Annotated in this window: 50 protein-coding genes and 2 pseudogenes (2 of these 52 cut by a window edge); 33 read left to right on the top strand and 19 right to left on the bottom strand. The window is 71.2% G+C overall.

Going from position 1 to position 57671, the window contains the following annotated elements; all coding sequences use genetic code 11:
- A protein-coding gene (locus tag HW130_RS00765; RefSeq protein WP_177147354.1) for a cation:proton antiporter crosses the window boundary here: on the bottom strand, positions 1-956 show its 5' portion. The gene continues 268 nt to the left of window position 1, outside the view; 956 of the gene's 1224 nt are visible here — the first part of the coding sequence; it begins with the start codon at positions 954-956; its stop codon lies off the left edge, out of view.
- A gap of 384 nt (positions 957-1340) precedes the next feature.
- Here HW130_RS00765 and HW130_RS36910 point away from each other — a divergent pair, with 384 nt between their 5' ends.
- Complete coding sequence (locus tag HW130_RS36910; RefSeq protein WP_375256495.1) at positions 1341-1589, top strand: FAD-dependent monooxygenase; 249 nt, start codon at positions 1341-1343, stop codon at positions 1587-1589.
- Positions 1481-2026: pseudogene (locus tag HW130_RS36905) on the top strand (FAD-dependent monooxygenase); the annotation flags it as partial. The gene HW130_RS36910 and the pseudogene HW130_RS36905, both read left to right, overlap by 109 nt.
- Positions 2027-2065: 39 nt before the next feature.
- Here the strand turns inward: HW130_RS36905 and HW130_RS00750 are convergent.
- The 10 genes from HW130_RS00750 to HW130_RS00710 form a co-directional block, all read right to left on the bottom strand.
- Entirely contained in the window at positions 2066-2710 is a 645-nt protein-coding gene (locus tag HW130_RS00750) for a TetR family transcriptional regulator (RefSeq protein ID WP_309140271.1), read from the bottom strand.
- Between the two features lie 322 nt (positions 2711-3032).
- Complete coding sequence (locus HW130_RS00745; RefSeq protein WP_375256491.1) at positions 3033-5120, bottom strand: HelD family protein; 2088 nt, start codon at positions 5118-5120, stop codon at positions 3033-3035.
- 87 nt (positions 5121-5207) lie between these two features.
- Positions 5208-5765 carry a prenyltransferase/squalene oxidase repeat-containing protein gene (locus HW130_RS00740; protein ID WP_177147352.1) on the bottom strand — a complete coding sequence of 186 codons (558 nt, stop codon included), beginning with the start codon at positions 5763-5765 and terminating at the stop codon, positions 5208-5210.
- Positions 5766-6021: 256 nt separating this feature from the next.
- Positions 6022-6414, bottom strand: a complete 393-nt coding sequence (locus HW130_RS36620) for an acyl carrier protein (RefSeq protein WP_177147351.1) — start codon at positions 6412-6414, stop codon at positions 6022-6024.
- 146 nt (positions 6415-6560) lie between these two features.
- A complete protein-coding gene (locus HW130_RS00730; RefSeq protein ID WP_177147350.1) occupies positions 6561-8111 on the bottom strand; it encodes a long-chain fatty acid--CoA ligase in 1551 nt (516 codons plus the stop codon).
- Positions 8112-8384: 273 nt separating this feature from the next.
- Positions 8385-9752 (bottom strand): NAD(P)/FAD-dependent oxidoreductase, encoded by a 1368-nt coding sequence (locus tag HW130_RS00725; protein ID WP_177147349.1) that lies wholly within the window; start codon positions 9750-9752, stop codon positions 8385-8387.
- 7 nt (positions 9753-9759) lie between these two features.
- On the bottom strand, positions 9760-10140 hold the full coding sequence (locus tag HW130_RS00720; RefSeq protein ID WP_177147348.1) for a hotdog domain-containing protein: 381 nt from the start codon (positions 10138-10140) through the stop codon (positions 9760-9762).
- On the bottom strand, positions 10137-10367 hold the full coding sequence (locus HW130_RS35345) for a hypothetical protein (RefSeq protein WP_218182968.1): 231 nt from the start codon (positions 10365-10367) through the stop codon (positions 10137-10139). Before HW130_RS35345 ends, HW130_RS00720 begins: the two co-directional genes overlap by 4 nt.
- Positions 10285-11799: an NAD(P)/FAD-dependent oxidoreductase gene (locus tag HW130_RS00715; RefSeq protein WP_218182967.1), complete on the bottom strand. Its 1515-nt coding sequence runs from the start codon at positions 11797-11799 to the stop codon at positions 10285-10287. The genes HW130_RS35345 and HW130_RS00715 overlap by 83 nt, the downstream gene beginning before the upstream one ends.
- 118 nt (positions 11800-11917) lie before the next feature.
- Entirely contained in the window at positions 11918-12889 is a 972-nt protein-coding gene (locus tag HW130_RS00710; RefSeq protein ID WP_177147347.1) for an alpha/beta hydrolase, read from the bottom strand.
- A 167-nt stretch (positions 12890-13056) separates the two neighbouring features.
- Here HW130_RS00710 and HW130_RS00705 point away from each other — a divergent pair, with 167 nt between their 5' ends.
- From HW130_RS00705 to HW130_RS00680, 6 genes are all read left to right on the top strand, one after another.
- Positions 13057-13719: a hypothetical protein gene (locus tag HW130_RS00705; protein WP_177147346.1), complete on the top strand. Its 663-nt coding sequence runs from the start codon at positions 13057-13059 to the stop codon at positions 13717-13719.
- On the top strand, positions 13712-15085 hold the full coding sequence (locus tag HW130_RS00700; RefSeq protein ID WP_177147345.1) for a glutamine synthetase family protein: 1374 nt from the start codon (positions 13712-13714) through the stop codon (positions 15083-15085). The genes HW130_RS00705 and HW130_RS00700 overlap by 8 nt, the downstream gene beginning before the upstream one ends.
- Complete coding sequence (locus tag HW130_RS00695) at positions 15082-15888, top strand: gamma-glutamyl-gamma-aminobutyrate hydrolase family protein (RefSeq protein ID WP_309140270.1); 807 nt, start codon at positions 15082-15084, stop codon at positions 15886-15888. The genes HW130_RS00700 and HW130_RS00695 overlap by 4 nt, the downstream gene beginning before the upstream one ends.
- A complete protein-coding gene (locus HW130_RS00690) occupies positions 15885-18332 on the top strand; it encodes an AMP-binding protein (protein ID WP_177147344.1) in 2448 nt (815 codons plus the stop codon). Before HW130_RS00695 ends, HW130_RS00690 begins: the two co-directional genes overlap by 4 nt.
- 70 nt (positions 18333-18402) lie before the next feature.
- Positions 18403-19500 (top strand): Zn-dependent alcohol dehydrogenase, encoded by a 1098-nt coding sequence (locus HW130_RS00685; protein WP_177147343.1) that lies wholly within the window; start codon positions 18403-18405, stop codon positions 19498-19500.
- Positions 19501-19528: 28 nt separating this feature from the next.
- The gene (locus HW130_RS00680; RefSeq protein ID WP_177147342.1) at positions 19529-20992 is read left to right on the top strand and encodes an aldehyde dehydrogenase; all 1464 of its coding nucleotides are present in this window, start codon (positions 19529-19531) and stop codon (positions 20990-20992) included.
- Between the two features lie 90 nt (positions 20993-21082).
- Here HW130_RS00680 and HW130_RS00675 read toward each other — a convergent pair whose 3' ends face one another.
- Complete coding sequence (locus HW130_RS00675; RefSeq protein ID WP_309140269.1) at positions 21083-21721, bottom strand: TetR/AcrR family transcriptional regulator; 639 nt, start codon at positions 21719-21721, stop codon at positions 21083-21085.
- Between the two features lie 464 nt (positions 21722-22185).
- Between HW130_RS00675 and HW130_RS00670 the strand changes: the two genes are divergently transcribed.
- From HW130_RS00670 to HW130_RS00655, 4 genes are all read left to right on the top strand, one after another.
- Positions 22186-22881, top strand: a complete 696-nt coding sequence (locus HW130_RS00670) for a transporter (protein WP_177147341.1) — start codon at positions 22186-22188, stop codon at positions 22879-22881.
- A gap of 42 nt (positions 22882-22923) precedes the next feature.
- Positions 22924-24270, top strand: coding sequence for an FAD-binding oxidoreductase (locus HW130_RS00665; RefSeq protein WP_177147340.1), 1347 nt, complete (start codon positions 22924-22926; stop codon positions 24268-24270).
- Between the two features lie 223 nt (positions 24271-24493).
- Positions 24494-24754 carry a hypothetical protein gene (locus tag HW130_RS00660; RefSeq protein WP_177147339.1) on the top strand — a complete coding sequence of 87 codons (261 nt, stop codon included), beginning with the start codon at positions 24494-24496 and terminating at the stop codon, positions 24752-24754.
- Complete coding sequence (locus HW130_RS00655; RefSeq protein ID WP_177147338.1) at positions 24751-26349, top strand: transporter; 1599 nt, start codon at positions 24751-24753, stop codon at positions 26347-26349. Before HW130_RS00660 ends, HW130_RS00655 begins: the two co-directional genes overlap by 4 nt.
- On the opposite strand, the gene HW130_RS00650 is transcribed toward HW130_RS00655, so the two are convergent.
- On the bottom strand, positions 26342-28483 hold the full coding sequence (locus HW130_RS00650; RefSeq protein ID WP_177147337.1) for a SpoIIE family protein phosphatase: 2142 nt from the start codon (positions 28481-28483) through the stop codon (positions 26342-26344). The genes HW130_RS00655 and HW130_RS00650 overlap by 8 nt on opposite strands.
- Positions 28484-28924: 441 nt before the next feature.
- Here HW130_RS00650 and HW130_RS00645 point away from each other — a divergent pair, with 441 nt between their 5' ends.
- The 6 genes from HW130_RS00645 (at position 28925) to HW130_RS00620 (ending at position 34234) form a co-directional block, all read left to right on the top strand.
- Positions 28925-30340 (top strand): DEAD/DEAH box helicase, encoded by a 1416-nt coding sequence (locus HW130_RS00645; protein ID WP_177147336.1) that lies wholly within the window; start codon positions 28925-28927, stop codon positions 30338-30340.
- Positions 30341-30534: 194 nt separating this feature from the next.
- A complete protein-coding gene (locus HW130_RS00640) occupies positions 30535-30777 on the top strand; it encodes a DUF5302 domain-containing protein (RefSeq protein ID WP_177147335.1) in 243 nt (80 codons plus the stop codon).
- Between the two features lie 827 nt (positions 30778-31604).
- A complete protein-coding gene (gene panD, locus HW130_RS00635) occupies positions 31605-32021 on the top strand; it encodes an aspartate 1-decarboxylase (protein WP_177147334.1) in 417 nt (138 codons plus the stop codon).
- Positions 32022-32093: 72 nt separating this feature from the next.
- Positions 32094-32435 (top strand): GNAT family N-acetyltransferase, encoded by a 342-nt coding sequence (locus HW130_RS00630; protein WP_177147333.1) that lies wholly within the window; start codon positions 32094-32096, stop codon positions 32433-32435.
- Between the two features lie 226 nt (positions 32436-32661).
- Positions 32662-33474 carry an MBL fold metallo-hydrolase gene (locus HW130_RS00625; protein WP_177147332.1) on the top strand — a complete coding sequence of 271 codons (813 nt, stop codon included), beginning with the start codon at positions 32662-32664 and terminating at the stop codon, positions 33472-33474.
- A 49-nt stretch (positions 33475-33523) separates the two neighbouring features.
- Positions 33524-34234 (top strand): aspartate/glutamate racemase family protein, encoded by a 711-nt coding sequence (locus HW130_RS00620; protein ID WP_256355720.1) that lies wholly within the window; start codon positions 33524-33526, stop codon positions 34232-34234.
- Positions 34235-34717: 483 nt separating this feature from the next.
- Here HW130_RS00620 and gndA read toward each other — a convergent pair whose 3' ends face one another.
- A complete protein-coding gene (gene gndA, locus HW130_RS00615; protein WP_177147331.1) occupies positions 34718-36160 on the bottom strand; it encodes an NADP-dependent phosphogluconate dehydrogenase in 1443 nt (480 codons plus the stop codon).
- 569 nt (positions 36161-36729) lie between these two features.
- Here gndA and HW130_RS00610 point away from each other — a divergent pair.
- On the top strand, positions 36730-38058 hold the full coding sequence (locus HW130_RS00610) for a transglycosylase family protein (protein WP_177147330.1): 1329 nt from the start codon (positions 36730-36732) through the stop codon (positions 38056-38058).
- Here HW130_RS00610 and HW130_RS00605 read toward each other — a convergent pair.
- Positions 37939-38976 carry a DMT family transporter gene (locus HW130_RS00605; RefSeq protein WP_177147329.1) on the bottom strand — a complete coding sequence of 346 codons (1038 nt, stop codon included), beginning with the start codon at positions 38974-38976 and terminating at the stop codon, positions 37939-37941. The two genes, HW130_RS00610 and HW130_RS00605, sit on opposite strands and share 120 nt — an antisense overlap.
- Before the next feature lie 329 nt (positions 38977-39305).
- Here HW130_RS00605 and HW130_RS00600 point away from each other — a divergent pair, with 329 nt between their 5' ends.
- The 3 genes from HW130_RS00600 (at position 39306) to HW130_RS00590 (ending at position 42041) form a co-directional block, all read left to right on the top strand.
- Positions 39306-40016: a (2Fe-2S)-binding protein gene (locus HW130_RS00600; protein ID WP_177147328.1), complete on the top strand. Its 711-nt coding sequence runs from the start codon at positions 39306-39308 to the stop codon at positions 40014-40016.
- A gap of 93 nt (positions 40017-40109) precedes the next feature.
- Positions 40110-41573, top strand: coding sequence for an SDR family NAD(P)-dependent oxidoreductase (locus HW130_RS00595; protein WP_177147327.1), 1464 nt, complete (start codon positions 40110-40112; stop codon positions 41571-41573).
- A gap of 297 nt (positions 41574-41870) precedes the next feature.
- Complete coding sequence (locus HW130_RS00590; protein ID WP_177147326.1) at positions 41871-42041, top strand: hypothetical protein; 171 nt, start codon at positions 41871-41873, stop codon at positions 42039-42041.
- A 119-nt stretch (positions 42042-42160) separates the two neighbouring features.
- Here the strand turns inward: HW130_RS00590 and HW130_RS00585 are convergent, their stop codons facing one another.
- Genes HW130_RS00585 through HW130_RS00575 form a run of 3 tightly spaced genes read right to left on the bottom strand, consistent with a single transcriptional unit; the run spans position 42161 to position 44959 of the window.
- The gene (locus tag HW130_RS00585; RefSeq protein WP_177147325.1) at positions 42161-43567 is read right to left on the bottom strand and encodes a lipase maturation factor family protein; all 1407 of its coding nucleotides are present in this window, start codon (positions 43565-43567) and stop codon (positions 42161-42163) included.
- 31 nt (positions 43568-43598) lie between these two features.
- Complete coding sequence (locus HW130_RS00580) at positions 43599-44141, bottom strand: DUF1990 family protein (protein ID WP_177147324.1); 543 nt, start codon at positions 44139-44141, stop codon at positions 43599-43601.
- The gene (locus HW130_RS00575) at positions 44138-44959 is read right to left on the bottom strand and encodes a YndJ family protein (RefSeq protein WP_177147323.1); all 822 of its coding nucleotides are present in this window, start codon (positions 44957-44959) and stop codon (positions 44138-44140) included. The genes HW130_RS00580 and HW130_RS00575 overlap by 4 nt, the downstream gene beginning before the upstream one ends.
- Positions 44960-45114: 155 nt before the next feature.
- On the opposite strand from HW130_RS00575, the gene HW130_RS00570 reads away from it, so the two are divergent.
- From HW130_RS00570 to HW130_RS00545, 6 genes and pseudogenes are all read left to right on the top strand, one after another.
- Positions 45115-46269, top strand: coding sequence for a DUF6777 domain-containing protein (locus HW130_RS00570; protein WP_177147322.1), 1155 nt, complete (start codon positions 45115-45117; stop codon positions 46267-46269).
- 55 nt (positions 46270-46324) lie between these two features.
- Positions 46325-48397 carry a SpoIIE family protein phosphatase gene (locus HW130_RS00565; protein ID WP_177147321.1) on the top strand — a complete coding sequence of 691 codons (2073 nt, stop codon included), beginning with the start codon at positions 46325-46327 and terminating at the stop codon, positions 48395-48397.
- Between the two features lie 102 nt (positions 48398-48499).
- Positions 48500-49870, top strand: a complete 1371-nt coding sequence (locus HW130_RS00560) for a wax ester/triacylglycerol synthase family O-acyltransferase (RefSeq protein WP_177147320.1) — start codon at positions 48500-48502, stop codon at positions 49868-49870.
- A 125-nt stretch (positions 49871-49995) separates the two neighbouring features.
- Positions 49996-50961, top strand: a pseudogene (locus HW130_RS00555) (aldo/keto reductase); the annotation flags it as partial.
- 82 nt (positions 50962-51043) lie between these two features.
- Positions 51044-51370: an L-rhamnose mutarotase gene (locus HW130_RS00550; protein WP_177147319.1), complete on the top strand. Its 327-nt coding sequence runs from the start codon at positions 51044-51046 to the stop codon at positions 51368-51370.
- Between the two features lie 148 nt (positions 51371-51518).
- A complete protein-coding gene (locus tag HW130_RS00545) occupies positions 51519-52379 on the top strand; it encodes an Fpg/Nei family DNA glycosylase (RefSeq protein WP_177147318.1) in 861 nt (286 codons plus the stop codon).
- 76 nt (positions 52380-52455) lie between these two features.
- Here HW130_RS00545 and HW130_RS00540 read toward each other — a convergent pair whose 3' ends face one another.
- Positions 52456-53127 carry an anti-sigma factor gene (locus HW130_RS00540; RefSeq protein WP_177147317.1) on the bottom strand — a complete coding sequence of 224 codons (672 nt, stop codon included), beginning with the start codon at positions 53125-53127 and terminating at the stop codon, positions 52456-52458.
- 447 nt (positions 53128-53574) lie between these two features.
- Between HW130_RS00540 and HW130_RS00535 the strand changes: the two genes are divergently transcribed.
- The 5 genes from HW130_RS00535 to HW130_RS00515 form a co-directional block, all read left to right on the top strand.
- Positions 53575-54402 carry a LytTR family DNA-binding domain-containing protein gene (locus tag HW130_RS00535; protein ID WP_177147316.1) on the top strand — a complete coding sequence of 276 codons (828 nt, stop codon included), beginning with the start codon at positions 53575-53577 and terminating at the stop codon, positions 54400-54402.
- A 149-nt stretch (positions 54403-54551) separates the two neighbouring features.
- On the top strand, positions 54552-54821 hold the full coding sequence (locus tag HW130_RS00530; protein WP_177147315.1) for a hypothetical protein: 270 nt from the start codon (positions 54552-54554) through the stop codon (positions 54819-54821).
- Between the two features lie 232 nt (positions 54822-55053).
- Positions 55054-55434 (top strand): hypothetical protein, encoded by a 381-nt coding sequence (locus tag HW130_RS00525; RefSeq protein WP_177147314.1) that lies wholly within the window; start codon positions 55054-55056, stop codon positions 55432-55434.
- Between the two features lie 2 nt (positions 55435-55436).
- Positions 55437-57170, top strand: a complete 1734-nt coding sequence (locus tag HW130_RS00520) for a cation acetate symporter (protein WP_177147313.1) — start codon at positions 55437-55439, stop codon at positions 57168-57170.
- On the top strand, positions 57167-57671 hold the beginning of the coding sequence (locus HW130_RS00515; protein ID WP_177147312.1) for a sensor histidine kinase. It continues 725 nt past the right edge of the window; only the first 505 of its 1230 coding nucleotides appear in the window; its start codon is at positions 57167-57169; its stop codon lies beyond the right edge, outside the window. The genes HW130_RS00520 and HW130_RS00515 overlap by 4 nt, the downstream gene beginning before the upstream one ends.

Here is a 57671-nt window from a genome sequence, read left to right as displayed (position 1 = left end):
ACCACCGGGACGAACCGGGCCACGCTGAGCACCAGCACCGCGTAGGCGAGGACCTGGAGGGCGATCCCGTCGGCGAACGCCTCCGCGGCCAGAGAGCCGAAGGCGTACCAGGCCGCCAGGGCCAGCAGATGGCTGACGTCATGCACCAGGTCGAGTGAGTCGCCGCCGATCACGAACACGGTGTTCGCGTACCAGAGGCCCGCGACGAACGCCGCGACGAAGCCGTTGCCCCCGACGAGGACGGAGGCCGCGTAGGTCAGGAACGGCAGTGCCAGCCCCGCCAGGCGCAGGCCGGCGGGCTTGGCCCACTCGGATTCCAGGGCCCAGCGCACCACTCGGGAGGCCAGATACCCGAGGACGGTGCCGACGATCGCGGCGTACACCACGCCCTTGAGGGCGTTGAGGAGAAGTTCCGCGAAGGAGGCGCCCTCGGCGGAGACGAGGTTGGCGACGCAGAAGACGAAGAGCGGTGAGATCAGTCCGTCGTTGAAGCCGCCCTCCATGTTGAGCGCGGCGCGGACCCGCAGGGGCACGCGCTCGTCGCGCAGGAACATCAGGAGCGGGGCGAGGTCCACCGGCATGACGACGAGAGCCGCGACGACGAGCAGCCACCAGCTCGTTCCGGGGAAGACCAGGGCACCGGCCAGTGTGGCGAGGACGAGGGAAGCCGGCAGGGCGAGTCCCAGCAGCCGTCCCTCGCCCACCGGGCCACGCAGCCGGGCGTAGTCCCGTGCCTCGGTGGCGTCCGTGAACAGGATCACGGCGAGGACGAGTTCGAGGGTCCGCTCGAAGATGTGGGTGTCCATGTCGAGTGGCACGACCGGATGGTCACCGCCGCTGAGCAGGATGCCCGCCACGGCGAACGTGATCGGCGCGGTGATGCTCCACCGCGCCAGCCGGTCCGACACGACAGCCCACAGGAACAGCAGGGACAGCAGGACGAGGAGAGCGATCACGGCGACTCGCAGGAGCGGGAGCGACAGACGAAGCCAGAGGTCACATCCTCGCAGGCGAGACGGAGATCCGAGGTCTGGACACCCCAGGGTCTCCGCCCTCCTGGCGGGGTGACCTCGCTGCGGATGCCACGGCCGTCGGATACGCCCGGCGTCAGGGTGGCTCCTCACTGCCGGCCGTCGGCGAGCCCCGGCGGGGCATGACATGCCCCAGGTGTGGGCGCGGCGCATGCCCACCCGACACCCCTACGAACTGGCGCGGCTGTTCGCCGCCGGGATCACCTGACCCTAGGGGATCCCTAGGGGTTAGCCGGAGGCCGGAGACCTTCATACCGTGCAGCCTGACCTGGGCAATTGCCCACACCCAACGACGAAGTGACGGGTTGTATGGAAAACGTCAGCGTGCTGATCAGCGGGGCCGGCCCGACCGGTCTGACTCTCGGGCTCGAACTGGCCCGCCGGGGCGTACCGGTGCGGATCATCGACAAGGAGCGGAGCTTCACGACTGCTCGCGCGGCAAGGCGGGCATCCAGCCCCGCACCCTGGAGGTGTTCTACGACCTCGGGGTCCTCGACAAAGTCCTTGCGTCCGGTACGCAGCGGCTTCCGTTCCGGCGCTACCGCCGTGACCGGCTGATCAACGAGACCGTCCCGTATCTCGACAACGCGCCCACGCAGGGCGAGCCGTTCCGCCGGCTGCACTTCATGCCGCAGTCGCGGGTGGAGGAGATCCTCCGGGAGCGGCTCGCCGGGTACGGGGTCACGGTGGAACTGGGCACCGAACTGGTCGAGTTCGACCAGGCGCACCCGGACGGGGTGACCGCCACCCTGGCCACCGCGCAGGGCACCGAGCAGGTGTCGGCCGCCTACCTCGTCGGCTGCGACGGCGGCCGCAGCCTGGTCCGCAAGCGGCTCGGGATCTCCTTCGAGGGCTTCACCGAGCCGGAGAAAGAGCTGATCGTCGGGGACGTCCAGGTCGACGGGCTGGCACCCGACGCCTGGTACCAGTGGTTGGACCTCGACCTCGGCGTGGTCATGCTGTGCCCGCTCAGCGGCACGCGCTCCTGGCAGATCCAGGCCACCCCGCCCCTCGGCGCGGACGGCCGGCGGTGCTCACTTCTGCGGGGCGACCTCGGCCAGGCCGTGCCGCAGCAGGGCGTAGGCGTGGTCGGCGTCGGCAACCGCCTCGGGGTGGACCTCGTCCGCGGACCGGCCGGCGACGATGCGCTGCCAGTTCACCGACGCCAGGATGCGCTCGGTGGCGATCACCTGGCCGGCCAGCAGGGCTGCGGTGATCGCGCGGTCCGAGTCGAGCGCGTCGGCCAGGGCCCGGGCCAGCGCCTCCTCGGCCTGGGCGAGGTACTGGCTGACGCGCGCCACCAGACTCGGCGTGGAGTAGACGAGGTGGTGGAAGGCCAGGACGTCATCGTCGTCGTTGAGCCCCGTGATGGGGTCGCGGGCCGCGAGCCCGTCCAGGAAGTGCTGGTGCAGGGCGTCGATCGCGGACACCCCCGGCGGCCGCTCGGCCACGACGGTGCTGCTCACCGTCTGGTGGTCGGCGAACCGGTGGACGACCAGGTCTTCCTTGGTGGGGAAATATTTGAACAGCGTGGGTTTGGAGACCTCGGCCACCGCCGCGATGTCGACGACCGAGACCTGGTCGAACCCGTGCTCCAGGAAAAGCGTGATCGCCGTGTCGGAGATCGTCTCTCGCGTTCGCTGCTTCTTGCGCTCCCGCAAGCCCATCGGCGCATTCACCAGGCCATCCTAGCACCTCCCTTACCGGGGCAATCAACTGACCGAGTATGGGAATTGACAGGTCGAACAGCCGCATCGCCTTGGGGAACTCGTCCTGGGCGAGCGCTTCGGTCGCGGCTTCCCGGAGCAGTGGGGGAGCCCAGGATTCCGCGATGCCTCCCACCGCCACGATGTGTTCGGCCACCGTGGCCGGATGCGCGCCGTTGTCGTGCAGCACCACGGCCGCACGCCCGTGCAGACGGGTCCGTTCCTCGGCGGAGACCGTAAAGAAAATGCGGCCCGGCGGAGTCCCGGGCCGCACATCTCGGCCACGTCTCCGTCGTCAGACGACGAGCGGCTCCGGCAGCGGCCGGGCGTGCAGCACGTCCAGCCGGGACACCGCACGCGTCACCACCACGTACAGCCGGTGCAGTCCGCGTGGCTCGGACTCGACGATCGCGGCCGGCTCGACCACGACGACATGGTCGTACTCCAGGCCCTTGACGACCGTCGCGGGCAGCACGGTCACCCGGGCGGCCGTGCCGACCTCCTCGGCGGTCGCCGTCTCGATGCCGGCCTTGCGCAGGGCCGCCGAGGTGGCGGCCACCGCGTCGTCGGCGGCGATGACGGCGACCGACCCCTCGCGGTCGAGAGCCGCGCGCACGGCGGACACGGTGGCGTCCGCCAGGGCGTCGACCGCCCTGACCGTCAGTTCGCCGTCGTGGCGCAGCGAGCGGGCCGGGGGCACATCCACGCCGAGGGCGCCCACGAGCCGGTTGGCCAGCTCCATCACCGCGGCGGGGACGCGGAAGCCGGTGGTCAGCGGGACGACCGTGGCCTGCGTCTTGCCCAGGTGCTCCAGCTGCTCCTGCCAGCTGCGCGCCGACCAGGGCGCCGTGGCCTGGGCCAGGTCGCCCAGCACCGTGAGGGAGCCGAACGCGCTGCGCCGGGCGATCGCCCGGCACTGCATCGGTGACAGGTCCTGGGCCTCGTCCACGACCACATGGCCGTAGCCCTCGGGGCGTTCGATGAGCCCCGCGACCTCGTCCAGGAGCAGCATGTCCTCGACCGACCAGGTGGCGCTCTTCTCCGACCGCGGAGGCTTGGCCCACAGCAGGGCCCGCTGTTCGTCGGCGTCGAACACACCGTCAGCAGCGGCCTCCAGCACTGCCGGATCACGCAGCAGCCCGGCCACGACCTCCTCCGGTCGCGCCACCGGCCACGCGGCCTCCAGGAGCGCGGCGACCGGCTTCGAACGGCCGATCTTCCGGGCCCAGGTGACGCTCTTCGGGCCGGCCCGCCGCTCGGCCTGCTGCTGGATCAGAGTCACCACGCGCGTGCGCACATGCTCGCGGCCGACCGCGTACGGCACGCCCATGGCCCGCACCTCGTCGATGACCCGGGCCAGGTCCGACGAGTCGACCCGCCAGCGGTACGAGCCGTCGGTGACGGCGATGGACTCCTCGGGGTGCTTGACCCGGGCGTACAGGGCGCGCTCCAGGACGGTGGTCATGCGTTCGCTGTGCTTCAGGGCACCGGCCTCCTCCGTGTCCACCCGGCGGACGGGATGCCGGGCGACCACGTCCTCGACCGTGAGCTGGGCGATGTCGATCTCTCCGAGCGACGGCAGCACCTCCGCGATGTAGCGCAGGAAGGTCCGGTTGGGGCCGACGATCAGAAGACCGCTGCGCTGGAGCCGCTCGGGGAACGTGTAGAGGAGATAGGCGGCGCGGTGCAGGCCGACGGCGGTCTTGCCGCTGCCCGGCGCGCCCTGCACGCAGACCGACTCGTTCAGCTCGCTGCGGACCAGGTTGTCCTGTTCCGGCTGGATGGTGGCGACGATGTCGCGCATCGGGCCGAGGCGGGGCCGCTCGATCTCGGCGGCGACGATCGCGCTCGCCGCGTCGCCGTCGCCCCGGGCGTGGTCGAGGTGCTCGTCCTCCAGCCCGGTGAGGTCCTCCGGGGCGCCGTGGCTCCACGTCGCCCACCCGAAGCGTCGCCGCACCGCGACTCCGCGCGGGTCCAGGGCGCTCGCCTGGTAGTAGGTGCGGGAAACCGGTGCACGCCAGTCGATCACCAGGGGCGGTGCGGCCGGGTGCTCCGAGACCCGCCTGCGGCCGATGTAGTACCGCTGCCGCCGGTGGTCGTCCGCCTCCTCGGAGTCCTCGAAGTCGAGCCGGCCGAAGAACAGCGGGCTGTCGGGTTCCTCCGCCATCCGCCGTGCGCGGGTGCGCAGGTAGCGGCCGAGCGCCTCGGCGCCGGCGCCGTCGCCCGACACGTCCTCACCCGCGACGACCTGGTACTGGGCATCGTCCACCTGGCGGGTCATCGCCTCGCGGCACATCGCAACGTACGCACGCTCCAGGGCCAGCTCGTCGTCGAGTCCGACGGCCTCCAGGGTGCCGTACATGTCCTGGACGTGTGACGTCATCGATCGACCTTTCCGAAGGGGCGGTCTTGCGCGCCGCCCGGCCGGGGCCGGACGGCGATTTCCGGTTCACAGCATAACTGAACCAGGTTAAGAGACTGGCTGAGTTGTGTTATTGGTGGCCGGTTCCCGACGGGCGGCGATCAGCGCCCCCAGCACCGCCGCACGCACCAGATGGGCGGGCGCGTACAGCTCTTTGCCGATCCACAGCGGCGGGTGGCGGTCCACGTCCAGACCGTGCTCCACCAGGAAGTCACAGCCCCGGCCCACGGCCTCCCTCGCCTCCCGGGACCGGGGGCCGCCGTCGCCGGTCAGCTCCAGCAGGGTGCGCACCGCGTACGCGCTCTCCTCCGCCGTGCCCTCCCAGCGGCCCCACGAGCCGTTCTCGCGTTGCCGCTCCAGCAGCCAGTCGACGGACCCGCGCAGGGCCTCGGCCGCGTCCGGCCCCGCGTACCGGTGCAGGGTCAGGGCGCAGCGCATCGTCGCGAAGAACGGCGAGGCGTGCCATTTGTCGGACCAGCTGCCGTCCGGCCGCTGACGGCCGCGCAGCCACGCCGCGATGCGGGCGACGGCGTCCCGGTAGCGGCCGCCGTCCCCGTCGACGAGCCCCTCGGACAGGGCGGACAGGTGGCAGCCCAGCGCCTCCATGATGTGCGCGTTGGTGGTGGTCGAGGGCTCGTGCTCCGGGATCGTATGTTCGCGGGGTCGTCCGTGTGGAACTCGATGCCGGCTCCGAACGGCTGCCCGGTGACGACCTGCCAGACGGCGAGGTCGGGCGGGGAGCCGGCCGGGCCGTCGAACGTGTCCTGCCACAGGACCCGCCACGGCGGCGCGGTCGCTGCGGACGGGGCGGTGGCGTGCTTCTGGTTCACGGTCTCCATGTCTTTCTCAGGCTCCGTCTTCCTCAGGCTCCCGGGGCCGACGGAGCGGCGTCCGGATCGAGATGCTCGGCCATGGCGAGCGGGGTGGGATGGGCGAACAGGCCGGTCAGTCGCACCGGCACGCCCAGCGTCTTCTCGATGCGCTGCACGAGCTGCGCCCCGAGGAGCGAATGTCCGCCGCTGTCGAAGAAGTTGACGTGCGGGCCGAGGTCGGTCCGGCCGAGCGTGGTCCGCCACAGGGCGAGCAGGCGCCCGGCCGTGCCCGACTGCTCCTCCGGCACGGCCTCGGCCACCCCGGCGGCGGCACCGCGCTCCGATCGACGCTGCTCCGCGAGCCGGGTCAGCGCCAGGTGGTCCCGCTTCTCGTACCAGACGCCGGCCCGCGAGCTGCCCGTCCTCCGCGGCGGCGACGACACGCCAGGTCGTGGGGGTGGCCTGCACGAGGCGTGTGGCGGGTGGCTCGGTCGACGAACTCGTCTCAGCTCGAAGCGATTCCGTGGCACCCGCTGGTCCGGTGTCGACCACGATGTGTGTTCGTGTGTCTTGTGTGTCGCCGCCTTGTTCAGCGGGCCAGCTCGCGCTTGAGGATCTTTCCGGTGGCGGTCATCGGCAGGCTGGGCACGAACTCGACGATGCGCGGGTACTTGTAGGACGCCATCTCTCCCTTGGCCCAGGCGACGAGCTCGTCGGTGGTGAGGGAGGAACCGGGCTCAAGGATGACGTAGGCCTTGATCTCCTCGCCGTGGCTGTCGTGAGGTACGCCGATGACGGCGGCCAAGCTGACCTGCGCGTGCGTCATCAGGACTTCGTCGATCTCACGCGGATAGACGTTGAAGCCGCCTCTGATGATGAGGTCCTTCGATCGGTCGACGATGTAGTAGAAGCCGTCCTTGTCGCGCCGTGCGAGGTCGCCGGTGCGGAGCCATCCATCGCGGATGACCTCTGCGGTGGCTTCCGGCCGGCCGTAATAGCCCTTCATCACGTTGTGGCCCTTGACCGCGATCTCGCCGACCTGGCCGCTTTCGGTCACCTCGGTCCAGTCGTCGTCGATGAGTTTCAGTTCGACGCCCCAGATGGGCACCCCGATCGATCCCGGGCGTGGGTCGAGATCGGGGTCGCTGAACGTCGCGACGGGAGAAGTCTCCGACAACCCGTAGCCCTCAAGCACCGTGACCCCGAGGCGCTGTTCGATCTGGTGGGCGATCTCCAACGGGAGTGCGGCACCTCCGGAGATGCCGATCCGGAGGTTGCTCGCGATGCGCTCGACGTCGGTGTCGTCGCTGAGCGCGTTCAAGAGGCCCCACCACATGGTGGGTACGCCGGCGAAGAACGTGATGGGCTCGCGGCCCATCAGGTCGACGACTTCCCGCGCATCGAAGCGAGGAACGAGGTGGAGGGTGGCAGCCATCGAGAAGCCCGCGTGCATCTGCACCGTGGCACCGAAGGTGTGGAAGAGCGGGAGGCAGAGCAGGTGGCTGTCGGAAGCCGGGGCGCTGCCGAACAGGCGGTTGCATGCCAGCACGTTCATCACCGTGTTGGCGTGCGACAGCTCTGCGCCCTTGGCCTGTCCGGTGGTCCCGGAGGTGTAGAGGATGAGCGCGGTGTCGGTGGGCTCGGTCGCTGCTGATTCGAACGTGGTGCCATGGCCGACCATGGCACTGCCGAGCGTCTCGACGCCGTCGATGGGACTGGGAGCCGCCGGATCACCGGTGATGACGAAGAAGTGCTCGACGGCGTCGACCTGCTGGAAGCCGGCGAAGCCCTCGGCGCTCATGGGCAACTCGGGGGTGCCCTCGAAGCAGAAGTAGGCCTTCACATCGGCGTCGTCCAGGTGGTAGGCGATCTCGCGGCTTTTCAGGAGGACGTTGAGCGGGACGACAGCCGCGCCGGTCTTGAGGATGCCGTAGTAGACGACCGGGAAGTACGGTAGGTTCGGGCAGCTGAGGGCCACCCTGTCACCGGGGCCGATCCCGCGTTCCACGAGCAGGTTCGCGACCTGGTTGGCCGCAGCGTTCACCTGACGGTACGTCATGCGGGTCGGGCCCAGTACGACAGCTTCGCGGTCGGGGTACTTACGGGCGGAGTCTTCGAGCAGGATCGACAGGTTCAGCACTGGTGACTCCTCATGAGCCTCGCGGCGGGCTCGCTCGCCCGCGGATGGATTGTGTGGTCCGCGCTTCGCCCCCCAGCGCGGGCGTGCTACTTCGTCATCGCGGTGGATCGACGAAGATGTCGTACTGGAGTCCCCCTGTGCCGCCGTACGGCGAGAGGTCGGTGACTCCGGCGTCGCGGAGTACCTCGACGTCGAGGAATGTGTTGTCCCGACGACGGCGAGCGCACTGCCGCCGGCGCGGGCGGCCGAAGAAACGCGGTGAGCGTCGGATCGTCAGCGCACCGGGCGGGACAGGCTCGCCAGAGCCTGCGCCGCGGCCCGCTCGCCCGACGAGGCCGCGTCGGCGAGTGAGGGCATGTCGAGCTGATAGTCACCGGCCAGGTAGACGGGGCCGAAGTGCTGGCGCAGCGTGGGCAGCGAGGCACGTCCGCCGGGTGCCCAGAACGGCACGACCCGGTGGTGACGTCGGACGATCCCCTCGTCGAGCTTCCCTTCGAGCTCGGGGTAGAGCGAGAGGAGGTCTGTGGTGAACCGGGCGAGGATCTCCTCATCGGTGAGCTCGAACAGGCGGTCGGCCACCGCGCCGCCCGCGAAGCAGGCCAGCGCGCCGCCCGGCTTTCGTGGGCCAGGACCGCGCATGGCCGCGGCGTGGTTGAACATCGCCTGGAAGGACAGCTGCGGCGTCGACACAGCGATGTAGTCGTCCCATCGCTGCGGGCCCTCCTCGCGGGTGAAGTAGCCCACCACCACGTACCGGCCGTAGTGAATGTCGTCGAACGCCGCCCGATACCCGGGCGGGAGGCCGGGCATGATCTTCACAGCCACGTCGCTGGGAACGGCCACGATCGCACGGCGGGCGCGTATCCGCGCCGGTCCGTTCTCGTCCTCGTAGTCCACGACGACGCCGTCCTCGGTCCACTCCAACGACATCACCGGCGAGTTGAGCCGCAGACGATCGCCGAGGTCGGCGGCCAGGATGTCGGTGAGGGTCTGGTTTCCTCCCGCGGGCAAGGAGAAGTTCGGAACCTTCGCCGGGTCCGTCAGGAGTATCCCCATCGAGATCACGAACTGGGTCGCCGCGGTCTCCTCCGGCTCGCATCCCATCCACTGCCCGGACCAGGACCGGACCATGGCCCGCGCGACTTCGGAGTGAATGCCGCGCAGCACGTACGACGCGGGGCGGGCATCGAGTGCCGCCCGGACCCGCTTCGCCAGGGAATTGTCGGGGTTCATCGCCAGGAACGGTACGGCCGCGATGATGCGAGCGCCGACGGCCGCCAGTCCGACCCGGTCCATGAAGTTCATCCGGGAGCGAAGCATCAGGCCGAACGGATTGGAGGTGTCGACCTGCTTTCCGTTGAGCGCGAGGGCCACCTTCTTGCCCGCCAGTGTCCCCATGGGGATCCGGTGGCGTTCGAGGGCTTCGATCAGGGTGCCGGTTCCCTCGGTGAACTGGGTTCCGAGGTTGATCCAGTAGTCGCCCCGGCGAACCGACTCCACGCGCCCCCCGGCCCGACCGGTGGCTTCGAGTACGACGACGTCCCGATCGGACAGGGTGGTCGCCGCCATCAACCCCGCCATGCCGGCACCGATCACGACGATCTCGCACGCCTCTTCGCGTACGTCGCTCGATGTGTTCATATCTTCCTCAACTCCCGTTCCTGATTGCGCCGGCAGGGACGACACCCGTCCCTCGGGCGCGAGTGGCGACGATGGGCTCGGCGAGTACCTCCGCTCGGCCGGTCTCGTCCAAGGACCGGCAGATGACGCGCAGTTCGAACTCGACCGTTCGGCTCCGTCTGCCTTCGGCCGCGAGGCGCGCCTCGACTTCGATGACGTCTCCGCCGCGGACCGGAGCGAGGAACTCGACCGAGGAGTACCCGGCGAACAGACTCTCGTGGCCGTCGACGACGATCGCCAGGTGAGTTCCGGCATCACCGAACAACTTCAGGCTGAACGCACCGTCGACGAGGTTGCCGGCGTAGTGGGCGTCGGAGTGGGCGACGTACCGCTGGTGGACGACCTTCACGCGATCTCCTCGTCGATGCGGCCGATCCCGGGGGCAACCGCCTCTCCGCCGATCCTGACGCCGGGGTAGCCGCGCTTGGCGATCTCGCTGCACATGCGGCGGTACTTGCCGACGCCGCCGACGTAGCCGAGGAAGGTGGTCGGCTTACCGGTCACGTTGGAGCCGCGGTACCAGGAGTCGGTGGTGGCGTACAGCGTCTGGTTGACCGTGGCCTCGGTGATGCCCACCCAGTCGTCCTGGGCCTCGGGGGTGGCTTCGATGACGTCGCTGCCCTCTTCCTCGGCATGGGCGATCAGGTCGGCGATCCAGTCGACCGCCTGCTCGATCGTCACGACGACGTTGCTCGCCAGCGCGGGGCTCTGGGGGCCGGCGATCATGAAGAAGTTGGGGAATCCCGCGGTCATGACGCCCAGGTAGGTGCGCACGCCGTCGCTCCACGCGTCCTGGAGCCTGCCTGCCTCCGGCGTCGTGACGTTGAGTGCGTACAGGGGGTCCGGTGAAGGCGTCGAAACCGATCGCGAGAACGATGGCGTCGACGTCGTAGGAACCGCCCTCGGTGATGATGCTGTCGGAGGTCATGGTCGCGATCGGCTCATCACGCAGCGACACGAGCGAGACGTTCGGACGATTGAACGTCTCGTAGAAGTCGGTTCCGAAGCAGCTGCGCTTGGCACCCAGCGGGTGGAACAGGGGCTCCAGCAGGGACGCGGTCCGCGGATCGTGGACGATCTGACGGATCTTCTGACGCACGAACTCAGCCGCGGTCTCGTTGGCCTCCGGGTTGGTGAGGAGGTCGGCGAACTCCGCGCCGACACCGAGGAATCCGCTGCGCTCGTAGGCCCGCTCGTAGCGCTCCTGACGCTCCTCGTCGGAGACGTCGAAGGCGCAGTCGGTCACGGGACGGTCCGGGATTCCGCCGGGGGACTGTCGGCACTCCTCGCGGATGGCCGGGTACTTGCTCTTGATCTCAGAGACGGTCTCCGCGGGTATCGGGGCGTTGCGGGCGGGGAAGACGTAGTTGGGTGTCCGCTGGAACACGGTCAGGTGGGCGGCCACCTCGGCGATGAGCGGGATGCACTGCACGCCCGACGACCCCGTGCCGATGACGGCGACCCGCTTGCCGGCGAGCTCGTCGAGCGAGATCGTCCAGCGGCTCGTCGACACCGTCAGCCCGGTGAAGTTCTCCAGGCCGGGCACGTCGAAGGCCTTCGGCGTCGACAGTCCGCCCGAGCCGGCCAGCAGGTAGCGGCCACGGCGGGTGTCGCCGGAGTCGAGGGTCAGCTCCCAAAGGTGCTCGCCCGGAAGCCAGTTCGCCGCGATCACTTTGGTGTCGAACCGGAAGTGCCGACGAAGGTCGAAGCGGTCGGCGACGTAGTTGATGTAGCTCAGAATCTCCGCCTGCGGGGCGAAGCGCTCGCTCCAAGTCCACTCCTGCTGGAGCTCCTCGCTGAACGAGTACGAGTAGTAGATGCTCTCCACGTCGCACCGGGCGCCCGGATACGTGTTCCAGAACCAGGTGCCTCCGACGTCGGGGGCGGTCTCGAATCCGGCGACGGTCCAGCCCTGCTCGGCCGCCTTGTAGGCGGCGTAGAGGCCGGAGAACCCGGCGCCGATGCACAGGACATCGACGACTGGGGCGGTGGAGCAGGTGTCAGTCATGGTCTCTGCCTTCTCGTGGTCCAAGGGGCTGACAGACGGCACGGAGGTAGTCATTTGTCTAGGTCGAATGACCAAGAATGTAGCTACGGACGGTGACCTCGTCAATGCCCGGCGGCCTTCAAGAAGTGGCGGCGATGCCGCGCAGATGCCGGACCACGGCGTCGATCGCCGCGTCGGTCTTGGCGAAGACGCCGACCTCGGTGAAGAAGCCGTGGAAGACGCCCGAGTGGCGAATGGAGGTGGTGGGTACGCCGTCGTGTCGCAGTCGTTCGGCGTACGCCTCGGCGTCATCGCGCACAGGGTCGACCTCGGCGGTGAGGACCAGGGCCGGCGGCAACCCGTGCAGGGATCCCGCCTTCATGGGGGCCGCGTACTGATCGACGCTGCCCCGACGGCCGGGGCCGATGTACTGCTCCCAGAGCCAGCGCGCATCGGCTGCGGTCAGCAGGGGTGCGTCTGCGAACCGGGTCCAGGACGGCGCGGAGAACCGGTCGTCGACCGCGGGATAGACGAGGACCTGCGACACCGGGAGCGGGAGTCCGCCGTCTCGTAGGTGGAGGCAGAGCGCGGCGGCGAGGTTGCCGCCTGCCGAGTCGCCGCCGACGGCGATCATGTCCGGATCGATGCCCCAGTCCAGGGCCGACCCGCGCAGCCAGGCCAGCGTGTCGAGCGAGTCCTCAAGGGCCGCCGGGTAGGGGTGCTCCGGGGCGAGCCGGTACTCCAGGGACAGCACCGCCCATCGGGACCGAGCGGCGATGGCGCGGCAGACCTCGTCCACTCCGTCGAGGGTTCCGAGAACGAATCCGCCGCCGTGGAGATACAGCAGCGCCGGCCGCGGGTCCTCGGTCGTCGAGCCGGGTGGGTGGTAGAGGCGCGCGCGCCGTGGTCCGGAGCGGGTCGGGACGGCCGCCTCGTCGACTCGGTCGAGGGGCGTCAGCGGACGGTCGGACGGCGCGCTCGCCAAGAGCTCGCGCGCCGCCTGGGCTCCGAGCTCACGGACAGGTGTCGTCAATGTCTCGGCGATCACGTGGGCGACGCGCAGCGCGTCGGCGTCGAGGCGCTCCCAGCTCGGTGGGACCGGCTTGGTCATGTGCGGGGGCCTTTCGGCGAGGTGACAAGAAGGTGTTGACACGGTGTGAGCCGTGCCCCACCATCCTAGTCACGCGTTTGAGTCACATGACTAACAAGTTGCGGATTGCAGAGACTGTGCGGCGCCCCTACGTGTCGCGTGGCTCGTGAAGTCGAAAGGACCGAAGGATGGCCGAAACCATGACGGCCCCCACGTCGACCTCGGCGGGTGCCGCAGAGTTCGACGTCAGGATCGAGGACGATGCGAGTCCCCTAGTGCGATTGATCGGCCGCACGCTGCGTGACGCAGTCCGGACCGGGCATGCCATCGACACCCTGAACAGGTTGACCGGCACCGTGGCGATCCACTCCCACGACACCCCCCAGGCCGCGACGATCAGCTTCGGCGACGACGGAATCGACGTCTCCAGCGGCGTGCCGGCCGAGCCGGACGCCGCCCTCACGGTCGATCTCAACGCGCGTCTCGCGCCGACGACGGACCCCTCCGGTGATGCCGACCTCGCCGCGGGCGTCCTGCGGGCGCTCACGCCGCCGCTGCCCGAGTGGCGTGATGCCGCTCAGCGGTTCTGGGAGGCGACCCGTTCGCTGCCGGGCATTCCCGACGTGCTGATCGCGGTCACCGAAGGGCCCGAGGGCCTGGAGCAGGCCGTGCTCGGCGACGGCCCCACGCAGTACCTGATCGCCGGAGCTCCCCAGACGCTCGCCGGCGTGTTCTCCGGTGCCGACGACCTCGTCGCCGTCCTGTCCTCGGGTGCCCTGGGCATCCAGGGCACCCTGTCCCAGCTGTCGGCGATGACCGGCGCCTCCTGGAAGGTTCGTTACGATGTCTGACCTGCGCACCACCGCCACGAGCGCGCCGCTGCGCGACTCCGGCCCACGAGCCGTCCGGCTCGAGGCGACGAACCACGAGGGATGTTTCCTCGGCAAGAACGTCTCGCCCAAGAAGTTCGCCGCGGGCAAGGACACAGGTTTCGCCTTCGCGGATCTTCTGTTCGGTCTTGACCTCGGCAACGCTCCCGCCTTCGGTTCCGCCTACCCCGCCTGGCGTGGCCACCTCGACGACGTCTACCTCCGTCCCGACATGTCGACGCTGGTCGAGTGGAAGCCGGGCTTGGACTCGGTCATCGGCGACTACTGGCTCAAGGACGGCACGCCGGTTCCGATCTGTCCGCGCAACCTCGTGCGGAAGATGGTCGAGCGTCTGGCCGGGCACGGATTCACCGCGACCGTTGCGGTCGAGATCGAGGCCACCGTCTTCGAGGAGTCGATCCACGAGGCGCGCGCCCGCGGGTACCGCGACCTGAGCCCCCTGGGCGGCGGTGCGGGTACGGCGTACCACCTCGCCAAGTCGAAGGACTGGACCGACTACATGAACGCCGTGGCCGACCGCCTCGACGAAGTCGGCATCGAGTGGGAGGCCTGGAGCGACGAGGACGCCGCCGGTCAGATCGAGCTCAACATCGCACCGGGCGACCCGATCAAGGTCGGTGACGCCTGGGCGCGGACCCGCCAGATCATGCGCGAGGTCGCGTTCGAGCGCGGGCGCAGCGTGACCTTCATGGCCAAGCCCACCGCCGGTTACGGCCAGGCGTCCCACATCAACCTCTCCCTGCAGCGCGACGGCGACAACGCGTTCTACGCCGAGAACGGACCGTCGGCCACGATGCTGCACGCCATCGGCGGGCTGCTGGCGACGATGGAGGGCAACACCTCGATCGTGCTGCCGCAGATCACGTCGTACCGGCGGCTGGTCGACCTCACTGGGCCGCCGGTCACCATCAGCTGGGGGATCAGCAACAAGACCGCCGCGCTGCGCGCCGTCTGCGGACACCCCACGTACTCCCGCCTCGAATACCGCCTCCCGGGCGCGGACGCGAACCTCTACCTCGCGCTCGCGGGCGTGCTGGCCGGTGTCATCGCCGGTGTCGAGCGGAAGATCGACCCGCCCGAGCAGGTCACCGACATGGCGTGGTGCCTGCCGCCGGGCCTGGGCATCGACCGGATCCCGGACACCATCACGAAGGCCGCGGCGGCCCTGGACGCCGACCCGATCCTGCGCGAGCTCCTCGGCGACGACTTCGTCGACTACTGGATCGCGTCGCGCAAGTGGGAGTGGATGCAGTTCCACACCGCCGGCGGCGACCCGTTCGCCGAGCTCTCGGAGTGGGAGTCGACTCGCTACTTCGAACTGCCGTGAGCGGGCGCGAGAAGGCCGTGACGGTGCGCCCGCTGATCGGCATCACCGGGCGGCGGTACCGGCTGCAACTGCTCAAGGGAGCCGACGAGCGGTACGGCGACCGTTGCACCGACAGCTACATGTCGGACTTCGCGACCCGGATCGCGCAGGCCGGCGGACTTCCGGTGCATCTGTCGTACGACACCGACGCGACGGACATCTGCCAGTGGCTGTCCGGTGTGGTGATCACCGGCGGACAGGACGTCCATCCGGCGTGCTGGGGTGGCGACACGGCAGTGGTCCGCGACATCGATCCACGGACGGATCCGATGGCCCACGACGTGGCTCGGGACGAGTACGAGATCGACCTCGTCCGAGCCGCGCTGGAGCGGGGGATTCCCGTGCTGGGGGTGTGCCGCGGCCTGCAGGTGCTCAACGTCGCCCTCGGCGGCACGCTCGTCGCCGATCTTCCGCCCGGCTCCGTGAGCCACCTGTCGGCAGAGGCCGCGCCGACCGACGGCACCACTGATCACCTCGTGACCTTCGAGAAGGGCTCGATCGCCGCCGACCTGTTCGGTGAGCGCGCGATGACCAACTCCTGGCACCACCAGGCCGTCGACCGCTGCGGCACCGGGCTGGTCGTGACCGGACGGACGAGCGACGGCGTGATCGAGTCGGTGGAGCTCCCCGGTGCTCCGGTGCTCGGAGTGCAGTGGCACCCGGAGTGGATGAAGAGCGCAGACCCGACGATGACGTGGATCGTCCAGGCCGCGGCGAAGCTGCTTGCGGCCTGCGGTGAACAGACGCACAGGAGCTTGCGATGACGGAGAACCCGGCAGCCGAGCAAGCCGGTCGCACCCACTCGCGTCCTGTGCCGGTCGTGAAGCCCGGACAGATCGGCGAGGACCCCGCCGTCCCGACCCTGACCGAGCTTCTGTCGCGGCGCGCACAGGATGCACCGCAACGGGAGTTCCTGCGCTTCGGCGAACGGTCATGGAGCTTCGCCGACATCGACGCATGGACCTCCAGGCTGGCACACCGGCTGATCGAGCTCGACGGCATACAGCCGGGCGACCGGGTCGCGATCATGCTCCCGAACGTCGTGCACTGGCCCGTCGTGTGGCTGGCCGCCCTCAAGGCCGGAGCGGTCGCAGTGCCGATCAACTCCTCCTACCAGCGGGGCGACCTCGCCTTCGTCCTCCGGGACTCGGGTGCGCGCGTCGCGTTCACCGACTCCGAACGGTCCGGGCTGATCGCCGACGTCCTGGCGACCGAGGAGGGGCTCGCCGGCCTGCGTGTCGTCGACGTCGCCGACGACGGGTCCGAGCCCTTCCCGCAGACGGCGCCGTCCATACCGGTCGATGCCGGGACGCTGGCGAACCTGCAGTACACCTCCGGCACGACCGGTTTCCCCAAGGCGTGCATGCTCACGCACGACTACTGGGTCCGGTTGGGCTGGATCTGTGCGGCGGCGACCGGTCTCGGTACCGAGGACGTGCTCCTGACGGCGCAGCCGTTCTCCTACATGGATCCACAGTGGAACACGGCGCTCGCCCTCACGGTCGGGGCCCCGCTGGTCGTGCTGCCCCGGTTCTCCGCGTCGACCTTCATGGCGGACGTCCGCCGGCACCGCGCGACCTTCTTCTACGTCCTCGGGTCGATGCCCACGCTGTTGTTCAAGCAGCCGCCCGTGCCCGAGGACCGCGACAACGCCGTACGCAAAGTGCTCTGTTCGGGCATTCCCGTCGCCCTGCACGCGCAACTGGAGGAGCGATGGGGCGCGCCGTGGCGGGAGATCTACGGGATGACCGAGTCCGGCGTCGACCTGTTCAGCCCGTTCACCGACGCCGACGCCGTCGGGAGCGGGAGCCTGGGGCGGCCGGTGCCGACCAAGCAGGTCCGCGTCGTCGACCCCGACGGCATCGAGGTGCCGGCCGGCGATCCCGGTGAGCTGGTCATCTCGGGCAAGCCCATGATGAGCGGTTACTGGAACCGCCCCGAGGACACGGCCAGGGTCTTGCGCAATGGGGGTCCCCCCGGCAATGAGGGCGTAGCCGCCGGGGGAGGCTGGCTCCACACCGGTGACGTCGTCGTCCGACGGCCCGACCAGGGCATCCAGCTGGTCGGCAGGATCAAGGACATGGTGCGCCGCGGTGGCGAGAACGTCGCGAGCGTCGAGGTCGAGTCCGCCCTTGAACGCGACGACGTGGTCGTAGCGGCCGCGGTCGTCGCCGAACCCGACGAGACCCTCGGTGAGGAGGTCAAGGCCTTCGTCCAGCTGGCGGCAGGCGTGCCGGCCGACAGTGCGACGGCTGAGCAGATCGTCGAGCGGGCCGGCAAGGAGCTCGCTCGCTTCAAGGTGCCCCGCTACGTGGAGTTCGTCGCCGACTTCCCCCGGACGCCGTCCGAACGCATCTCCAAACCGGCCCTCAAGGCCCGCGCCGCAGACGAGCCCGGCGTGACGTACGACCTCGGTGCACGACGGAACAAGACGGGGGCACGTGCCGCATCCGGCGGAGGATTCCTCGACGTCGACGTCGTGCGGGGCGTCGCCGTGCTGACGCTGCGGCGTCCCGAGAAGCTCAACGCCATGGACGTTGCCACCCGGCTGCGGCTGGCGACGCTCATCCGCGAGTTCGGGACCGGCGAGAGCGTGCGCGGCATCGTGCTCACCGGCGAGGGGCGGGCCTTCTCCGCGGGTGAGGACCTGCAGAGCGCGCCGTCCACGGACGCTGAGGTCCGCGAGGCGTTCGAGAGCTTCCACGACATCACCCGGGCCGTCCTGCAGACGCAGGTACCCGTGGTCGCGGCGGTCAACGGAATCGCGGTCGGAGGAGCCTCGGAACTCACCCTGTGCTGCGACGCTCGCATCGGAACACAGGCGACGGAGTACTACCAGCCGGAGAACGGTCGTGGCCTCACGATCTCGAACGCGTCCAGCGTGCTGCTCAGGCGCCTCATCGGGAGCCATGCGATGCGCATGGTGCTCGGATCGCCGCGGATCCGGGCCGAGGAGGCGCTGCGGATCGGGCTCCTGGACGAGATCGCCGAGCCCGACGCCCTGATCGGCCGGGCCGTCGACACCGTCATCGAGTGGACGCCCGAGGGAAACACGACGGCCCTCCACCTGGCACTCCTGCGCCCTCGGGCACAGGAGATCGAAGCGGCCTTCGCCCGCGAGGACCTCGCCGCGAAAAAGGCGTGGGACAGCGGCGTCCTCAGTGCGGGGATCAAGGGCTTCTGGTCCGCCAGGGGCACCGGCGCGTAAGCCTCGCCCTGGACTCGCCATCACCTTCAACAGACCAATTGCCACAGGAACCGACAGAGGGGACGTCGACATGATCGACACCCAGGCCGCGGTACTCACCGCGGTCAACGAGCCGCTCGAACTGACCGTCATTCGGGTGGACGACCCGGAGCCGCACGAGGTGCGGGTCGCGGTCACGAACGTGGGGCTGTGCCACAGCGACCTGCACTATATGACGGGGACGGTGCCGACCGGCCTGCCGGTCGTGGTCGGACACGAGGTCGCGGGCGTGGTCGAGGCGGTCGGGGCGCAGGTGTCCGGCCTGCGTCCCGGGGACCACGTGGTCGGCGCGCTGACACCCTCCTGTGGCCGCTGCGCCAACTGTGAGGCGGGACGGTCGACGCAGTGCCGGCGTGTCGAGGAGATACGCCGCCGTCCGCGGCCTGCGTTCCGGACCACGGCCGGCCGGCCGATCGAGCGGCTCGGTGACATCGGGGCGTTCTCCCGGCACACCCTCATGCGTGAGAACGCTCTGGTGAAGCTCCCCGACGACGTACCGCTGCACGTCGGGTGCCTCTTGGCCTGCTGCGTCATCACCGGTGTCGGCGCCGTCTTCCGCGGCGCTCGGGTGAGGCCGGGCAGCACGGTGGCGGTCATCGGCTGCGGCGGCGTCGGATCGGCCATCATCCAGGGGGCCAGGCTCGCCGGCGCGTCGGCGATCGTCGCGATCGACCTGGACGACGCACGGCTCAAGGCCGCGCGCGGCTACGGCGCGACCCACGTCATCGACGGCGCAGGCGGCGACGTCGTCGCGGAACTCCACCGCCAGTTGGGCGACGGAGTGGACTACTCCTTCGAGGCGGTCGGCTCGGCCCGTACCGCGGCGACGGCTGTGGCCCTCCTGCGCCCGACGGGTACCGCGTGCCTGGTCGGGATCGCGCCCGGAGGTACCGAGCTCAGCATCCCGGCGTCCGACTTCTTCTTCGAGGAGAAGCGACTCATCGGCTCCTACATGGGCTCGGGTCAGGCGCGGCAGGACATCCTTCAGCTCGCGCGCCTCTACCAGCAAGGGCGCCTGCTGCTCGACGAGATGGTGACGCGGGTCATCCCGTTCGGCGAGATCAACGAGGGCTTCGAGGCGATGAAGTCCGGTGACGTGACCCGCATCGTCGTCGATCTCCAGTCCTGACCGACGAGTGAATGCAGAGGTGAACCCCATGGCGAGCAACGAGATCACGATCCCCCAGCCGGTGAACTACATCGCCGACGACTGGAGCGAGTGCCCGACGGTCGACGACGCGTGGAACGTCGACCCCAACACGCGCAAGCCCGTCCACCGCCTTGTCACGACAGCACCCGACGCTCTCGATCGGGCGCTGCGGCACGCGGAGCGCGTGTACGACATCGGCCGCTGGGACGAGGACGCTCGGCGTGAGCGCGCCGACATGCTTGAGCGCGTCGCCGAGATCATCGAGTCCCGTGCCGAGGACATCGCACGGACGGACTCGCTGACCAGCGGCACACCCATCAGCGTCACGCGCAAGGTCGCGGCCTTCCTGCCCGCGAGGATCCGAGGGGCGGCGTCGGACCTGGTGGACATCCCGCGCGTCACCGCGCTGGCGGCCGACGGCCGCGACGTCCGCCGTTACAAGGTGCCGTGGGGGCCGGCCGCGATCCTCACGCCGTGGAACGGTCCGAGCTTCATTCCCGCGGCCAAGATCGCCAGCGCGATGGCGGCGGGCTGCCCCGTCATCCTCAAGCCCTCGGAGCACGCGCCCGGCAGCGCGCAGATCATCGTCGAGTGCTTCGTCGAGGCGGGCCTGCCCAGCGGCGCGCTCCAGCTGGTGCACGGCGGCGGCGCCGTCGGCGCCAGGCTGACTGCCGACCCGCGCATCAAGATCGTCTCATTCACCGGCGGGCCGGGTGCCGGCCGCGCCATCGCGCGGGCCGGCGCGGAGCACTTCAAGGTCTTGCAGCTGGAGCTCGGCGGCAACAATCCGGTGCTCGTGCTGGACGATGCCGACCTCGACGTCACCGCCGACGGCATCCTCGACGGCATGACCAAGCTCAACGGGCAGTGGTGTGAGGGGCCGGGCAAGGTCCTCGCTCCCCGCAGCCTGGTCGGCCCTCTTCTCGAGGCGTTGACCGAGCGGATCTCCAAGCTCGTCGTCGGTCACTCTCTCGACGAGGACGTCGAGATCGGCCCGATCTCCAACGAGCCGCATTTCCAGACCCTCCAGAGCAGGGTCGAGGGCCTGCGTGACCTCGGGGCGAGCATCCGCCGGCCCGCCCGGCTGCCCGAGCTCGACGGCTTCTTCATGTCGCCGACGATCGCCGCCGGCGCCGACCCTGCTCAGGCCACCGCCGAGCTGTTCGGTCCGGTCGTCTCTCTGCACGCCGTGGACTCCGACGAACAGGCGTTGCACCTCGCCAACGCCAACCCCTCGGGACTCGATGCCTACGTGTTCGGAGCCGACACCGACCGCGCGATCGACGTCGGCTCTCGCGTGCTGGCCGGCGAGGTGCGCGTCAACGGCGCCAAGCTCGCCGACCTCGGTGAGGAGTCGGCTCAGAGCTTCTGGGGCCCGGCCGGCATCGGCGGCCACGGGCCGGCGGAGTCGGTGCGCGTCTTCTGCGGCGACCGGGTCGTCGGCGTCGACTCGCCCGACCTGCCGTTGTGACAACCCCACGTGATCTGGGGGAGGCCCGACCGGCGGGCCTCCCACTGTGCACACCCAGCACCGCGCCGCCGGTCGCGTTCATGGGTCACATCACGGTGCTACGGGCGTAGCTCCGAGCCGAACCGCGAGCCAGCTGTCGAGTACGGAGACGGCGATTTCCATCTGCTGCGTTGCGGCGGACCGATCCCCGTACGTGAACCAGTTCACGGCGAAACCGTCGGCCAAGGTGGCGATGACATAGGCGATCTGATCGATGGTTTCTGGTTCGACCGGGTGGTCCGAGGGGGCGCTGCGAAGCACGGCGCGCACCGTCTCAAGTGCTTGGTCGTACACCGCGATACCGCGGTCTCCGTGCTGACGCCGTGCCCAGCTGATCAGTTCCATTGTCGCCGCGGTGAAGCTGGCTGACTCCAGGTAGCACTCCATGACACCGCGTAGGAGTTGGCGAGCTGTGTCCCTCAGGTCGGAGTGCGGATCACTGTCTTTGACCACATCGCGGAACTTGCCGGATACGAATGCGTAGACATCGGCGAAGAGGTCCTCCTTGGAGTCATAGCAGTAGTGCAGCATCGCCAGGTTCGCCTGAGCCTGCTCGGCGATCCGTCGGGTCGTTGCGCCGTCGATGCCGTGGGTCGCGATGACTTCCACAGCGGCGTTGACGAAGTCGCTACGCCGTTGGGCGACGGAGATCCGACGTGCCACGAAATCCTCCCGTTGCAAGGCATCCACACAGTTGGACGCTTGATTAAGTCACCGACCAGCCTAACAGTCGCGCCCGCGGCCGAGCCGCAACTTCTTAGTCATGCGTCTTGAACATCTGACTAACTCTGCCTTAGCGTATGAGCCGGATCACCAGGCCGGCTCGGCGCCCCTTCGGCTCGGCCCAGCCTTCTCGCAGGAACGGACCTGCCATGACGAAAACCGAACTCGCGCGTCTCGCTCCCGACGCCACGGCAGACGCCGCGGTCTGGTCCGCGGCGCCCTGCTCGACCGCGCCTTGTCCAACGGTCTCGCCCCGCTCGTCGTGATGACCGTGCTGACCTCACGCGCTCGGTCCGGTCGGCGCGTCGAAGGCGCATCGGTCTGAAGCAGCGCCTGGCGCTGGGACCACTTGCCGCGGCGGGTGAAGCCCCCGACACCAACTCACCGCCTTCAGCGCAGGGACGAAGGCATGACCCCAAGGAATCAATGACATGAAGGACTTGCTCTTCATGCTGGCCGATCTCTGGATGATCTTCGCCGGCTTCTACTTCGGATGGAAATTCATCAGACGCTACAACAATTACCTGCTCGGCCTGGAATGGATGGTTGTCGCCACTTCCGGCTCCAACTTCCTCCTCTGGGCACTTCTGGGAGGAGACGAGGGCAGCTTCCTGTACAGCGTCGCGTACTTCTTCGACGCCTTCTCGCGATCCGTCGGCATCACCCTCATCCTCGTCATGGGCCTGATGGGCGTGACGCACCGGTACAAGCCGACGGTCGTGGTCGACGTCGGCGTGTTCGCACTGGCCATCGGCGCCGGCCTGTATCTCCAGCAGTTCCGCGGCCACGAGCTCCACGTCGGCCCGGCAACGTTCTATGTCATCGTCAACGCGCTCACGACCCTCTTCCTGGCCTATTTCTCGTGGCGGCTCTGGAAGAGCGGTGCCAAGGGTCTTGCCGTCGGCGCCGGGCTGGCGACCGTGGCCGGCTCGGTGATCGCGATCAGCTACGACTTCTTCCCGATCCCGGGAGACGACGAGCACCGAACGCTCTTCTACACGGCCGCGCTGGCCACCTGGGGATTCCAGATGTTCGTGTACTTCATCGCCTACCGCGCGCTGCACAACCACAACGTGGCGACGGGTGCGGAACCGGTTGTGAACGGACACAGCGTCGCTCGGGCCTGAGCAACGCACCAAGGACAGGGCACGTTCGCGAGGAGTGATCAGATGAAGACCGACAACGTCGAGTACACCACCTTCAGCGGCTGGGTCGATCCGCCCGCAGACATCCAGCCGGCCCTGACCGGCGACCTCACCTGTGAGGTCGCGGTCGTCGGCGGCGGCCTCGGAGGCATGTCGACGGCGCTACGACTGGCCGAACGCGGGCAGGACGTGGTGCTGCTGGAGGCCGAGTTCTGCGGACACGGCTCCAGCTCCCGCAACGCAGGGCAAGTGGCGGGTGCACCAGGCGGGGACCTCCAACTCCTCAATCTGTTGTTCCGCAAGAAGATGCCCGGCATGGTCCGACTTGCCGAGCACGCCGCGCACCACGTGGCAGACCTCATCAAGACGTACGACATCGACTGCGACTACGAACCGACGGGCAACGTCTTCGCGGCGGTGTCTCGTGGACAGATGGGCCGAGTGCGCCGTGTGACCAAGATCCTTCAGCGCGCCGGCGGCCACGTGGAACTGGGTACGAGCGAAGAACTCGGAATCCCCCGCGGATTCCTCGGCGGGATGCGCGAGGTGGTCGGGGGAATGATGAATCCCGGCAGGTTCACCTCGTGTGTGCGCCGCGCACTGCTCGGCACGTCCGCGCGAGTCTTCGAGCGGACGAAGGTCACCGATGTCACGCGCGACCGCGGTCAGGTGGTCCTCACCACTCCTCAAGGGGCGGTGCGGGCACACCAAGTGGTTCTGGCGACGAACGCGTACGCGGGGGAGTGGGACATCACTCCTCCACGGCTCTCCGTGCCCATCTGGGTCATCGAGGTGGAGACCGAGCCCATCGATCCTGCCCGTCTGGCGGCACTGGGGTGGACCAGTCGGTCGGGACTCGTCACCCAGCACAACATCATGGAGAACTACCGCCTGACGCCGCGCAACACCATCGTGTTCGGCGTCCGACGGCTTGAGCGCGGCACGACGTATCCCCTCCCGCAGAAGAAGCCGGACCCGGCGCTCGTCGAAGAACTGGCAGAAGCCTTCGCGACGCGGTTTCCCGCTCTGTCCGACGTCGCGATCGATCGTGCGTGGGGAGGATGGATCGCGATCACCTCGTCCTGGCTTCCGCTCGCCGGGCAGATCGACGACAACATCTTCTACTCGATCGCCTGCAACGGCCACGGCTTGGCTCAAGCACCCTACGTCGGGTCCCTCATCGCCGATCTCATCGTCGACGGCGAGCGACACGAGGACTTGGAGGGATTGTGGGCGAAGAAGCCGACGTTCCCTCGTCCGATGATGATGGGCCCGCTGGGACTGCGCACCATCTGGGCCGTCGACCGTTTCAACGATCTGGTCAACGGAAGCCGGCGCAACGCCCGTCGAGGCTCGGTGCCCGTGGCCTGACCGTTCCGGTCGGATGGCAAGGAGTGACGGCCCCGCTGTGACCGCGAGGCCGTCAGCGTGTCCGTGCCACGGATCGCCGTGACTACGTCCCGAACCCCCGCACCCTTACTTACAAGAGAGTTCCGTGTGCTCCTACTTCGTTCCGAAGCCGCCCGATGAGCCGATGACGGACGTTCGTCCGCAACACGCTGATATTCACCGCCACGCCGTGCACCGTGCCCAGTTGGTGTTCCTTGCCCTCAACGCGGTGCCCTTCGCCGTCGGTGTCGTGCTGTCCTGTGCCGCCGAGCTCGCCAAGGTTCCCGTGTACGGCCGGCTCACGCTGGGCCTCGGCTGGGGAATCCTGGAGCTCGGCGTCTTCGCCGGCAGCGTCTGGCGGTACGAGAACCGGGTGATGCGGGTGTGTGACCACCTCGAACGGCCCCTGACGTCCGGGGCCTCGGGTGCCTCTCCGCCCGACGAGTCCCGGGCGGTGACCCGGTGACCTGGTACCTCCTGAGTTCGAGCGGACACGACCCGATCGGTTCGGCGGCGAGAGGCCCGGTGCTGATCGCCTTCTTCCTCTTCATCGGTCTGGCCCTGCTGTGGGTCCTCACTCTGGCCACCCACGACGACCACCCGGAAGGGCTGTACATCGCCGACCGGTCCCTCTCACCGGTCTTCAACGGGTTCGCCATGGCCGGCGAACACATCTCCGTCCTCACCCTGTTCGCGACCACCGGGGCCATCGCTCTCTTCGGCTACGACGGATACGCCTCCGCCGTCGACAGCGTCATCGCACTCGGACTGCTGCTGCTCCTCGCGCAAAAGATCCGCAACAGTGGCCGCTACACACTCGGCGACCTCTTCTCCCTGCGGGCGTCCGGGTCGGCGCCGCGCATCGCCGCGGCTGTGGTGACCCTCGCCGTCACGCTTCCCATGCTCGTGCTCCAGCTGCGGGCCGGCGGCATCATCGCGGCCATGCTGATCGGCATGTCGACCGATGCGGCCCAGGTGCTGTGCACGGTGTTGATGGGCGGGCTCGTCGTCTGCTTCGCCGCGGTGGCGGATTTCAAGGGCACCAGCCGCATCCACGTGGTCAAGGTCGTCATCACCCTGGTGACGCTCGCGGTGCTCACGGTGCTGTCCCTGCGGAAGTTCTCGTGGGACGCGGGGAGCCTGCTCTCGGCCGCGGTGGACAAGAGCGTGGCGCCCGACGACTACCTGGGACCGGGGCTCTGGGCACACATATCGAGCCTCGTGCCCCTCAACATGATCAGCGATCACCTCGTCCAGATCCTCGGGACGGTCGCGATGCCGCACCTGATCCTGCGCATCGCCGCGTCCCGCAGCGGCCGCTCGGCACGGCGATCCATGAGCATCGCCGCGGGCCTGACCGGTGCCTACTTCCTCCTCCTGATCGCCACGGGCTTCGCGGCCGCGGCGGTGGTCGGTGGCTGGGGAATCGGCATGGTCGACGCCAACGGGCAGGGCTCCCCGATCCTGCTCGCCTCCGACGTCCTGCCGAACGGCTCCGCCACGCGCGCCGCGCTGATCACCGTCGTGGCCTGTGTCGCTTTCCTTGTCGTCCTCACGACCGTGACCAGCGTGGTGTTCGCAGCCGCCGTCTCCCTGGCCCACGATGTCTTCGCGCGCGCCGACGGCCCTCGCACCACCACCCGACAGGTGCCCGTCCTGCGTCTTGCCATCGTCGCCTTGGGCGTCATGGGTCTGACGCTGTCCGCGGCCGCGCACCGGTACTCGCTGGAGTTCCTCGCCATCTTCTCGATGAGCGTCGCGGCCTCATGCGTGGCCCCGGCGGTCGTCTACTCCTTCTTCTGGAAGGGATTCAACCGCACAGGACTGGTGTGGTCCGTCTACGGAGGGCTGCTGCTGTGCACCATCCTGACGATGTTCTCTCCCACCGTGTCCGGATCCGCGTACGCGCTCATGCCGGGGGCGGATTTCAACTGGTATCCGTTCCGGTCCCCGGGCCTGGTCTCCGTACCCGCGGCGTTCCTCCTCGGATGGCTCGGCAGCAGGAACCCGGGCCGGGGTCCGGTTCACGCCGGGAGACGGGTGGAGCAGGGCGTCATCTGAGGACGCCGTCCGCCTCGGTGGGCAGGGCCTGTTCCGCCCAGATCACCTTGCCCTCGCGGCTGTGCCGTGTGCCCCAGCGCTCGGCGAGCTGGGCGACCAGCAGCAGCCCGCGCCCGCCCTCGTCGAAGGTGCGGGCGTGGCGCAGGTGCGGGGAGGTGCTGTTCGTGTCGAAGACCTCGCAGGTGAGCGTGGACTGCAGGATCAGCCGGAGCTGGATCGGACCCTTGCCGTAGCGGATCGCGTTGGTGACCAGTTCGCTGACGATCAGTTCCGTGGCGAAGGACAGCTCCTCCAGCCCCCAGGCGGCGAGCGTCTCGGACGTGTGGCCGCGCGCGCCTGCGACGGCCGCCGGGTCCGAGGGCAGGTCCAGCGTGGTGACGTGGCCGGGGTCGAGGGCCCGGGTCCGCGCCACCAGCAGAGCGACGTCGTCGGAGCGGTCGACGGGCAGTACGGCGGCCAGCAGCCGGTCGCAGATATCCTCCGGCGCGTCCGGTCCATCGGTGAGGGCGTCGCACAGCGCGGCGCGCGCGGAGTCGACGTCACGGCCACGGCTCTGGATGAGGCCGTCGGTGTACAGGGCCAGCAGGCTGCCCTCCGCCAGCTCGAACTGCGCCGTTTCGAAGGGGAGTCCGCCCAGGCCCAGGGGCGGGCCGATCGGCATCTCGGGGAAGTCGACCGCCCAGGTGGCGTCGACGCCCCGGGCGGGAGGAGGAGTTGCCACGGCCGGGGCGACATGGCCGGCGCTGGCCAGCGTGCACAGGCGGGACACCGGATCGTAGACCGCGTACAGGCAGGTGGCGCTCAACTCGCCGTCGTCCCGCGCCTCCTCGTGCTGGAGACGGATCACCACGTCGTCCAGGTGCGTGAGGAGCTCGTCGGGCATCAGATCGATGTCCGCGAAGGACCGCACGGCCGTGCGCAGGCGGCCCATGGTGGCGGCGGCGTGCAGCCCGCGGCCGACGACGTCGCCGACGACGAGGGCGACGCGCGCTCCGGACAGCGGAATCACGTCGTACCAGTCACCGCCCACGCCGGTCCGCGCACCGCTCGGCAGATAGCGGGACGCCGTGTCGACGGCGGACTGCTGCACCGCGCGCTGCGGCAGCAGGCTCCGCTGGAGGGTGAGCGCGGTGGTGCGCTCCTGGCTGTACCGGCGGGCGTTGTCGATGGACACCGCCGCCAGTGCCGCGATCTCCTGGGCCAGCACAAAGTCGTCGTCGTCGAAGGGGGGTGCGGTGGCGCGGCGGAGGAAGTGGGCGAGGCCCAGGACGTTGCCGCGGGCCCGCAGGGGTAGCAGCAGCGCGGAGTGGTGGTCGGACGCGGCCGCCGTGGCGCGATGCAGGCGCGGCTGTCCCGAGGCCAGTGCGCGCGCTTGTTCCGATTCCGCCGGGTAGGTATGCGTCCGGCCGGTGACGACCGGCAGGTTCGCGTCGTCGTCCAGCGCCGAACGCTGGGCGATACGACGCAGCACCGGCGTGCGCGCGGCCGGCGCGGGCGGATGGGCGTCGCCGTCGTGGAGCAGGGAGTCGAGGAGGTCGACGGTGACGAGGTCGGCGAAGTCCTCGGTGCCGAACTCCGCCAGCTCCTCGGCGGTATGGGCGGTGTCGAGACTCGTCCCGATCCGCCGGCTCGCCTCGTTGGCCAGCAGCAGCCGTCGCTGCACCCGCCGGTCGCGCTCCTCCTGATAGGCCGCGACGACCTGCTCCGACCCGCGGTCGACGTACGCGAAGGCCGCGCCGACCAGTCGCGTGGCCGCGGCGTTCATCAGCTCCCAGTCATCGGTGAGCCGGGCGGCCTCGCCCTGGATCAGCTGGACCAGGACCCAGTGACCGAGGCGGTAGGAGCGCAGCAGCCCGCTGATCGGCACCCCGCGCCGGGCGGCCTGGCGGGCGATGCCCAGCGCCTCGGGCGGCGCCTCGACCTCCGTCACGTCGATGCGCCCTTCGAGCACGTCCAGGAACCTGGTGATGTGCCCGGCCGTCTCCTCCAGCGCGAGCTCGGTGATCTCTTCGTGCTCCCACAGCTCGGGCATGTCGACGCGCAGGCGTCGCAGCAGCAGGTCGGCCGACTCCTCCGCCCGGGGTCTGAGCTCCTCAGCCAGACGACGGAGGAACGCGTCGACATCGATGCCCATACCGGAAACGTACCTAAGCTCCCGAATCCGCGCCCCTCCAGCGTTGCCGGCAGGCCGGGGTGCCGTCTGCAGCGGCTCCGGCGACGAGGCGCCCGCATCAGCAGACGCGGGTTTCCCGTGCCGTCCGCCGGGACGCTCCCAAGGTCGCTGCTGCCGATCTTGCCGTTCGTGGGCAGGGTGTAGGCGCCGGTGCGGTTGCCCAGGCAGGTGGCCTGCTCGTCCACGCCGTGCCGCTCGGCCGGCGGCGCCTGGCGCAGGGGGCACAGGTCGAGGACGTACTCGTGCCTGTGCCCCTCCCGACGCGATGTCATGCCTTGTGTTAATGTCATGCGTTTGCGTGGTCGTCGCGGTGGGCGATTTTGCCTGTGCGGTTCCGCTTGTTCGTTGGCTGTTCAATCCTGCCGGGCCTTCCTCGGTACGTCCCCCTGCGGAAGGCTGTTCATGAAGCATCCCGACGACTCCGGCATCGCTCACGGCGGTCCCGCCCGGTCCGAGGCCACGACTGCGGCGCGCCCCCCGGCCGTCTCCTTCGCCGACTTGGAACTGCCGGTGGAGGTGCTGCGGACACTGAGCGGACTCGCGGTGCGCGAACCCTTTCCGATCCAGGCCGCCACTCTGCCCGATGCCCTGGAGGGGCGCGACGTCCTTGGGCGCGGGCGCACCGGATCGGGCAAGACGCTCGCCTTCGGCCTGCCGCTGCTGACCCGGACGGCCGGGCGGCGTGCCGAACCGAAGCAGCCCCTCGCTCTGATCCTTGTGCCCACCCGGGAGCTGGCCCAACAGGTCACCCAGGCGCTGGCGCCGTACGCCGAGTCATTGCGGCTGCGGATGGCCACGGTCGTCGGCGGCATGTCGATCGGCCGGCAGGTCGCCGCGCTGCGCCAGGGAGCCGAGGTGGTCGTCGCCACCCCCGGACGCCTGCACGACCTGATCGAGCGCAACGCCTGCCGCCTGGGACGGGTGAGGATCACCGTGCTGGACGAGGCCGACCAGATGTGCGACTTGGGATTTCTGCCGCAGGTTGCCGACGTGCTCGACCAGGTGCACCCCGACGGTCAGCGGATGCTGTTCTCGGCCACTTTGGATCGCGACGTCGATCAGCTGGTCCGCCGCTACCTCCATGACCCCGTCGTCCACTCGGTCGACCCTTCAGCGGGCACGGTCTCGACGATGGAGCACCACGTTCTGGTCGTCCACGGCCCTGACCGCTACGCCGTCACCACGGAGATCGCCGCCCGCGACGGCCGCGTACTGCTCTTCCTCGACACCAAGCACGCCGTCGACCAGCTCACCCGGCATCTGCGGGCCAGCGGGGTACACGCCGGGGCCCTGCACAGCGGCAAGTCGCAGCCACAGCGCACACGGACCCTGGCGCAGTTCAAGAGCGGCCAGGTCACCGTTCTGGTGGCGACCAATGTCGCGGCCCGTGGCCTGCACGTCGACGACCTCGACCTCGTGGTCAACGTCGACCCGCCCACCGACCCCAAGGACTACGTGCACCGGGCCGGCCGCACCGCACGCGCCGGTGAGTCCGGCAGAGTGGTCACGCTCGTGCTGGCGGGCCAGCGCCGCGAGACGAGCCGCATGATGGCCGGGGCCGGCATCGAGCCGACCGTCACCAAGGTGCGCTCGGGCGAGGCGGAACTGAGCCGGATCACCGGCGCCAGGGCTCCCTCGGGCACCCCGCTCGACGGCGGGCCCGCCGTCCCCCGGCCCAAGAACAGCAACGCTCCCTTCCGCGGCCTCGGCACCAGCAAGGACACCTCCCGCGGCGCCGGCGGCAAGTCCCGAAAGGCCGGCGAGGCCCGCAAGCTCGCCGAGGCCCGCAAGGCCGCCCTCGTACGTCGCAACGGCTGAGAGCCGTTGCCCTGGCAGGGAAAGTCCGGGCCAAGGGATCGACAACCCTCGGCCCGGCCCGAAGCCCGTCCTGTGCCTCTCCCTACGAAGCGAACGCCCTCGGCCGCGCGGAGCAGGGTGATGTTGCCGGGCGCCCCGCACTACGCCCGGCATGACAAGCTGTGCTGGCCCACCCCCGAACCCAGGAGGTCACCATGACCGCAGAGCCCGCAACTACGGAAGGTTCGGAGCCGGCTGCCCCCGAGGCATCCCCTCTGGCGCCGGACAGCGACGGCAACTACGACCTCAAGCGCAAGTTCCGCGAAGCCCTGGCGCGCAAGCGCGGTGCGCAGGCGGACGCGGCCGATGCTGCCGCCAACCCGGATGCGTCGAAGGTGCGTGCGGCGCACGGCCCGGCTGCGACCCAGCGGTCGTTCAGGCGCAAGAGCGGCGGCTGAGTCAATCAGTTCCGGGAGCTGGCCGCTGCAGCAGCACCCTGAGCGCTACCCACTCGCGCCCGCCGAGCAGTCGCCCCAACGTGCGCATACGCCTGTGCGCGTTGCGGGCGAGGCGTAGCCGGGGTTCTCGCCTGTGGCAGTGGCAGCCGCGGTCGGCGCGGGTCGGTGGCGCCGCCGCACTGGCATTCCGGCCAGGGCGTCCGGTCGACCACGTTGGACGATGGCCAGGGCGTAGCGGGATGCAGCCACATCCTGCAGATCTGCACCATCGGCGGCGTCGCCGCCTTCCCGACTCCCGGCGGCTGCAACGCCGCGGCGTCCACTTCTTTACCTGCGGCGCGCAGCGCGTCCCGGTCCCGCGGATCGTCGCCTTCGACAGACGCGCCGAGGACATGTCCCGGTTGGCCACCGGCATAACAGGCACCCCCTCGCCGTCTCCCGCACCATGCAGCAGCAAGTGCCCTGCAGCTACCGCTGCTTGTCCTCCCTGCAGACCGTCTGGTCATGGAGGAGCTGCTGAGGACGCCCGTCGTGGCGCGTCGCCCTCCATACCGGGCCGAACGCTCAGCCTCCGCGCTCTGGAGCCGACTGACGAAGCGCTGCGATCCAGCCCCGTGATGTGACGGCTCTCACGAGCACAGACCGCGTCTGTGGCGTAGGGTCCTTTCGACTTCATGGCGGACGCGTCGTCAGGTAAGTCAGCGACTGGTCAGCTTCGGCGCCTTTGACCATGGTCGGCACCCCGTTGGAAAACCGTGTCGAGGTAGAGTGAGAAACGCCCTTGACCTGCAAAAGCAGGCAGGGAGCCAACCCTTGTGGAGTACCAAATGCTGCGCACCATGTTCAAGTCCAAGATCCATCGCGCGACCGTCACCCAGGCCGACCTGCACTACGTCGGCTCCGTCACCGTCGACCGCGACCTCATGGACGCCGCCGATCTCCTGCCCGGCGAGCTCGTGCACATCGTCGACATCACCAACGGTGCCCGCCTGGAGACCTACGTCATCGAGGGCGAGCGCGGCAGCGGAGTCATCGGCATCAACGGGGCGGCCGCCCACCTCGTCCACCCCGGCGACCTCGTGATCCTCATCAGCTACGCCCAGGTCGACGACGCCGAGGCGCGCGCCCTCGTGCCCAGCGTCGTCCACGTCGACGCCGGTAACCGGATCGTGGCCCTCGGTGCCGACGCCTCCGCCCCCGTGCCGGGCACCGACACCGCGCGCAGCCCCCACGCCGTCGTCTGACCCCCTCGTTCCACCGCCGGCGGGGACCGCCCGTCGGCGGCCCGTCCGACGCATCGAGGAGAGAACCCCGCCGTGGGAGAGATCGAGATCCGCGACAACCGGTCCGCAGGGCTGCTGGAAGCGCACCTGGACGGGAAGGTGGCCGGCCGCATCGCGTACTTCGTGCTGGCCGGCGACACCGCCGCACTCGTCGCCGTGCACACCGTGGTCGAGCCGGGCCACGAGGGCCAGGGCATCGGGGGCGCCCTCGTGCGCGAGTTCTACGCGACGGCGGCGCGCGAGAACGTCCCCGTCGTACCGCTGTGCCCGTACGCCGCGAAGTGGGCGCTGAAGCACCCCGACGAGGCGCCGGCCGCGCCCGCCGATCTCGTCCGGGAGGCCGAGGAGCAGGTCAAGGCACACCCGGAGCTGTGACGACAAGGGCACGGTGAGCCCCCGGACCGGTGGTCCGACCGCCGGTCCCGGGGCATGCCGGGACCTTGTGCGGCAGCGGGCCCGGCCCCACGGGGGGACACTGTGAGACAGAAGTACTGATGTCGGCCCGGGGGGCATGCCTCAACTGCACAGGGCCTGCGCGTGACCGCGGCGACGCTGTGAGCCGTGATCCGATCCCTGCACGCGGGGGGTTCCCGGAGAAGTCATGGCCATTCACCGAATCGGACACGAGATCAGCGTCCTCGGCGACCACCTGCCGGTACCCGGCATCGGCTACCTCACGGTCAACGCGTTCGTGCTCCACGCGGCCGAACCCGTGGTCGTCGACACGGGACTCGGCCTGCCCGACCGCACCTTTCTCGACATGGTCGGCAGCGTCGTCGACCCCGAGGACGTGCGCTGGATCTGGCTCACGCACCCCGACCGTGACCATACGGGCGGCCTGTTCGCGCTGCTGGCCGCGGCGCCGCGGGCGCGCCTCGTGACCACGTACCTGGCGGTCGGCATCATGTCGACCGAGCGCCCCCTGCCCCTGGACCGGGTCTTCCTGCTCAACCCGGGGCAGTCCCTCGACGTCGGCGACCGGGTCCTGCACGCCTTCCGGCCACCGCTGTTCGACAACCCCGCCACGGTCGGCTTCTACGACGACAAGTCGGCCGCCTGCTTCAGCTCCGACTGCTTCGGCGCTCCCATCGCCAGCGCCGACCTCGCCGGTGGAGCCACCGCGGGCGACATCAAGGACGACGAGCTGCGGGCGGGGCAACTGCTGTGGGCCACCGTCGACAGTCCCTGGATCCACTGCGTCGACCCCGAGAAGTACGCGGCCAGTGTGCGGCCGCTGCGCGAGATGGAGCCCGAGGCGGTGCTGAGCACCCACCTGCCTCCCGCGCTCGGCCTCGCCCAGCAGATGATCGACAACATCTCCGCGGCGCCCGAAGCGGATGCGTTCGTCGGCCCCGACCAGCAGGCGCTGGAGCAACTGCTCGCCGGCTTCGAACCGGGAGGCGCCCCTCGATGAGCCCCGGTGCCGGCCTCCCCGTGCGAGGCGGTACCCCTACGATTCCGGCATGCTGGCACTGCTGCACACATCCCCGGTCCACGTCCCGGTCTTCGACGCCCTGCGCGACACCCACCACCCCGCCCTGCCGCTCCGCCACCTCGTCGACGAGGACCTGCTCGCGCGGGCCCGGCGCGACGGTCCGGACGCGGTCGCGGCCGCCGTCGCCGACGTGATCGCCGGCGCCGCCGCTCACGGCGCCCATGCCGTGCTGTGCACGTGCTCGACCATCGGCGGCGTGGCCGAGGCGGCCGCCGACCGGGCCGGCGTCCCCGTACTGAGGGTCGACAGGCCCATGTGCGCCGCCGCGGCACGCGAGGAGCGGGTCGTGATCGTGGCCACCGTCGCCAGCACGCTGGAACCTACCGCGGCCCTCGTCCGCGAGGAGGCCCGCGGCCGTGAGCCACGGCTGCGGACACTGGTCGTCGAGGACGCCTGGGAGCGTTTCGAGGCGGGGGACCGGGAGGGCTACTTCGACGCTGTCGCGGCCGCCGTCGACGGGGTGCGCGATGCGGACGTCGTCGTGCTGGCCCAGGCGTCGATGGCGGACGCGGCGGCCCGGACGCGGACGGCGCTGCCGGTGCTCTCCAGCCCGGAGCCCGGACTGCGGGCCGCGGCCGAGGCCGCGCTGTCCGCCGGCCCGGCACCGGCGCGCACGGCGTGCGACGGCACCGCCGCATCCGGCCCGCGGCCTTCGGTTTCCCCGCATCCGGTGGCCTGACGACCGTCCGACGGCATCCCCGCATCCGGTCCGTGGCCTTCGGTTTCCCCGCATCCGGTGGCCTGACGACCGTCCGACGGCATCCCCGCATCCGGTCCGTGGCCTTCGGTTTCCCCGCATCCGGTGGCCTGACGACTGGACCCGGCGAGGGTGGGAACGCGCACCGGTAGAGACTGGGAACGCACGACTTCGCACCCTGGAGGTCCGGCATGACCCACCCCCACCCCGATCCCGCACCTCCCGTCCCCACACCGGATCCCGGCGTGCCCCCCGACCCGGGGCCGCTGCCCGGGCCGGTGCCGACGCCGACGCCCCAGCCGGGCCCCACACCGGATCCGATCCCCACGCCGCCGGGACCCGCGCCGGAACCCGTACCGCCTCCCGAACCCCAGCCGGGCCCTGCCTGACCGGACCCGGCCCCGGACCGGCCGCCGGCGCGGCCGGTCCGGGGGCATGGAAGGCCGCCCGCCGGGAGGAGCGGCCTCAGTCCGACCGCACCTCGGAGCGGTCACCGCCCCACAACGTGTGGAACGAGCCCTCCCGGTCGGTCCGCCGGTAGGTGTGCGCGCCGAAGAAGTCGCGCTGGCCCTGCGTCAGCGCCGCGGGCAGCCGCTGCGCGCGCAGCGCGTCGTAGTAGGCCAGCGCCGCCGCGAACCCCGGCGTCGGCACGCCCTGACGCGCCGCCGTCGCGACCACCTCGCGCCAGTCGTCCTGCGCCGCCCCGATCTCCTCCGCGAACTGCTTGTCCGACAGCAGGCTCGGCAGGTCCGGCTGGGCGTCGTACGCCGCGCGGATACGGTCCAGGAACGCCGCGCGGATGATGCACCCGGCCCGCCAGATCGCCGCGACCGCCCCCGCGTCGACGTCCCAGCCGTACGCCTCGCTGCCGGCCCGCACCTGATGGAAGCCCTGCGTGTACGACACGATCTTGGACGCGTACAGCGCCTGCTCGACCCGGTCGGCGAACCGGGCCGCCTCGTCGGCGCCCAGCGGCTCCGGCACAGGGCCGGGCAGCGCCCGGGACGCCTCGCGCAGCCCGGCGTGGCCCGACAGCGAACGGGCGAACACCGCCTCCGCGATCCCCGACACCGGTACGCCCAGGTCGAGCGCGATCTGCACGGTCCAGCGGCCCGTGCCCTTCTGCTCCGCCTGATCGGTGACCACGTCCACGAACGGCTCGCCCGTCGCCGCGTCCGTGTGCGCCAGCACCTCGGCGGTGATCTCGATCAGGTACGAGTCCAGCCGCCCCGTGTTCCAGTCGCGGAACGTCCGGGCGATCTGCTGCGGTGAGTATCCGGCGACCGCGCGCAGCAGGTGGTACGCCTCGGCGATCAGCTGCATGTCGGCGTACTCGATGCCGTTGTGGACCATCTTGACGAAGTGGCCCGCGCCGTCGGGACCGACGTGGGTGACGCACGGCGTCCCGTCCGGGGCCTTCGCGGCGATCCTCTCCAGGAGCGGGCCCAGCGAGGCGTACGACTCGGCCGAACCGCCCGGCATGATGCTGGGCCCGTTCAGCGCGCCCTCCTCCCCGCCGGAGATGCCGACGCCCACGAAGTGGATGCCGCGCTCCCGCAGCTCCTTCTCGCGCCGGCGGGTGTCGGCGAAGTGGGCGTTGCCGCCGTCGATGATGACGTCGCCCTCCTCCAGCAGCGGCGCGAACTCCTCGATCACCGCGTCCGTGGCCTCGCCCGCCTTCACCATCACGACCAGCCGGCGGGGCCGCTCCAGCGCCGCGACGAACTCCTCGGCCGACTCGGCCGCGACGAACGTGCCCTCGTCACCGAACTCCCCGACCAGCGCGCGCGTCCGTACCGCGGTGCGGTTGTGCACGGCCACGGTGAGCCCGTTGCGCGCGAAATTGCGGGCGAGGTTGCGGCCCATCACCGCGAGTCCCGTGACACCGATCTGGGCTGTACCACTCATGCGTGTGCTCCTGGAGTCCGTCGGAAGATCCGTCCGTGCCGTCACTGCCCGCTGTTCCGGATACGCATACGTGCGGGCGGCCGCGGCCATTCACCGATCCTCGACGCTCGGGCGGCGTTGCGCACTCTGCCCGGCCCCCCTAGTGCCACACTCGGGCACCGTTCGGACTCCGTCACGTGCGAAGCGGGCGCCGACGGGGCCCGTCGCGCCCGCGCGCAGGCGGCCGACCAGCGACGACGGGCTCGGCGAAACGGGCAGGAACGGGCACACCCCGGCCGGCGAAGACGCTGGGCCGGCCGCCTCGGTTGCTTGGACAAACGACGCACGGGCCCGAACGGACGACGGGCCCGCCATGCAGCACCAAAGCAGTTCCGGCGGGCCGCGGCCGCAAGATCGTGGTGGAGCCGTGAACCGTGTCCTGGCCCCGGCGATGCGACTTCGGCCGGGGCCGGGGCACCTTTCCGGACACTCTCGGGCTGAAACCTTGTCACCCTCCGTATTCCGCCCCTACGTTGGCCGCCTGCGGCATGACCTGCATGCGTGACCTACATGTAGTGGGGGAGCACACCATGGCCGGAACCGGTCGGCACCGTCGATATCAGCCGAGTCGTATCAACCGCGCTTCGCTCACCGTCACCGCGGGCGGCGCGGGCATGGCGCTGCCCCTCATCGGCGCGGGATCGGCCCACGCGGCGTCCGTCGACGCCTGGGAGAAGGTCGCGGCCTGCGAGTCCACGAACAACTGGAAGGTCAACACCGGCAACGGCCACTACGGCGGGCTCCAGTTCAGCCGGGCCACATGGGAGGCGTACGGCGGCACGCGGTACGCCGCGCGTGCCGACCTCGCCACCAAGGACCAGCAGATCGCCGTCGCCGAGAAGGTCCTCGAAGGCCAGGGCCCGCGCGCGTGGCCCACCTGTTCGGAGCGTGCCGGGCTCGCCCGGGGTGGGGACGCACCGGGCATCGCGCCGGCGGGACCCGCCGAGCCGGAGCGGCTGCGCGGATCCGAACACGCCGCGTCGCCCACGACCGTGCCGACGCGGCGCGAGGGCTACACGGTCGCCCGCGGGGACTCGCTGTCCAGCATCGCCCAGCAGGAGCGGGTCAGGGGCGGCTGGCAGCGGCTGTACGCGCAGAACCGCGCCGTGGTCGGTGACGACCCCGATCTGATCTTCCCCGGCCAGCGGCTCGTCCTGCGGGCTCCGGCGGCACCGGCCGCGCCGGCTGCTCCGGCCGAGAAGCGCCCCGGCAGCAAGGAACGCGCCGCCGGCGGCGAGAGCACCGACGCCCCGCGGTCCGGCGGCCGGGAACGCACAGCACCCGAGCGGCGCGGCCCCTCGGCGAAGCCCGAGCAGCGCGGCGGCCCCGCGGCGAAGCCTGACCAGCGGTCCCAGAAGCGGTCCGCCGAACCGCGCAAGCCCCAGCGGCAGGCGCCGAAACCGCGGACCGAGCCCAAGCCGCGCACCCCGGCCGAGGCCGCGCCCGACCGGCACGCCGGCTTCAGCGCACCCGTGGCCGCCGGCCCGTCGACCGCGTACCGCAAGGCGGGCTCCTCCTGGTCGAGCGGGTACCACACGGGCGTGGACTTCCCCGTGCCCACCGGGACCTCCGTGAAGGCCGTCGCGCCGGGCACCGTGGTGTCGGCCGGCTGGGCCGGCGCGTACGGCTACGAGATCGTCATACGCCATCGCGACGGCAGGTACAGCCAGTACGCGCATCTGTCGGCGCTCACCGTGCGCGCCGGCCAGAAGGTGACGTCGGGTCAGCGGATCGCGCGCTCAGGATCCACCGGCAACAGCACGGGACCGCATCTGCACTTCGAGATCCGCACCGGACCCGGATACGGCTCCGACATCGACCCCCTCGCCTACCTCAGGGCCGGCGGCGTGTCGATCTGAGCCGGCGCGCTGGGCGGCGACGCGATCGCCCCGCAGCGGCACGTGCGTGTCCGGACGTCCACGGCGAGCGTGCCGTTGCGGGGGCTGCACACCGTTGCCCAGCCGCTCGATCGTCAGCAGGATCAGCCCGCCCGCGGCCACCGCACCGCAGCCGAGCGCCAGCACCGTGCCCGCGACGCCGTAGCGGAAGTCCTCGCCGAACAGCGTGATCCCCACCGCCGCGGCGACCACGGGGTTGACCACCGTGACCGTGGCGAGCGGTGCCGCGAGCCCGGCTCCGCGGTACGACGCCTGGGACAGCAGCAGCCCGCCGACCGCGAACACGGCCACGACGAGCAGGCTCGGCCACTGGGTCAGCGGCGCGGCCCAGTCCCAGTCGACGGCGACGGTCTTGGTGAACACGGAGGCGATGCCGAAGGCGACACCCGCCGCACCGGCCAGCAGCACGCTGCGGACGATCGGCCGGTGCACCCCCTGGGCGCCCAGGAAGAGCAGGGCCACGGCGCCGAGCGTCACCGCAGCGAGCACCGCGCGTTCCGCGCCGCTCAGGGACTGGGAGGCGGAGCCCCCGGTGAGCGCGAGGAGCCCCGCGAGCCCGACGGTCGCCATGATCGCGCCGCGCCATGCGGCAGCGCCGGCCCCGCGTCGTACGAACACCGCGGCCATCGGCAGCGCGAACACGATCGTGAGCGCGCCGAGCGGCTGCACGACACTGAGCGGCCCGTACGCCAGCGCCACGACGTGGAGCACTGCGCCCACGCCGTTGAGCACGACGGCCACCCACCAGCCGGCGTGGTTCAGCGGCGCGTAGGGGCGGGACGGCGTGGTGGTCGCCACGTGCTCCTGGAGGATCGCGCCGGCCGCGTAGGCGACCGCGGAGACCAGGGACAGGAGCACGGACAGCGCGAGGGAGCTCATGGTGACCACCCTGTCCCCCTTCTGCTTCCACGTCGTCGTTCTTGAGCAGGCACTTGTCCGTACTGCCGGGGTAGTACGGGAGGACGTCCCGGATCCCCCTTCCGGCGGGGGCGCGGGCGGGCCGGGGGGACCACCGGCCCGCCCGCCGCACGGGTTCATCCCCAGTATCCGTTTTGCACCCCTGCCCCGCGCGGCACGGCCGGTGACGGCCGCGTCTGCGGGACACCGGTGTCGTCCGCCACCGGACTCCGCGACATCCTTACGGTGATCCGGTGCGCCGTCACCGGATTTTCGGCGGGCCGGAACGGGTGGGAGAGCGGGGGAGCGGCATGGATCCGACGCTGTTGGCCGAGACGGCGTCCGTCGGCGGGTTCTTCGCGCTGCGCGCGGGCGAGCCGGAGCCCGGTCACCGTCCGCTCGCCGACGTGTACGCGGGCCGGAGTCCCCTGCTCACCGTGCGCGTCGACACGGTCGCCGCCGGGCTGCGCGCGCCCGAGCGCCGCGTCGCCGCCTCGGTCGCCCACCTCGGGCTCGCAGCCCGCCTGTGGTCGGTGGCCCTCGGTTGCGTGGCGCTCCACGGCCGCGTGCCCGACCTCGACCCGGCCCTGCTGCACTGGGATCCGGCCAGGAGCGCGCCCGACGATCTGGTGCTGCGGGAGGTCCGCTGGCTCACCGCGGACGCGGCCACCGTCCGCGAGACCGTGCAGCTGCGGCACCTCGTCCCCCTCGCCGAGGCAGTGCGGCGCGACACCCGTGTCTCATCGCGGCTGCTGTGGGGCAACGCGGGCTCCGCCCTCGCGGGAGCGGTACGGGAGCTGATGGCGTGGTCGCGGCGCACCGGGCGGCCCGAGGCGGCCGAGCGGGCGGCCTCGCTCGCGGGCGAGCTGTTCGCCGGCCCCGGACTGGCCGGGACGGTGCACGGTCCCGCGCTGCGGCGCCGTACCTGCTGCCTGTACTACCGCTGTCCGTCGGGCGGGCTGTGCGGCGACTGCGTGTTCGACCGGCCGCCGGGCCGTCGGCAGAGCCGAGGCCGGGCATGACGTGACGCTCGTCATTTGGCCGGCACCCCTTCACTCAGTAAAATCGCGCTTTTGAAACTCCGGCATTCGAGTGATCGAGGAACAACACAGGCCATGACCGTCACAGAGGACAGCCCGGTGGACGGACCGGGCATCGACCCCGAGCGTCTGGCCGTCTGCCTGAGCGTGCTCGAAGAGCTGGACAAGCTGGAGATCGACCACCCGGACGCCATCGCCGTGCGCCGCGCGACCGCCGGTGTCTACCGGACGGTCAAGCAGCGCCGCCGCCAGGAGCGCCGGGCCGCGAAGACCGCGCACGACAGGGCCGTCACCGAGGCCACCGCCACCGGCTCCGCCGAGCGCATCGACGACGAGACGCAGGGGCTGCTGCCGTCCTCGTCCGTCGTGGGCGAGATCGCGGGCATACTCCAGCGACCCCGTTCCTGCTACATCTGCAAGACCCGCTACATCGAGGTCGACGCCTTCTACCACCAGCTCTGCCAGAAGTGCGCGGCCGACAACCGGGCCCGCCGTGACGCCCGCGCCGACCTGACCGGCAAGCGGGCCCTGCTCACCGGTGGCCGGGCCAAGATCGGCATGTACATCGCGCTGCGGCTGCTGCGCGACGGCGCCCACACCACCATCACCACGCGTTTCCCCAACGACGCCATCCGCCGCTTCAAGGCCATGCCGGACAGTGACGAGTGGATCCACCGGCTCAAGATCGTCGGCATCGACCTGCGCGACCCCGCGCAGGTCGTGGCCCTGGCCGACTCCGTCGCCGGCGAGGGCCCGCTCGACATCCTGATCAACAACGCGGCCCAGACCGTGCGCCGCTCGCCCCAGGCGTACAGCGAGCTCGTCGCGGCCGAGGCGGCTCCGCTGCCGGCGGGCGAGCTGCCGCCCGCGCAGGTCATCGGCACGTTCGGCAGCGGCGCGGTGGATGCCGTCGCCGCCCTGCCCTCGTCCCGGGGCGAGGGCCTGAGCGCCCAGGACGTCACCGACCTCGCGCTGGTCAGCGGCTCCGCGTCCCGGGAGCGCATCGCGGCCGGCACCGCCATCGACGCCGGCGGCCTGGTCCCGGACCTGCACGACACGAACAGCTGGATCCAGACGGTCTCCGAGGTCGACCCGGTCGAGCTGCTCGAGGTGCAGCTCTGCAACTCCACCGCCCCGTTCATCCTGATCAGCAGGCTCCGCCCGGTGATGGCGGCCGCCGCGGGCCGGCGCAAGTACGTGGTGAACGTCTCCGCCATGGAGGGCGTCTTCAGCCGCGGCTACAAGGGTGCGGGCCACCCGCACACCAACATGGCCAAGGCCGCGCTCAACATGCTCACCCGCACCAGCGCGCAGGAGATGTTCGAGAGCGACGGCATCCTGATGACCGCCGTGGACACCGGCTGGATCACCGACGAGCGCCCCCACCCGGACAAGATGCGTCTGGCGGAGGAGGGCTTCCACGCCCCGCTCGATCTCGTCGACGGAGCCGCCCGCGTGTACGACCCGATCGTCCGCGGCGAGAGCGGCGAGGACCTGTTCGGCTGCTTCCTCAAGGACTACGCTCCCGCAAACTGGTAACAATCGGGCAACTCGCCCATAGCTCCACCCCCTTCGGCCGGTGCACCAGCAGGTGCACCGGCCGTTGTCCATCTGAAGGGGGTTGTTGGCGTGAATTGAGCCGCATTATTGGCCCCATCGAGCGGGGGTCCGCTCATTTGGTTACCCTGGGGTGAACGGACGGCCTCCAAGGGATCCACAAGTCCCCTTCGGCCGTCCTGGGACAGGCTTGCAACCAGGCCGCGGTCCCGCCCGAGTTGACGGCGCCACCGCGACCCAACTGCCCTGTCCCACATACGCGACACAGAGGAGTGCGCGGTGACACCAGACGCGAAGCATGAGAAGCGGCCGTCGGAGAACGGCACCGAACCGCCCGGCAAGACCGAGGAGCTCCGCAACCTCGAGGTCTGGGCCCGTTCCGCCCCCATCCGGCTCGCCGGATACGAGGAAGACCTGGCCGAGCCGCACATCCTTCCCGGCATCGACTGATCGGCGCTTCGCCCCGTGCCCCCTGCCTTCCCGGCAGGGGGCACGCGTGTGTTCACCGTGACTGCCCGCCCAGGCGACCGGGCGCGGCACACCCGCTGTTTCAGCGCAGCCTCCTCGTTTCAGCGCAGCCTCGTCGGCCCCAGGAAGTCCCGTATCGCGGTGCGGTGCCACCAGGCCCCCGTCCGCCGCCACTCCTGCCAGGTCGTGAACCGGTAGTGGTACAGCCGCGCGCGCACCTGCACCGGCGGGGCGTCCGGGAAGGGGTTGTGCGCGAGCAGCCGCAGCGTGTCCCGGTCACCGTCCAGCAGGCGCTCCACGAACGGCAGGAACCAGGAGCGGGCGTAGGCGGGGGAGAGCGCGGCGAACCACATCATCCAGTCGAGCCGCAGGTGATACGGCGCGAACTGGCGCGGCAGCCTGCGGACATCGCCCGGTTTGCCCTTGAAGCCGTACTCGCGCCACACCGTGCCCTCGTGGGCCACGCGCTCGTCCGTGCCCTCCACCACGATCTCGTAGCGGACCCGGCCCACCGTCCCGAACGCCCCGTACGAATTGACCAGATGGAGGGAGTCGTAGGACCGGTTCATGGCCTGGCGCCGCGAGAGCAGGTTGCGCACGGGCCGGTAGCTCAGGGCCAACAGCCCCGCGGCCACGGTCAGCACCAGGACCGCGTACCACAGCGGGGCGTCCGGCAGTTCGGGGCCGTCCGCGATCAGCGAGCCGTCGACGGCGGGCAGGGCCAGCACGATCGTCAGCCAGTTCAGCCAGGCGAAGTTGCCCGAGAGCACCAGCCACATCTGGGTCGCCACGATCAGGCCCGCGGCGACGCTCGCCACCGGTTGGGGAGTGAACAGCAGGACGGGCACCACCAGCTGCACCACATGGTTGGCGGCCGCCTCCACGCGGTGCGCGGGCTTCGGCAGATGGTGGAAGAACCAGCTCAGCGGGCCGGGCATCGGCTGGGTCTCATGGTGGTAGTACAGGCACGTCAGCTCGCGCCAGCACAGGTCGCCGCGGAGTTTGATGAGCCCGGCGCCGAACTCGACCCGGAACAGCACCCAGCGCAGCAGCCAGAGCACGACCACCGGGGGTGCGGTGCGCTCATTGCCGAGCCAGACCGCGAGGAACCCGGTCTCGAGCAGCAGGGACTCCCAGCCGAAGCCGTACCAGGTCTGGCCGACGTTGACGATGGACAGATACAGCGCCCACAGAACCGCCCAGCACGCCATCGCGGCGCCGAGCGGGATGTCGTCGGCCGCGCCGGCGACCAGCGCGGCCGACAGCAGGACGCCGGTCCAGGCGACGAGGGCGAAGAAGCGGTCCGAGTAGTGCAGCCGGAACAGCGTCGGCGCCTCGCGGACGGGCACCCGGCGCAGGAACGCCGGCACCGGCAGCATGCCCCGCTCGCCGATCAGCGCGCGGAACTGCAGCGCCGCCGAGAGGAAGGCGACCAGGTACACGGCGGCGAGAGCCCGCTGGAAAACCAGCCGGCTCAGCCAGTAGGCATCGTCGCCGAACCACTCCATCCCTCCCAGTATCGGACAGCCGCCCCGGTGATCAGCCGGCCGGGCGCCCGGCCGCGGCGGCGATGCCGCGCAGCGTGCGCCCGAGCCGCCGGGCGTAGAGCCGCTGGGCCACGGGCACCAGCGGCCCGGCGAGCCGGGTGTACCAGGCGGCGGGACGGCTGAACGCGAGGACCGTGAACCACACCGAGCCGTCGTCGTGCAGATCGACCGTGAACGCCTCCTCGCCGCACTCCGGGTGACCAGTCAGCGTTCCGTACGCGAAACCCGTCCGGTCCTTCTCGTACACCGCCCAGATGACCTCGCACGGCGCGGTCAGCCGCAGCGGCCCGGCGCCCAGCGCGATCTGGACGCCCACTCCCGCCTCGGCCCGGTCGGCGGTGGCACGCACCCGGGCTCCGGAACCGCGGTGCATGCCCCATCCGGTCACAGCGGCCCCGGCCGCCTCGAAGGCCGCGCGACCGCGGCCGATGCGGGCCGTGTGGTGCAGGTGGTGGTAGCCGTCCGGCAGCGGGCCGTGCCGGGTGGCGCCGGTCTCGGGGTAGGTGAGCGAGCCTCGGGCGTCCGGGCGGTTCATGCGGCAGTCTCCTTCAGTCGTCTCCAGGCGAGCACCGAGCAGAGCCCGAAGCCCAGAGCGTTGCCGAGGCCGTGGGTGGCGGCCATCCAGGTCAGGTTCGGGTGGGGGAGGTCCGCCGCTTCGCCGACGGCCCAGGTCAGTGCGAGCAGCATCGTCGCCACCAGCACGGTCGCCGAGACACCGAGCAGCGCCCGCGTGCCGCGGTCCCGTTCGCCCCCGCGGACGTCGCGCCAGGTCAGCAGTGCCACGGCCCACATGCCGGCGGTCAGTACCAGTGCCCCGGCCAGTTCGGCCCAATCGCCGGTGAAGTAACCGCCGAGGACGAGCAGGGTGCCGGCCGGCACGCTCAGGGCCGAGAACCGGGCGAGCCCGGTTGCGTCGGTTGCTTGGCACACCAGGCCCGCCACCAGCGCCGCCGCGAAGCCCGCGAAGTGGAAGTGGGGCACGGTGAGCGCCAGGATCCGCAGGGAGAAACCGAAGAGCTCGTGACCCGCCCGCTCGGCGACCAGCGCGACGCCCGCGACCGAGGGCGCCACCAGCGCGGTGAGCACGGCGAACTCCGCCGGGGCGAGCGACCGCGTGCGCAGCAGCCGCCTCGGGGCCTGGGCGGCCAGCACCAGCGTGCCCACGGCGTAGACGCCGGCGAGCGCGACGGCGGCCGCGCCGCGGGGCAGCCACAGGGCGACCGCTCCCGCCGACGCGAACAGCGGCCATGTCCGCCGAACGGACGCGAGCCGGACCGGGTCGATCAGACGCAGCCCCGCGGGCACCACGAAGAGCATTCCCAGCATCACGATCAGGTTGACCAGTGCGGACATCAGGCACCCACCCCAGGCTTGAACATGTTCAATTCCTTGGAGTGGAGCCTAGAGGTTGAACTGAACGTGTTCAAGTCGCGCCCCGTCTGTCCATCCGTCAGAAATTGAGGGACATCTCGAGTTGCGGAAGGCGGGAGATCTTGGTGCGCTCACCGATGCGTCCTTTGTTCGCGGCGGTCGCCGTGCTGTGTGTAGGGCCCCTGGCTGCCGGATGCGGCGGCGAGAGCCGGGCGGCGGATTCGCAGGAGGTGCTCCTCCAGCCGCTCGCGGCGAAGGGCTCCGATCCCTTCACGGCGTCGACCGCCCTCCCCACGCCCGCCTTCGCACCGCCGCTCGTCACCGCGGCACCCAGGAGCCTGTCCGGCACGGGCACGACCCTGCGCACCTTGTCGGGCTCGACGCCCGGGCTGTACGCCGGCACCCACGCGATCGCGAGCTGCGACGTCGAGGCCCAGGTCCGCCTCCTCGGCGGCGACCAGGACAAGGCCCGCGCCTTCGCCGAGGGCGCCGGGATCGACCGGGCGGACATCCCCCAGTTCCTGCGCGGCCTCACGTCCGTCGTGCTGCGCTCCGACACCCGCATCACCGGCCACTCCTTCCGCGACGGCAGGGCGGCCGCCTACCAGGCCGTCCTCCAGACCGGCACCGCTGTGCTCGTCGACCAGTACGGCGCCCCCCGGGTGCGCTGCGCCGGCGGCAACCCGCTGAAGCCGCCGGTCGCCGTCAAGCGCACGGTCGCGACCAAGGGCGACGCGTGGCCGGGCTACCGCGCCGACCGGGCCCTCGTGATCAAGCCGGCCGTCCAGGTCGTCAACAACCTGCTGATCGTCAACACCGCCGACGGCACCTGGATCGAACGGCCCGCCGGCACCGACGGTGAGGAGGACACCCGGCCCGAGGTCCTGCCGCCCGTCGACCCCGACGAGGTTTTCATGGACCTGACGCGTTCCGAATCCGCCGGCTCGGCCGACCAGGGCGCCTCTTCCGGCGTTGTCGGACCCGCCGGGCCCGACGGCAGGCCCTCGCCCCAGGCTCCGGCGCCCGACGTCCCGGCCCCCCAGAACGCGGTGCCCGCGCCGCAGGCGCCGGCCGCACCGCGGGACCCGGTGGACGAGCCCTTCGCGGACCTGCCCCAGGATCCGCAGGATGGGTTCGAGCCCCTGCCGGCCGACCCGCCGGTCCCGGACGCGGAGCCGCAGGCGCCGGTCGAGCCGGACCCGGTGCCGCCTTCCGAGGACACCTTGCCGCCCTCCGCGGACGACATGGCACCGGCCCCGGACGACGTGGCGCCGGCCCCCTACCAGGGCTGAGGGGACCCTGCCCGATCCGCTCGTGGAATGCGCCGAATGATGGCAGAGTGGCTCCATGGCTGATCGGGCAGCGGGTGCCCTGTCGCTCCCCGACGACTGGCCGGCGCACGCGGACGTGAGCCTGACGCTCAATCGCATGGGCTGCTTCGACTGGGACCTCACCACCGGTCTGATGCACGTGGACGAGCCCGGCCTCGATGTGTTCGATCTGCACCCGGACGAGTACGACGGTCACCCGGCGAGCCTGGCCGCTCGGGTGCCGGCGGACGAGGCCGTCCGCCTCGACAGCATGGTGGCGCAGGCACTCAAGCGCGGGAGCGACCACTACGGCGCCTACTTCCGCATCCGCTGCCGCGACGGGACCCTGCGCTGGACGCACACCCAGGCGTGCGTGCGCCGCGACGAGAGCGGTCGTCCGGTCCGCATCATCGGCATCGTGCGGGACGCGACCCAGGAGCTCGCCGATTCCAGCGCACGCGTCGAGGTCGACGAGGAACGCCGCCGTCAGACCAGCGTCGTCGAGACCACGACGGCCGCGCTCGCCCACGCCCGCACCGTCCAGGACGTCATCGAGCTGCTGAAGAACTCGCACGGCCTCGAACATCTCGGCGCGACCAGCCTGGTGATGGGCCTGCTCGAATCGGGGAGGATCCGCCTCGTCGCCGAGGGGCCGGAGGGCTCCTTCGTCCCGGGCACCCGCTACACCCGCGTCGACGACCAGTACCCGATGAGCGAGGTGGTGCGCACGCTCGCCCCGCGGTTCATCGAGTCCAAGGAGGACTTCGCCGAGTCCTACCCCCGGCTCTGGCACGCGATCGGCGACCGCGACATCTCCGCCGCCGCCTATCTGCCGCTCATCGCCCAGGCCCGGCCCATCGGGGCACTCGGCCTGCTGTACCGCGACAAGATCGGTTTCACGCCGGAGGAACGCAATCTGCTGGTCGCACTCGGCAGCAGCATCGCGCAGAGCCTCCAGCGCGCCGTCCTGTACGAGCAGGAGCACGACCTCGCCGAAGGGCTGCAGCAGGCGATGCTGCCCCGTCGTATCCCGGAGGTGCCCGGCGCCGAGATCGCCGTGCGCTACCGCTCCGCCCGCCTCGGCCAGGACATCGGCGGCGACTGGTACGACATCATCGCGCTGCCGGGCGGCCGGGTCGGCGCCGTCATCGGCGACGTACAGGGCCACGACACGCACGCCGCCGCCGTCATGGGCCAGCTGCGCATCGTCCTGCGGGCTTACGCGGCCGAGGGCCACACCCCCGCCACGGTGATGGCCAGATCGTCGGTCTTCCTCCACGAGCTCGACACCGACCGGTTCGCGACCTGCACCTATGCCGAGGTGGACCTGACCACCGGGGTGGTGCAGATGGTGCGTGCCGGTCATGTCGACCCGCTGATCAGGAACCAGGACGGCAGCTGCCGCAGGCTGCCGGTGCCCGGCGGGCTGCCGCTCGGGCTCTCCGCCGAGTTCGGCCGGCTCGAATACACGGTCAGCACCGTCGAACTGGATCCCGGACAGACGTTGCTGCTCTACACGGACGGCCTGGTCGAACAGCCCGGCGCCGATCTCGACGACGGGATGCAGCTCCTGGCCGCTCTGGTGGACGACGGTCCACACGATCTCCAACTGCTCGCCGACCAGCTGTGCGAGGTCGTCGACGAGCGCGGCGGTGACGACGACGTGGCCATCCTGCTGCTGCGCCGCAAGGGGAACTACGCGCCTCAGGTGTTCGGCCGCCTCCAGCAGCACGTCGGACAGAACGACCCGGAGGCGCTGCGCTCGTCCCGGCACATGGTCCGCGCCGCCGTACGGGCCTGGGGTGCGCACGAGCGGGCGGACGAGGTCGAGCTGGCCGCGGACGAGTTGATCACCAACGCGCTGCTGCACACGGACGGCGGGGCCGTCGTCACCGTGCGGGTGCTGTCGGGCATCGAACGGCGGATGAGGGTGGAGGTCGAGGACCGCTCGAGCGCGCTGCCGCGCAGGCGGGACGCGGGGGAGTCGGGAGTGTCGGGGCGGGGTCTGATGCTGGTCGACCGGCTGTCCGAGTCGTGGGGCGTGGAGTCGCGCGGCAGCGGCAAGTGCGTGTGGTGCGAGTTCCTCATTCCGGACCGGCCGCGGATCTGATCGTCGGCGTCTGTTAACTGTCCGTGAAGCGATCATACTTGACCGTAACCGTCGGGAAGATGTTGACTGCGACTCCCGGCCTCCCAGAGACATGAGGACCACGTGAGCTCTGAGCTTCTCGCCCCGCTGGACCTGGCGTTCTGGCATCTGGAATCCGCCGGTCATCCCATGCACCTCGGCGCCCTCGCCCTCTTCGGCGCCCCGCCCGGCGGCGGGGGCGCCGACGGCGTCCTCGACCTGCTCGCGGACCGGGCCGCCGCCATTCCCCGGCTGAGGATGCGGGTCCGCGACGTCCTGCTCCCCGTCGGCGGAGCCGCCTGGAGCGCCGCCAAGGACTTCGACGTGCGACGCCACGTCCGGGACGTGTGCCTGACCGGTGACGACTTCACCGCCGAAGTCACAGCCGTGGCCGGTGAGCTGATGGAGCGTCCGCTCGAGCGCGGTCTGCCCCCGTGGGAGATGTACCTCCTGCGCGACCCCCGCGGCGAATGCTTCGCCGTGCTCGTCAAACTCCACCACGCCCTCGCCGACGGCATGCGCGCCGTCGCCATCGGCGCGGGGATCTTCGACGAGATCGCCGAGGCCCGCCGTACCGGTACCCGCCGCACGCGCCCCGTGCCCCCGCGCTCCTGGCTCGCCGGGCCCCGCGTGCTCGCCGACCTCGCCCAGAGCCGTATCGAGGAGCTGGGACGCGCGGTCGGCGTCGGCGCCTCCGTCGTACGGGCCAGCCGGCTCGACCCGCGCGGACTGCCCGCCCTGACCGCGGCCCCGAGCGGCACGCGACGGCTCGGCACCGCCGTGCTTCCGCTGGACGACGTGCAGCAGGTGCGCCGGGTCGCGGGCGGCACCGCCAACGACGTGCTGCTCGCCGTCGTCGCCGGCGCGCTCCGGCGCTGGATGCACGAGCGCGGCGAACGGCTGCCCGCCGCTGGTCCCCGCGCCCTGGTGCCGGTCTCGCGCCGCCGCCCGGGCAGCCCCTCGGGCTCGGGCAACAAACTGTCCGCCTACCTGCTCCAGCTGCCCGTCGCCGAGCCGGATCCGCTGGCGCGCCTCGCCTCCGTCCGCGAGGCCATGGACCGCAACAAGGCGGCGGGGCCGGCGCGCGGAGCCGGTGCGGTCGCGCTGCTCGCGGATCAACTGCCGCCCTTGGCCCACCGCTTCGGAGCCCCGATCGCGGGCGGCGCCGCACGGATGCTCTTCGACGTCCTCGTCACCAGCGTGCCGCTGCCCCGATCGGCCCTGTCCCTCGGCGGCTGCCCCCTGCGCGAGATCTACCCGATGGCGCCGCTCGCCCGGGGACAGGCGCTGGCGGTGGCCATGTCGACGTACGGCGGTCAGGTGCACATCGGGCTGGTCGCCGACGGCAAGGCGCTGCCCGACCTCGACCGTCTGGCGCATGCGGCGCGGGAGGAGCTGGACGCGCTGCTGAGCCTCGTCGGCAGCGACGGATCCCCCGCAGGAATGGTCCGATAGATCGGACCGATAGCCGGGCGGGCTGCCGGCATTCCCGTGCACAGCTGTTGAGTCCGTCGTAGTGATCCGATGAATATGTGGTGATCGGAGGTCGCCCGGACCCACGGCGAAGGGGCAGCAACGGGATGCGACGCAGCACGCTCGGACGCAGCACGGTGGAGATCACCCGACTCTCCTTCGGCGCCGCAGCGCTCGGCAACCTCTACGCCCCCGTCGACGCCGAGGCGGCAACCGCCGCCGTCGACGCCGCCTGGGACGCAGGCATCCGCTCGTTCGACACGGCCCCGCACTACGGACTGGGCCTGTCCGAACGGCGACTGGGCCAGGCGCTGAGCGCCCGGCCCCGCGACAGCTGCACCCTCTCCACCAAGGCCGGACGGCTGCTCGAACCCTGTCCGGCCGAAGGCGACGACCTCGCCCACGGTTTCGCCGTACCCGCCGACCACCGCCGCGTGTGGGACTTCTCCGCCGACGGCATCCGCCGCAGCATCGAGGACAGCCTGACCCGCCTCGGCCTCGACCGCGTCGACGTCGTCTATCTGCACGACCCCGACGACCACGAGGAGGCGGCCTTCCGGCACGGCTACCCGGCGCTGGAGAAGCTCCGCGCCGAAGGCGTCGTCAGGGCCATCGGCGCCGGGATGAACCAGCCGGCGATGCTCACCCGCTTCCTGCGCGACACCGACGTCGACGCCGTCCTGTGCGCGGGCCGGTACACGCTGCTCGACCAGAGCGCCCTGACCGAGCTCCTGCCGGAGGCGGCCGCACGGGGCAGGAGCGTCGTGGTCGGCGGGGTCTTCAACTCCGGACTGCTCGCCGACCCCCGGCCGGGCGCCTGTTACGACTACGCCGCGGCCCCCCGGACCGTCCTCGACCGCGCACTGCGTCTGGAGGAGATCGCCGCCCGGCACGGCGTACCCCTGCGGGCCGCCGCCCTCCACTACTCCCTCGGGCACCCCGCCGTCGCCGGTGCGCTGATCGGCTGCCGCAGCGCGGCCGAGGTGCGCGACGCGGCGCGGCTGCATGCCGCGCCTGTCCCGGCGGCCCTCTACGACGAACTGCGCGCCGAGGGACTGCTGCCCGGGACGCCGCCCGTGCCCGGACCGGCGGACGAGCCGCCGCCCCTCCCGCCCCGGCGTCGCCCGGCACGCACCATGACGCGGAGGTCACCCGATGAGAGTCGCCCTGCACACCAGGGTCCGCGCCGACCGCGCCGACGCCTACGAACAGGCCCACCGCGAGGTGCCCGAGGCGCTCACCGACACCATCCGCGCCGCCGGCGTCACCTCCTGGACCATCTGGCGCAGCGGCACCGACCTGTTCCACCTCCTCGATTGCGCCGACTACGCGCGGCTGCTCGCCGAGTTGGAGCACCTGCCGGTCAACGTCGCCTGGCAGGCGCGCATGGCCGGACTCCTCGACGTCGTCCACGACTGCTCGTCCGACGGCAAGGACGCCTCCCTGCCCGTCGTATGGGACCTGGAGGCGGACAGCCGGTGACGGTCGTCGACGGACACCATCATGTGTGGGACCTCGCCGTGCGGGACCAGGAGTGGATGATCCGAACCCCCTGTCCCACGGGTGTGACACCCGTGTGGGACGGGCCGCACTTGGTGCGGCGGGCCGCCCCCTGCGGCAGGGTGGAGACATGCCCGAACTGCCCGAGGTCGAAGCACTCCGAGAGTTCCTCGACGGCCATCTCGTCGGCCGACGGGTCGCCCGTGTCATGCCGGTGGCCGTCAGTGTCCTCAAGACGTACGACCCGCCGCTGACCGCGATCGAGGGGGCCGACGTCACCTCCGTCGACCGGTACGGCAAGTGGCTCGACATCACCGTCGGCGGCCTGCATCTCGTCGTCCATCTCGCCCGCGCGGGCTGGCTGCAGTGGAAGGACGAGTTCCCCGCGGCGCCGCCCCGGCCGGGCAAGGGGCCGCTCGCCCTGCGCACGGTCCTGACGGACGGTGGCGGCTTCGACCTCACGGAGGCGGGCACCACCAAGCGTCTCGCCGTGCACCTCGTACGCGACCCCGCCGATGTGCCCGGCGTGTCCAGGCTCGGCCCCGACCCGCTCGCCGACTCCTTCGACCGCGCCGCCTTCGCCTCCGTGCTCGCGGGGGAGCGGCGCCAGATCAAGGGCGCGCTGCGCGACCAGAGCCTGATCGCCGGCATCGGCAACGCCTACAGCGACGAGATCCTGCACGCGGCGAAGATGTCTCCCTTCAAACCGGTCCACAACCTGGACGAGCACGAGACCGACGTGCTCTACGAGGCGCTGCGCACCACGCTCGCCGAGGCCGTCGAACGCTCGCGGGGCGTGGCGGCGGGACGGCTCAAGTCGGAGAAGAAGAGCGGGCTGCGGGTCCACGGGCGCACGGGGGAGCCGTGTCCGGTCTGCGGTGACACCATCCGCGAGGTGTCGTTCAGCGACTCGTCCCTGCAGTACTGCCCCACATGCCAGACGGGCGGGAAGCCGCTCGCCGACCGGAGGCTCTCGCGGCTGCTGAAGTGACGGCGCCTCCCGCTCCCCCTTCCCGCCCGGCGTTCCTCCGACAAGCGCCATGAGCCCCCCGCGGTACGCCCCCGGGTCAGCCGCCGATCGACAGCAGTCGCTCGCCCTGGTCGCCGCGCACCTCCCAGCGGACGATCTCCGCCGTGTGCAGGCCGGTGGTTCCCTCGATGTCCAGAGGCCCCGCGTACCCGGGGCCGTCGGCGACGCCGTACCCGCCGGCCGGCACCCACCAGCTCAGCACCGGATGCTCCACCCCGTCCTTGCCGATCGCAACGAGCCGACATGTGCGCGGCCCCGGCAGACCCGCCAGCCGCATCGCCACCGACGTCCCCCACCTCCGGTCCTCCAGGGCCACCGATGCCCGCACGCCCGTCTCCGGGTCGGACGCGACGACCCGCTGCGGCGCCGGCCGATCTCCGCCGTCCTGGGCCACGACCACGGCGGCGGGAAGGCCGACGGCCAGCACGGCCGCCGCGGCCGCCAGCCGCAGCCGCCGCCGGCGGGTGCGCCGCCGTTCCAGCACCACGTGCTGCGTGAGCCGGTCCAGCAGGCGGGGCGAGGGGCGGGCGTCGGCACGGGCGGGACCGGCGAGTTCGGCCACGGCCCGGGCGACCGCGGTGAAGTCCGAGAGCCGGACCGCGCACATGACGCACTCGGCGAGATGCTCCTCGAAACGGAAGGCATCGGCGGGTTCCAGGACGCCCAGCGCGTAGGCGGCCACATCCTCGTGCGGCTGCTGGCGGCTCATGGGGGGTCCTCGATTCTTCGTGTTACGGGCGGTCACCCTGGTATACGCAGCAGGAAGTCGCTCTGCTCAACCCGGCGGCCAGGCGCCGGACGCGATCGCAAAGGCGTACGGAGACCGGGGCGTGGTCCTCGCTCCCGGGCGGGCCTAGGTCCTCTCTTTTGGATCAGGCCGGATCAGTGAGTGGGGGTCCCCCCACGCCCGCAGGGCGTAGGGGGAGGGTCTGGTGCATGGGGTCTCCCCAGGCCCCCAGGGGCCTAGGGGACGCATCGCAAGGCGGAGGATGGAGTCCACGCGGAGCGTCGGCGACTGACGACAACGCTGGGGGCACTCCCCCTGGCTCCGCCGGGAGGTACCCCCACCCGTGCCCGAAGGGCGACGGGGGAGAGGTGCGGTGCCAGGGCACGCGAGCCCGGCAAGATCCGAAAGAGAGGGCCTAAACTCCGCAGCATGCTGCGCGTACTGGCTGTCGACGACGAGAGACCGGCGCTCGAGGAGCTGCTCTACCTCCTGCGGGCCGACTCCCGGATCCGCAGCGCCGAAGGGGCCACCGACGCCACCGAGGCGCTCCGGCGCATCGGGCGGGCCCTCGAAGCGGGCCCCGACAGCGAGGACGCCATCGACGTCGTCTTCCTCGACATCCACATGGCCGGGCTGACCGGCCTCGACGTCGCCCGGCTGCTCGCCGGGTTCGCCAGGCCGCCGCTCATCGTGTTCGTCACGGCGCACGAGGGCTTCGCCGTGCAGGCCTTCGACCTCAAGGCCGTCGACTACGTCCTCAAGCCGGTGCGCAGGGAACGGCTGGCGGAGGCGGTCCGCAGGGTCCGGGACCTGGTCGTCCCGCAGCGCGACACGCAGCGGCCCCAGCCCGTGCCGGCTGCGCTTCCCACGGTGGTGCCCGGCCCCGGCCCCGAGCAGATACCCGTCGAACTGGGCGGTGTGACCCGTTTCGTACCGGTCGACGACATCACCTATGTCGAGGCGCAGGGCGACTACGCACGGCTCCACACCGCCGAGGGCAGCCACCTGGTCCGCATCCCGCTGTCCACGCTGGAGGAGCGCTGGGCCTCGCGCGGCTTCGTACGCATCCACCGCAGCCACCTCGTCGCGCTCGGCCGCATCGACGAACTCCGCCTGGACGCCGGGACGACGACCGTGCGGGTGGGCACCGCCGAGCTGGCGGTGAGCCGCCGCCACGCGCGCCAGCTGCGCGACCTGCTGATGCTCCCGCGCGGTCCCAAGGACTCGGGCGGGCCCGCTCCCGGCGTCCGGCGCTGACCGTTCGACGGTCGCGAGGAACCGTTCGTCGCAGGCGGCGGGCCGCCCGGCGACGGACCCGCCCCGCTGGGCGAGGCTCCCTCCGCCGGCCTCCCGGGCCGCGCGCCGGGGGACCTAACCTTGATCACTCCGGGGGAGGAAGGGGCCTGATGTCCGACATCGAAGCACTGCTGGACGAGTTGAACGGACTGCCCTCGGCGCCTCCCTCGGGCCCGGCCGATCTGGAGGCACTGCTCGCCGCCGCCCGCAGCGCGGCCGGCCGATGGGCGGATGTGCTGGAGGGCATCCGCGAGGCGTCCAGGGGCCTCGCGGGTCCCCGTACCGAAGCGGCCCTGGAGGTGGCGTTCCGCCGGGCGGAGGAGTCGTACGTGGAACTTGAGATCGCCCTCAGCGCCTGCGCGGGCCCGCGCCCGCACTGACCGCACCCGCCCGCACAGCACTGACCGCACCGCCTGCGCCCGCACTGACCGCACCCGCCCCGGCCCGGCCCGAACGGCGGCCCTGGAGTCCTGGAGTCCCGGAGTCCCGGAGCAGGCCGCCCGTCGCGCCGGGCCGCGTCCGCGGCCGGCTCGCCCCTACCCGCCGTGATCGCCGCTGCGTAGACTCCCCGTCCACCCGCCTTCGCCGACAGACGCTGGAGCGGACGGACGAATGTCACCAGAGCAGCCCCCTCGCCGCGAGGTGGTCACCGGGGTGCCGCGGGCCACGCGGCGGCCCCCCGGCCACGCGCCCGCACGGTTCGAGATCAGCGAGCAGACAACGCTCGGCACCACCTACGTGCGCTCCCTGATGCGCAGCCAGCTGCGGGCCGCCCTCGGCGCGCTCGGCGCCCTCGTGCTCCTCGTCGGCACGCTGCCGCTCCTGTTCGCCCTGCCCGCGGTGCTCGGCGGGTCCCCGGGCTCCGCGGCCCCGTTCGTCTGGGCCGCCCTCGGCTTCGGCGTCTACCCCGTCATGTGGCTGACCGCCCGCCGGTACGTGCGCCGGGCCGAGCGCAACGAACGCGACTTCACCAGGCTCGTCGAAGGCCGCTGACCGTGAACCAGACGTACGCGGTGGCCGCGGTCACCGTCGTGGTGCTCGCCACCGTCCTCATCGGCGCGCTCGGCCTGCGCATATCCCGCACCACCTCCGACTTCTACGTCGCCTCGCGCACGGTCAAGCCGGGTCTCAACGCGGCCGCGATCAGCGGCGAGTACCTCTCCGCGGCCTCGTTCCTCGGGATAGCCGGCCTGGTCCTGCTCCAGGGGCCGGACATGCTCTGGTACCCGGTCGGGTACACCGCCGGCTATCTCGTCCTGCTCGTGCTCGTCGCCGCCCCGCTGCGCCGCTCCGGCGCATACACGCTCTCCGACTTCGCCGAGGCCCGCCTGGAGTCCTCCGCCGTCCGCAGGCTGGCGTCCCTGTTCGTCGTCGGCATCGGCTGGCTGTATCTGCTGCCCCAACTGCAGGGCGCCGGGCTGACCCTGGAGATCCTGACCGGCGCGCCGGACTGGCTCGGCTCCCTGGTCGTCGCCGTCGTCGTCACCGGCGCCGTCGCGGCCGGGGGCATGCGCAGCATCACCTTCGTGCAGGCCTTCCAGTACTGGCTCAAGCTGACCGCCCTGCTGGTGCCCGCACTGTTCCTCGTCGCCGCCTGGGCGGGTGACGACGCGCCGCGCGCCCGCTTCGACGCACCCGCCGTGCTCCGCGCGGACACCGACGTCCGGTTCGGCGACACCGTACGCGTCGACCTCGACGGACCGCTCACCCTCGGCGTCACCGGCGCGGTCGACCAGATCCGCCACCACGGCGAGAAGGTCACCCTCGGCGAGGGCACCCACCGCATCGAGGCGGGGACCGTGCTGCGCCTGCCGGAAGGCGCGGAGGTGCCCGAGCGGACCGGGTCCGGGACGGACCCGGTCAGCTGGTCCCAGCCCCTGTCCGGCGGGCGGGACGGCTCCCAGCTGTACGCGACGTACGGACTCATCCTCGCCACCTTCCTCGGCACCATGGGACTGCCGCACGTCGCCGTCCGCTTCTACACGAGTCCCAACGGCCGGGCCGCGCGCCGGACCACCCTCGTCGTGCTCGGCCTGATCGGCGCCTTCTACCTGCTGCCGCCCGTCTACGGTGCCCTCGGCCGCATCTACGCGCCCGAACTGGCCCTGACCGGTGCCGCCGACGCCGCCGTGCTCGTCCTGCCCGAGCGGGTGATCGGCGGGCTCGCGGGGGAGCTGCTCGGCGCGCTGCTGGCGGCCGGCGCGTTCGCCGCCTTCCTGTCCACGGCGTCCGGGCTCACGATGTCCGTGGCCGGGGTCATCAACCAGGACGTCCTGCCCTCGCGAGGCGTACGGCATTTCCGGCTCGCGACCCTGCTCGCCATGGCCGTGCCGCTGGGCCTGTCCGTGGTGACCAGCAACGTGCCGGTGGCCGACGCGGTGGGACTCGCCTTCGCCGTCGCCGCGTCGTCCTTCTGCCCGCTGCTCGTGCTGGGCATCTGGTGGCGCAGGCTCACCCCGCCCGGTGCGGCAGCGGGCCTGGTCCTCGGCGGCGGCTCGGCCCTGACCGCGGTCATGGCCACACGGGCGGGCCTCGCACCGGACGGCTGGCCGCACACGCTGATGGCGTGGCCCGCGCCGTGGTCCGTACCGCTGGGCTTCCTGACGATGGTGGCCGTGTCGCTGGCCACCGCACGCCACATACCCGCCGGCGCGGCCGCGATCCTCGCCCGGCTGCATCTCCCGGAGGACCTCGCCGGCCGGCCGCAGCCCGAAGGAGCGGAGCGATGACCGGTACGGAAGCGGCCGCGCTGGCCGCGGCGGGCGCCGTGCTGCTCGCCGTCGGGGCGGTGCTGGGTCTCGCCCTCGGCAGGGCCGGCGCCCGGCGCGGCGTGCGGCCGGACCTCGACCTCGGCACGCCCGTGGAGCACGCGACGTTCCACACCCTGCACACCGCGTCCCTCGCCGCCCCGCCGCTGCGCGCGGGGCTGACCGAGGACACGGCGCGCAAGGCGGCCAGGCGGCTGCGTTCCCTGCTCGGCACCGAGGCGCTGTCCCTGACCGACCGCGAGCGCGTCCTCGCGTGGGACGGGCCGGGCGCCGACCACCACGAGCGGCAGGTGATGGTGCGAGTGGCCGAGGTCCTGGACTCGGGCCGCAGCCAGAGCGTGCACTCCGACTGCGAGGACCTGGAGTGCCCGCTGCGCTGGGTGGTCATCGCGCCGCTGACCGGAGAGGAGGGTGTGCTCGGCACCCTGGTGGCCTACGGCTCGCGGGAGTCGGCGGTGCTGG

Origin of the sequence: Streptomyces sp. PKU-EA00015, assembly GCF_013387495.1 — a bacterium.
Classification (GTDB): Bacteria; Actinomycetota; Actinomycetes; order Streptomycetales; family Streptomycetaceae; genus Streptomyces.
Note: the sequence above shows the minus strand (reverse complement) of the source record. Positions and strands in the feature narration are given on the sequence as shown.

What these genes read in the sequence shown, in the direction of transcription:
- panD (WP_177147334.1), top strand. Translation starts at nt 31,605, where the DNA reads ATGCTGCGCACCATGTTCAAGTCCAAGATCCATCGCGCGACCGTCACC.
- HW130_RS00640 (WP_177147335.1), top strand. Translation starts at nt 30,535, where the DNA reads ATGACCGCAGAGCCCGCAACTACGGAAGGTTCGGAGCCGGCTGCCCCC.
- HW130_RS00665 (WP_177147340.1), top strand. Translation starts at nt 22,924, where the DNA reads ATGAAGACCGACAACGTCGAGTACACCACCTTCAGCGGCTGGGTCGAT.
- HW130_RS00690 (WP_177147344.1), top strand. Translation starts at nt 15,885, where the DNA reads ATGACGGAGAACCCGGCAGCCGAGCAAGCCGGTCGCACCCACTCGCGT.
- HW130_RS36910 (WP_375256495.1), top strand. Translation starts at nt 1,341, where the DNA reads ATGGAAAACGTCAGCGTGCTGATCAGCGGGGCCGGCCCGACCGGTCTG.
- HW130_RS00745 (WP_375256491.1), bottom strand. Translation starts at nt 5,120, where the DNA reads ATGACGTCACACGTCCAGGACATGTACGGCACCCTGGAGGCCGTCGGA.
- HW130_RS00715 (WP_218182967.1), bottom strand. Translation starts at nt 11,799, where the DNA reads ATGACTGACACCTGCTCCACCGCCCCAGTCGTCGATGTCCTGTGCATC.
- HW130_RS00535 (WP_177147316.1), top strand. Translation starts at nt 53,575, where the DNA reads ATGCTGCGCGTACTGGCTGTCGACGACGAGAGACCGGCGCTCGAGGAG.
- HW130_RS00650 (WP_177147337.1), bottom strand. Translation starts at nt 28,483, where the DNA reads ATGGGCATCGATGTCGACGCGTTCCTCCGTCGTCTGGCTGAGGAGCTC.
- HW130_RS00565 (WP_177147321.1), top strand. Translation starts at nt 46,325, where the DNA reads ATGGCTGATCGGGCAGCGGGTGCCCTGTCGCTCCCCGACGACTGGCCG.
- HW130_RS00570 (WP_177147322.1), top strand. Translation starts at nt 45,115, where the DNA reads ATGCGTCCTTTGTTCGCGGCGGTCGCCGTGCTGTGTGTAGGGCCCCTG.
- HW130_RS00545 (WP_177147318.1), top strand. Translation starts at nt 51,519, where the DNA reads ATGCCCGAACTGCCCGAGGTCGAAGCACTCCGAGAGTTCCTCGACGGC.
- HW130_RS00680 (WP_177147342.1), top strand. Translation starts at nt 19,529, where the DNA reads ATGGCGAGCAACGAGATCACGATCCCCCAGCCGGTGAACTACATCGCC.
- HW130_RS00585 (WP_177147325.1), bottom strand. Translation starts at nt 43,567, where the DNA reads ATGGAGTGGTTCGGCGACGATGCCTACTGGCTGAGCCGGCTGGTTTTC.
- HW130_RS00600 (WP_177147328.1), top strand. Translation starts at nt 39,306, where the DNA reads ATGGATCCGACGCTGTTGGCCGAGACGGCGTCCGTCGGCGGGTTCTTC.
- HW130_RS00725 (WP_177147349.1), bottom strand. Translation starts at nt 9,752, where the DNA reads ATGAACACATCGAGCGACGTACGCGAAGAGGCGTGCGAGATCGTCGTG.
- HW130_RS00710 (WP_177147347.1), bottom strand. Translation starts at nt 12,889, where the DNA reads ATGACCAAGCCGGTCCCACCGAGCTGGGAGCGCCTCGACGCCGACGCG.
- HW130_RS00610 (WP_177147330.1), top strand. Translation starts at nt 36,730, where the DNA reads ATGGCCGGAACCGGTCGGCACCGTCGATATCAGCCGAGTCGTATCAAC.
- gndA (WP_177147331.1), bottom strand. Translation starts at nt 36,160, where the DNA reads ATGAGTGGTACAGCCCAGATCGGTGTCACGGGACTCGCGGTGATGGGC.
- HW130_RS00595 (WP_177147327.1), top strand. Translation starts at nt 40,110, where the DNA reads ATGACCGTCACAGAGGACAGCCCGGTGGACGGACCGGGCATCGACCCC.
- HW130_RS00575 (WP_177147323.1), bottom strand. Translation starts at nt 44,959, where the DNA reads ATGTCCGCACTGGTCAACCTGATCGTGATGCTGGGAATGCTCTTCGTG.
- HW130_RS00645 (WP_177147336.1), top strand. Translation starts at nt 28,925, where the DNA reads ATGAAGCATCCCGACGACTCCGGCATCGCTCACGGCGGTCCCGCCCGG.
- HW130_RS00580 (WP_177147324.1), bottom strand. Translation starts at nt 44,141, where the DNA reads ATGAACCGCCCGGACGCCCGAGGCTCGCTCACCTACCCCGAGACCGGC.
- HW130_RS00740 (WP_177147352.1), bottom strand. Translation starts at nt 5,765, where the DNA reads ATGGAGGCGCTGGGCTGCCACCTGTCCGCCCTGTCCGAGGGGCTCGTC.
- HW130_RS00550 (WP_177147319.1), top strand. Translation starts at nt 51,044, where the DNA reads ATGAGAGTCGCCCTGCACACCAGGGTCCGCGCCGACCGCGCCGACGCC.
- HW130_RS00705 (WP_177147346.1), top strand. Translation starts at nt 13,057, where the DNA reads ATGGCCGAAACCATGACGGCCCCCACGTCGACCTCGGCGGGTGCCGCA.
- HW130_RS00685 (WP_177147343.1), top strand. Translation starts at nt 18,403, where the DNA reads ATGATCGACACCCAGGCCGCGGTACTCACCGCGGTCAACGAGCCGCTC.
- HW130_RS00525 (WP_177147314.1), top strand. Translation starts at nt 55,054, where the DNA reads ATGTCACCAGAGCAGCCCCCTCGCCGCGAGGTGGTCACCGGGGTGCCG.
- HW130_RS00625 (WP_177147332.1), top strand. Translation starts at nt 32,662, where the DNA reads ATGGCCATTCACCGAATCGGACACGAGATCAGCGTCCTCGGCGACCAC.
- HW130_RS00540 (WP_177147317.1), bottom strand. Translation starts at nt 53,127, where the DNA reads ATGAGCCGCCAGCAGCCGCACGAGGATGTGGCCGCCTACGCGCTGGGC.
- HW130_RS00670 (WP_177147341.1), top strand. Translation starts at nt 22,186, where the DNA reads ATGAAGGACTTGCTCTTCATGCTGGCCGATCTCTGGATGATCTTCGCC.
- HW130_RS00620 (WP_256355720.1), top strand. Translation starts at nt 33,524, where the DNA reads ATGCTGGCACTGCTGCACACATCCCCGGTCCACGTCCCGGTCTTCGAC.
- HW130_RS00700 (WP_177147345.1), top strand. Translation starts at nt 13,712, where the DNA reads ATGTCTGACCTGCGCACCACCGCCACGAGCGCGCCGCTGCGCGACTCC.
- HW130_RS00605 (WP_177147329.1), bottom strand. Translation starts at nt 38,976, where the DNA reads ATGAGCTCCCTCGCGCTGTCCGTGCTCCTGTCCCTGGTCTCCGCGGTC.
- HW130_RS00530 (WP_177147315.1), top strand. Translation starts at nt 54,552, where the DNA reads ATGTCCGACATCGAAGCACTGCTGGACGAGTTGAACGGACTGCCCTCG.